The organism is Xanthomonas sp. LMG 12460 (genome assembly GCF_009192895.1).
GTDB lineage: Bacteria > Pseudomonadota > Gammaproteobacteria > Xanthomonadales > Xanthomonadaceae > Xanthomonas_A > Xanthomonas_A sontii.
Genome location: NZ_NKUH01000004.1, coordinates 114888 through 172558 on the forward strand (window position 1 = coordinate 114888; position 57671 = coordinate 172558).

At 68.7% G+C, this 57671-nt stretch carries 41 protein-coding genes and 1 tRNA gene (2 of these 42 cut by a window edge); 16 read left to right on the forward strand and 26 right to left on the reverse strand.

Features of this window, described 5'->3' with window-relative positions; genetic code table 11:
- On the forward strand, positions 1–70 hold the 3' end of the coding sequence (locus tag CEK66_RS00970; RefSeq protein ID WP_152235645.1) for a cytochrome b. It extends 542 nt beyond the left edge of the window; 70 of the gene's 612 nt are visible here — the last part of the coding sequence; its start codon lies off the left edge, out of view; its stop codon occupies positions 68–70.
- Between the two features lie 12 nt (positions 71–82).
- On the opposite strand, the gene CEK66_RS00975 is transcribed toward CEK66_RS00970, so the two are convergent.
- The gene (locus CEK66_RS00975) at positions 83–1186 is read right to left on the reverse strand and encodes an ATP-binding protein (RefSeq protein WP_152235646.1); all 1104 of its coding nucleotides are present in this window, start codon (positions 1184–1186) and stop codon (positions 83–85) included.
- Positions 1183–1914 carry a response regulator gene (locus CEK66_RS00980; RefSeq protein WP_051067644.1) on the reverse strand — a complete coding sequence of 244 codons (732 nt, stop codon included), beginning with the start codon at positions 1912–1914 and terminating at the stop codon, positions 1183–1185. Before CEK66_RS00980 ends, CEK66_RS00975 begins: the two co-directional genes overlap by 4 nt.
- A 90-nt stretch (positions 1915–2004) precedes the next feature.
- On the opposite strand from CEK66_RS00980, the gene CEK66_RS00985 reads away from it, so the two are divergent.
- Genes CEK66_RS00985 through CEK66_RS00995 form a run of 3 tightly spaced genes read left to right on the forward strand, consistent with a single transcriptional unit; the run spans position 2005 to position 7213 of the window.
- Positions 2005–3213 carry an efflux RND transporter periplasmic adaptor subunit gene (locus CEK66_RS00985; protein ID WP_193312532.1) on the forward strand — a complete coding sequence of 403 codons (1209 nt, stop codon included), beginning with the start codon at positions 2005–2007 and terminating at the stop codon, positions 3211–3213.
- A 15-nt stretch (positions 3214–3228) separates the two neighbouring features.
- Positions 3229–6360, forward strand: coding sequence for an efflux RND transporter permease subunit (locus CEK66_RS00990; RefSeq protein WP_152235648.1), 3132 nt, complete (start codon positions 3229–3231; stop codon positions 6358–6360).
- Entirely contained in the window at positions 6323–7213 is an 891-nt protein-coding gene (locus CEK66_RS00995; RefSeq protein ID WP_226978445.1) for an Appr-1-p processing protein, read from the forward strand. The genes CEK66_RS00990 and CEK66_RS00995 overlap by 38 nt, the downstream gene beginning before the upstream one ends.
- 205 nt (positions 7214–7418) lie before the next feature.
- Here the strand turns inward: CEK66_RS00995 and CEK66_RS01000 are convergent, their stop codons facing one another.
- From CEK66_RS01000 to CEK66_RS01025, 6 genes are all read right to left on the reverse strand, one after another.
- Complete coding sequence (locus CEK66_RS01000; RefSeq protein ID WP_226978446.1) at positions 7419–8723, reverse strand: sorbosone dehydrogenase family protein; 1305 nt, start codon at positions 8721–8723, stop codon at positions 7419–7421.
- On the reverse strand, positions 8716–9159 hold the full coding sequence (locus tag CEK66_RS01005) for a DUF2231 domain-containing protein (protein WP_152235649.1): 444 nt from the start codon (positions 9157–9159) through the stop codon (positions 8716–8718). The genes CEK66_RS01000 and CEK66_RS01005 overlap by 8 nt, the downstream gene beginning before the upstream one ends.
- 184 nt (positions 9160–9343) lie before the next feature.
- The gene (locus CEK66_RS01010) at positions 9344–10519 is read right to left on the reverse strand and encodes a LacI family DNA-binding transcriptional regulator (RefSeq protein ID WP_226978447.1); all 1176 of its coding nucleotides are present in this window, start codon (positions 10517–10519) and stop codon (positions 9344–9346) included.
- A 75-nt stretch (positions 10520–10594) separates the two neighbouring features.
- A complete protein-coding gene (locus tag CEK66_RS01015; protein WP_152235650.1) occupies positions 10595–13039 on the reverse strand; it encodes a GH92 family glycosyl hydrolase in 2445 nt (814 codons plus the stop codon).
- 139 nt (positions 13040–13178) lie between these two features.
- A complete protein-coding gene (locus tag CEK66_RS01020; protein ID WP_193312533.1) occupies positions 13179–16280 on the reverse strand; it encodes a TonB-dependent receptor in 3102 nt (1033 codons plus the stop codon).
- A gap of 295 nt (positions 16281–16575) precedes the next feature.
- Positions 16576–19941, reverse strand: coding sequence for a GH92 family glycosyl hydrolase (locus tag CEK66_RS01025; RefSeq protein WP_226978448.1), 3366 nt, complete (start codon positions 19939–19941; stop codon positions 16576–16578).
- A gap of 516 nt (positions 19942–20457) precedes the next feature.
- Here CEK66_RS01025 and CEK66_RS01030 point away from each other — a divergent pair.
- The 3 genes from CEK66_RS01030 (at position 20458) to CEK66_RS01040 (ending at position 22357) form a co-directional block, all read left to right on the forward strand.
- Positions 20458–20874, forward strand: coding sequence for a hypothetical protein (locus CEK66_RS01030; protein ID WP_152235651.1), 417 nt, complete (start codon positions 20458–20460; stop codon positions 20872–20874).
- Between the two features lie 302 nt (positions 20875–21176).
- The gene (locus tag CEK66_RS01035) at positions 21177–21680 is read left to right on the forward strand and encodes a sigma-70 family RNA polymerase sigma factor (protein ID WP_026143219.1); all 504 of its coding nucleotides are present in this window, start codon (positions 21177–21179) and stop codon (positions 21678–21680) included.
- Positions 21681–21700: 20 nt separating this feature from the next.
- Complete coding sequence (locus CEK66_RS01040) at positions 21701–22357, forward strand: serine/threonine protein kinase (RefSeq protein ID WP_152235652.1); 657 nt, start codon at positions 21701–21703, stop codon at positions 22355–22357.
- A 145-nt stretch (positions 22358–22502) separates the two neighbouring features.
- Here the strand turns inward: CEK66_RS01040 and CEK66_RS01045 are convergent, their stop codons facing one another.
- Together CEK66_RS01045 and CEK66_RS01050 are read right to left on the reverse strand one after the other, a co-directional pair.
- Positions 22503–23009, reverse strand: coding sequence for a hypothetical protein (locus CEK66_RS01045; protein WP_152235653.1), 507 nt, complete (start codon positions 23007–23009; stop codon positions 22503–22505).
- Positions 23010–23011: 2 nt separating this feature from the next.
- Entirely contained in the window at positions 23012–23389 is a 378-nt protein-coding gene (locus tag CEK66_RS01050) for a SymE family type I addiction module toxin (RefSeq protein WP_157836382.1), read from the reverse strand.
- A gap of 235 nt (positions 23390–23624) precedes the next feature.
- On the opposite strand from CEK66_RS01050, the gene CEK66_RS01055 reads away from it, so the two are divergent.
- On the forward strand, positions 23625–24740 hold the full coding sequence (locus CEK66_RS01055) for a hypothetical protein (protein WP_017914606.1): 1116 nt from the start codon (positions 23625–23627) through the stop codon (positions 24738–24740).
- A gap of 182 nt (positions 24741–24922) precedes the next feature.
- Here CEK66_RS01055 and CEK66_RS01060 read toward each other — a convergent pair whose 3' ends face one another.
- Together CEK66_RS01060 and CEK66_RS01065 are read right to left on the reverse strand one after the other, a co-directional pair.
- Positions 24923–25348 (reverse strand): type II toxin-antitoxin system VapC family toxin, encoded by a 426-nt coding sequence (locus CEK66_RS01060; RefSeq protein ID WP_152235655.1) that lies wholly within the window; start codon positions 25346–25348, stop codon positions 24923–24925.
- Positions 25348–25602, reverse strand: coding sequence for a type II toxin-antitoxin system Phd/YefM family antitoxin (locus tag CEK66_RS01065; RefSeq protein WP_152181665.1), 255 nt, complete (start codon positions 25600–25602; stop codon positions 25348–25350). Before CEK66_RS01065 ends, CEK66_RS01060 begins: the two co-directional genes overlap by 1 nt.
- A 366-nt stretch (positions 25603–25968) precedes the next feature.
- Here CEK66_RS01065 and CEK66_RS01070 point away from each other — a divergent pair, with 366 nt between their 5' ends.
- Entirely contained in the window at positions 25969–26751 is a 783-nt protein-coding gene (locus tag CEK66_RS01070) for a DUF3883 domain-containing protein (RefSeq protein ID WP_226978449.1), read from the forward strand.
- A 100-nt stretch (positions 26752–26851) separates the two neighbouring features.
- On the opposite strand, the gene CEK66_RS01075 is transcribed toward CEK66_RS01070, so the two are convergent.
- The 6 genes from CEK66_RS01075 to CEK66_RS01100 form a co-directional block, all read right to left on the reverse strand.
- Positions 26852–26927, reverse strand: a tRNA-Ile gene (locus CEK66_RS01075).
- Positions 26928–27166: 239 nt separating this feature from the next.
- Positions 27167–27532, reverse strand: coding sequence for a hypothetical protein (locus CEK66_RS01080; RefSeq protein WP_226978450.1), 366 nt, complete (start codon positions 27530–27532; stop codon positions 27167–27169).
- A gap of 120 nt (positions 27533–27652) precedes the next feature.
- A complete protein-coding gene (gene glgB, locus CEK66_RS01085) occupies positions 27653–29836 on the reverse strand; it encodes a 1,4-alpha-glucan branching protein GlgB (protein ID WP_152235658.1) in 2184 nt (727 codons plus the stop codon).
- Complete coding sequence (gene treS / locus CEK66_RS01090; RefSeq protein ID WP_152235659.1) at positions 29833–33186, reverse strand: maltose alpha-D-glucosyltransferase; 3354 nt, start codon at positions 33184–33186, stop codon at positions 29833–29835. Before treS ends, glgB begins: the two co-directional genes overlap by 4 nt.
- On the reverse strand, positions 33183–36284 hold the full coding sequence (locus CEK66_RS01095) for a maltotransferase domain-containing protein (protein ID WP_226978453.1): 3102 nt from the start codon (positions 36282–36284) through the stop codon (positions 33183–33185). Before CEK66_RS01095 ends, treS begins: the two co-directional genes overlap by 4 nt.
- Before the next feature lie 1199 nt (positions 36285–37483).
- Entirely contained in the window at positions 37484–39832 is a 2349-nt protein-coding gene (locus CEK66_RS01100) for a GH92 family glycosyl hydrolase (RefSeq protein WP_152235661.1), read from the reverse strand.
- A gap of 131 nt (positions 39833–39963) precedes the next feature.
- On the opposite strand from CEK66_RS01100, the gene CEK66_RS01105 reads away from it, so the two are divergent.
- The 3 genes from CEK66_RS01105 (at position 39964) to CEK66_RS01115 (ending at position 43694) form a co-directional block, all read left to right on the forward strand.
- Positions 39964–41013, forward strand: coding sequence for a LacI family DNA-binding transcriptional regulator (locus tag CEK66_RS01105; RefSeq protein ID WP_150410424.1), 1050 nt, complete (start codon positions 39964–39966; stop codon positions 41011–41013).
- Positions 41010–42314 carry a sugar MFS transporter gene (locus tag CEK66_RS01110; protein ID WP_017911893.1) on the forward strand — a complete coding sequence of 435 codons (1305 nt, stop codon included), beginning with the start codon at positions 41010–41012 and terminating at the stop codon, positions 42312–42314. Before CEK66_RS01105 ends, CEK66_RS01110 begins: the two co-directional genes overlap by 4 nt.
- A 93-nt stretch (positions 42315–42407) precedes the next feature.
- Positions 42408–43694, forward strand: a complete 1287-nt coding sequence (locus CEK66_RS01115; protein WP_152235662.1) for an AGE family epimerase/isomerase — start codon at positions 42408–42410, stop codon at positions 43692–43694.
- Positions 43695–43918: 224 nt separating this feature from the next.
- Here the strand turns inward: CEK66_RS01115 and rpoD are convergent, their stop codons facing one another.
- Positions 43919–45781 (reverse strand): RNA polymerase sigma factor RpoD, encoded by a 1863-nt coding sequence (gene rpoD / locus CEK66_RS01120; protein ID WP_010340704.1) that lies wholly within the window; start codon positions 45779–45781, stop codon positions 43919–43921.
- A 114-nt stretch (positions 45782–45895) separates the two neighbouring features.
- Positions 45896–46336: a D-aminoacyl-tRNA deacylase gene (gene dtd, locus CEK66_RS01125; RefSeq protein ID WP_152235663.1), complete on the reverse strand. Its 441-nt coding sequence runs from the start codon at positions 46334–46336 to the stop codon at positions 45896–45898.
- A 167-nt stretch (positions 46337–46503) separates the two neighbouring features.
- Between dtd and CEK66_RS01130 the strand changes: the two genes are divergently transcribed.
- Positions 46504–47418, forward strand: coding sequence for a lauroyl acyltransferase (locus tag CEK66_RS01130; RefSeq protein WP_043094562.1), 915 nt, complete (start codon positions 46504–46506; stop codon positions 47416–47418).
- Between the two features lie 36 nt (positions 47419–47454).
- Here CEK66_RS01130 and CEK66_RS01135 read toward each other — a convergent pair whose 3' ends face one another.
- Positions 47455–47976 carry a GNAT family N-acetyltransferase gene (locus CEK66_RS01135; RefSeq protein ID WP_017911888.1) on the reverse strand — a complete coding sequence of 174 codons (522 nt, stop codon included), beginning with the start codon at positions 47974–47976 and terminating at the stop codon, positions 47455–47457.
- Between the two features lie 282 nt (positions 47977–48258).
- Here CEK66_RS01135 and ribA point away from each other — a divergent pair, with 282 nt between their 5' ends.
- The 3 genes from ribA to CEK66_RS01150 all read left to right on the forward strand — a co-directional run bounded on the left by ribA (position 48259) and on the right by CEK66_RS01150 (position 51608).
- On the forward strand, positions 48259–49383 hold the full coding sequence (gene ribA, locus CEK66_RS01140) for a GTP cyclohydrolase II RibA (RefSeq protein ID WP_152235664.1): 1125 nt from the start codon (positions 48259–48261) through the stop codon (positions 49381–49383).
- Positions 49384–49533: 150 nt separating this feature from the next.
- Entirely contained in the window at positions 49534–50073 is a 540-nt protein-coding gene (locus tag CEK66_RS01145; protein ID WP_226978451.1) for a PH domain-containing protein, read from the forward strand.
- A complete protein-coding gene (locus CEK66_RS01150; protein WP_152235666.1) occupies positions 50070–51608 on the forward strand; it encodes a PH domain-containing protein in 1539 nt (512 codons plus the stop codon). The genes CEK66_RS01145 and CEK66_RS01150 overlap by 4 nt, the downstream gene beginning before the upstream one ends.
- Positions 51609–51630: 22 nt before the next feature.
- Here CEK66_RS01150 and CEK66_RS01155 read toward each other — a convergent pair whose 3' ends face one another.
- From CEK66_RS01155 to CEK66_RS01175, 5 genes are all read right to left on the reverse strand, one after another.
- Positions 51631–52668 (reverse strand): CDP-glycerol glycerophosphotransferase family protein, encoded by a 1038-nt coding sequence (locus CEK66_RS01155; protein WP_152235667.1) that lies wholly within the window; start codon positions 52666–52668, stop codon positions 51631–51633.
- Positions 52668–53498 carry a glycosyltransferase family 2 protein gene (locus tag CEK66_RS01160; protein ID WP_152235668.1) on the reverse strand — a complete coding sequence of 277 codons (831 nt, stop codon included), beginning with the start codon at positions 53496–53498 and terminating at the stop codon, positions 52668–52670. Before CEK66_RS01160 ends, CEK66_RS01155 begins: the two co-directional genes overlap by 1 nt.
- 82 nt (positions 53499–53580) lie before the next feature.
- Entirely contained in the window at positions 53581–54855 is a 1275-nt protein-coding gene (locus CEK66_RS01165; RefSeq protein WP_152235669.1) for an O-antigen ligase, read from the reverse strand.
- A 54-nt stretch (positions 54856–54909) separates the two neighbouring features.
- The gene (locus CEK66_RS01170) at positions 54910–55944 is read right to left on the reverse strand and encodes a glycosyltransferase (protein ID WP_152235670.1); all 1035 of its coding nucleotides are present in this window, start codon (positions 55942–55944) and stop codon (positions 54910–54912) included.
- Between the two features lie 76 nt (positions 55945–56020).
- A protein-coding gene (locus CEK66_RS01175) for a glycosyltransferase family 39 protein (protein ID WP_043094555.1) crosses the window boundary here: on the reverse strand, positions 56021–57671 show its 3' portion. 65 nt of this gene lie beyond the right edge of the window; 1651 of the gene's 1716 nt are visible here — the last part of the coding sequence; its start codon lies beyond the right edge, outside the window; it ends in the stop codon at positions 56021–56023.

The following is a 57671-nucleotide window of genomic DNA, read 5'->3' on the forward strand; positions in this document are numbered from 1 at the left end:
CGACGAGGTGCTGACCCGCATGCTGCCGGGGCGTACACCGCGCGTGCGCAGCGACGCGACCTCCGCCTGAGCCAACGCGCCTCTAGCGCGACGCCGGCACCTGCGCTGTGCGCGTCGCGGCCTCCACTGGCGCCAGCGGCCAGCGCACTTCGAATCGTGTCCCGCTGCCGGCCGGCAGGCACAGCGCATCGCCGCCATGCGCCACGGCGATGGCCTTGACCACCGCCAGGCCCAGGCCGCTGCCGCCGCTCTTGCGCGAACGCGACGGATCGCCGCGGCGGAACGCATCGAACACCCGCGCGGCGATCTCCGGCGCGATGCCGGGGCCGGTGTCTTCCACGAACAGCACGCATTGGCCGGCGTCCGCCTGCACGCCCACCCGCAGCGGGCCCGGCTCGGCATAGTGCTGCGCGTTTTCGAGCAAGGCCATCAGCGCCTGGCGGATGCGCACCGCATCGCACAGCACCGGCGTGCGCAGCGCCAGCACGGGTTCCAGCACCAGCCCGCGCGCGTCCAGGCTGGCGCCGAAGGCATGCAGCACGGCCTCCACTTCCCGCGCCAGGTCGGCCGGCGCCGACTGCAACTCCAGGTGCCCGCTGTCGGTGAGGCTGAGCACGCGCAGGTCCTCGATCAGCCGGTTCAGGCCTTCCACCTGCCGCAGCAGGCTCTCGAACGCCGCCACGTCCGGCGCGAACACGCCCTCGGCCAGGCCCTGCAGTCGCCCGCGCAGGATCGTCACCGGCGTGCGCAGTTCGTGGGCGACGGCGGCATTCCAGAATGCGCGCTCGCGGGTCATCGCCTGCAGGCGGTCGGCCATGGCGTTGAAGTCGCGCACCAGCTGCGCGGTCTCGCCCAGCGCATGCGCATCCATGCTCGCGCGTGCGTGCAAGTTGCCCTGGGCGACTTCGCGCAGGCTGTGCGCCACCGAGTTCAACGGGGTGAGGATGCGCCGCGACAGCCGCACCGCCACCGCCACCGCGATCGCCACGGCCAGTGCGGCGGTGGCGCCGATCCACATCATCTCCACCCGCGACGGCACCCAGGTGTCGGAGATGCTGTTGGGCTGGTAGGCCGCCGCCAGCGCGTAGAACACGTAGGAGCCGACCACCGACAGCAGGATGATCCACAGCGCCAGCGCGCCCAGCGACAGGATGACCTGGCGGCGCAGCCCGGGGGCGCGGCTCATGCGCCGGATCCGAACCGGTAGCCGACGCCGCGCACGCTGGCCGGCGTGCCCTGCACGCCCAGCGCCTCCAGCTTCTTGCGCAGCTTGCTGATGTGGCTGTCGATGGTGCGCTCCTGGGTGTCGCCTTCCGGCAGGCAGGCGTCGAGCAGTTCGGCGCGGCTGAACACCCGCTTCGGCGCGCGCATCAGCCGCACCAGCAGCTTGAACTCGGTGAGCGTGAGGTCCAGCGTGTGCCGCTGCTCGCCCACGCGCACGCTGGCCTCGTGCTGGTCGAGATCGACATGGAAGGCGCCCACGCGCAGGCTGCGCGCCTCCTCGGCGCCGTTGCCGCGGATGCGCCGCAGCACCGCCTGCACCCGCGCCACCACCTCGGCCGGGTTGAACGGCTTGACCACGTAGTCGTCGGCGCCCAGGCGCAGGCCCATCAGCTTGTCGATGTCCTGGTCCAGCGCGGTGAGCATGATCACCGGAGTCTCGCCGCGGTGGCGCAGTTCGGCCAGCACCTTCCAGCCATCCGCCGCCGGCAGCTGCACGTCCAGCAGGATCAGATCCGGATCCAGCGCCAGGTGCAGGTCCAGCGCGGCGCGGCCATCGGCGGCGTGGGCGCTGCGCAGCCCGCTGCGCGCCAGGTAGGCGCTGAGGATCTCGGCGATCTCGCTCTCGTCTTCGGCGATCAGGACCAGCGGCGCGGACGCGGGCACGGCGGCGCCCGGAGAGGAAACGGACATGGAGGCAGCGAAGGCGCATCGGCCCGGACGGGCGGATCTCCATCATATCTCCACATCGCATCGAACGCCGCGCAACCCGCGGCCGCGACCATGCGCGGCTTTGGCGTCCGCCGCATCCGCGGCGGCAGCGACGAGGCACGAGGCATGGGCATGCGGCAACAGGTACGGACTCTGGGACTCGGCGGCGCGCTGGCGTTGGCCCTGGTGGGCTGCGGCGGCGGCGCGCAGCCGCAAGCGGTGGCCGCGCCGGTACAGGTCACCGCGGTGACCCTGCACCCTGCGCCGATGACGGTGAGCGTGGACCTGCCCGGCCGCGTGGCCGCGCTGCGCAGCGCACAGATCCGCCCACAGGTCGGCGGCATCGTGCAGCGTCGCTTCTTCGAGCAGGGCGCCGATGTGCGGCGCGGCGATGCGCTGTTCCAGATCAACCCGGCACCGTTCAAGGCCGACATGGACACCGCCGCAGCCGCACTGCACCGTGCCGAGGCCGCGCAGGTGCTTGCCGACGTGCAGCATGCCCGGCTACAGCGGCTGGTCGAATCCGGCATGGTCAGCCGGCAGATGTACGACGACGCCGCCTCGCAGCGCAGCCAGGCCGCCGCGGCGGTCGCCGAGGCCAAGGCGACGCTGTCGCGGCGGCGCCTGGACCTGGCCTTCGCCACCGTCGACGCACCGATCGACGGCCGCATCGACCAGGCACTGCTCACCGAGGGTGCGCTGGTCTCGCCCAGCGACAGCGCGCCGATGGCGGTGATCCAGCAGATCGACCAGGTCTACGTCGACGTGCGCCAGTCCGCCAGCGACCTGGACCCGCTGGATCCGGCCGCGCGCGCGCAGGCCACCGGCGGCGACGGCCTGCCGGCGCAGATCCTCGACCGCAGCGGCACGCCCTCGGGACTGAGCGGGCGCGTGCTGTTCTCCGGCATCACCGTCGATGCCGGCACCGGCGATGTGCTGCTGCGCATCCTCGTCGACAACCCGCAACGGCGCCTGTTGCCAGGCATGTACGTGCGGGCGCGGGTGCCGCGCGCCCACTACGCGCAGGCGCTGCGCGTGCCGCAGCAGGCGATCACCCATGTCGGCAAGCGCGCGCAGGTGTGGGTGCTGGACGCCAATGCGCAGGCGCATAGCGCGACGGTGCAGCTGGGCGAACTGGTGCAGGGGCACTACCGTGTCGTCGCCGGCCTGCAGCCCGGGCAGCAGGTGGTGGTCGAAGGCATCGACCGGCTCAGCACCGGCGCCCGGGTGAAGGCGCGTGCGTGGCAGCCGCCGGTGATCGCCACCGCCGCCGCGGACTGAACCGGGAACGCCGCCATGCCACAGTTCTTCATCGAACGCCCGGTCTTCGCCTGGGTGATCGCCCTGTTCATCGTGCTGTTCGGCACCCTGGCCATCGGCCAGTTGCCGGTGGCGCGCTATCCCTCGGTGGCGCCGCCTTCGGTGTCGCTGATCGCGTCCTATCCCGGCGCCACGCCGCAGACCCTCAACGACTCGGTGGTGAGCCTGGTCGAACGCGAGCTGTCGGGGGTCAAGAACCTGCTGTACTTCGAGTCCACGGTGGACACCTCGGGCAGCGCGCAGATCACCGCCACCTTCAAGCCCGGCACCAATGCGGAGCTGGCGCAGGTGGACGTGCAGAACCGCATCAAGGCGGTGGAGCCGCGCCTGCCGCAGGCGGTGCGGCAGAACGGCCTGCAGGTGGAATCGGCCGCGTCCGGCTTCCTGATGCTGGTCGGCCTGACCTCGCCGGACGGCCGCTACGACGAGGTGGCGCTCAACGACTACCTGGCCCGCAACATCGTGCAGGAACTGCGGCGCATCGACGGCGTCGGCCGCGTGCAGCTGTTCGGCGCCGAGCAGGCCATGCGCGTGTGGGTGGACCCGGACAAGCTCGTCGCCTACGGCATGACCATGACCGAACTGGCACAGGCGATCGAACAGCAGAACGCGCAGATCGCGCCCGGCCGCCTTGGCGACGAGCCGACCGTGCGCGGACAACGCCTGACCGTGCCGCTGACCGTGGCCGGGCAACTGATCACGCCCGCGCAGTTCGCCGCCATCGTGCTGCGTGCCGACAGCGGCGGCGCGCGGGTGACCCTGGGCGACGTGGCGCGGGTGGAGCTGGGCGCACAGTCCTATGGCTTCTCCAACCGCGAGGACGGCGCTCCCGCCACCAGCGCGGCGATCCAGCTCTCGCCCGGCGCCAATGCGGTGCGCACCGCGCAGGCGGTGAAGGCACGGCTGGCGGAACTGGCCGCGAGCATGCCGACCGGCATGCGCTATTCGATCCCGTTCGACACCGCGCCGTTCGTGAAGCTCTCGATCAAGCAGGTGGTCAAGACCCTGCTCGAAGCGATGGTGCTGGTGTTCCTGGTGATGTACCTGTTCCTGCAGAACGTGCGCTACACGCTGATCCCGGCCATCGTCGCGCCGATCGCACTGCTGGGCACCTTCGCGGTGATGCTGCTGGCCGGTTTCTCGATCAACGTGCTGACGATGTTCGGCATGGTGCTGGCGATCGGCATCATCGTCGACGACGCCATCGTGGTGGTGGAGAACGTCGAGCGGATCATGGCCAGCGAAGGCCTGCCGCCGCGGGAAGCCACGACCAAGGCGATGCGCGAGATCACCGGCGCGGTGGTCGGCATCACCCTGGTGCTGACCGCGGTGTTCATCCCCATGGCCTTCGCCAGCGGTTCGGTGGGCGTGATCTACCAGCAGTTCACCCTGGCGATGGCGGTGTCGATCCTGTTCTCGGCGTTCCTGGCGCTGACCCTGACCCCGGCGTTGTGCGCCACCCTGCTGCGCCCGATCGCGCCCGGCCATCATGCCAAGCGCGGATTCTTCGGCGCGTTCAACCGCGGCTTCGAGCGCCTGACCGGCAGCTATGCCGCACGCGTAGCGCGGCTGCTGCGGCGCAGCGCGCGGGTGCTGGCGGTGTTCGCGGTCCTGTGCGTGGCGTTGGTCTTCGCCATGCGCGTGCTGCCCTCGGCGTTCCTGCCGGAAGAGGACCAGGGCTACTTCATGACCTCGATCCAGTTGCCCACCGATGCCACCAGCGAGCGCACGCTGGCGGTGGTCAAGGCGTTCGAGCGGCACGTCGCCACGCGCCCGGCGCTGGCCTCCAACCTGGTGATCCTGGGTTTCAGCTTCTCCGGCTCGGGCACCAACGCAGCCATGGCCTTCACCATGCTCAAGGACTGGGACCAGCGCGACGGCGCCACCTCCAGCGACGAAGCCGACCGCGTGCAGCAGGCCATGGCCGACCTGCCCGAGGGCACGGTGATGAGCCTGCTGCCGCCGGCCATCGACGAGCTCGGCACCTCTTCCGGCTTCACCCTGTACCTGCAGGACCGCGGCAACCGCGGCGAGGCCGCGCTGATGGCGGCGCAGGCGAAGCTGCTGCAACTGGCCGCGGACAGCAAGGTGGTCAGCGGCGTGTATCAGGACGGCCTGCCGCCGGGCAAGAGCATCCGCCTGGAGATCGACCGCCAGCATGCCGAAGCCATGGGCCTGCCGTTCTCCGCGATCAGCAACACCCTGTCGGCGGCGATGGGCTCGCTGTACGTCAACGACTTCCCCAACGCCGGGCGCATGCAGCAGGTGATCCTGCAGGCAGACGCCGCGTCGCGCATGCAACTGGACGACGTGCTGGGCCTGCGCATGCGCAGCACCGAGGGCGGCATGGTGCCGCTACGCGAAGTGGTGACCGCCACCTGGACCGACGCGCCGCAGCAGCTGGCGCGCTTCCAGGGCTTCCCGGCCGTGCGCATCACCGGCGGCGCCGCGCCAGGCGTGTCCAGCGGCGCGGCCATGGCCGAGATGGAACGGCTGGCCGCGCAACTGCCGCCGGGTTTCGCCGTGGCCTGGACCGGGCAATCGCTGCAGGAACGGCAGTCGGCCGCGCAGGCGCCGCTGCTGATGCTGCTGTCGGCGCTGGTGGTGTTCCTGGTGCTGGCGGCGCTGTACGAGAGCTGGACGATCCCGCTGTCGGTGATGCTGGTGGTGCCGCTGGGCCTGCTCGGTGCGGTGGCCGCGGTGATGCTGCGCGGCCTGCCCAACGACGTGTTCTTCAAGGTCGGCCTGATCACCATCATCGGCCTGTCGGCGAAGAACGCCATCCTCATCGTCGAGTTCGCCCGGCAACTGCACCGCGACGGCCAGGGCCTGCTCGAGGCGGCGACCAACGCCGCGCGCCTGCGCCTGCGCCCGATCCTGATGACCTCGCTGGCCTTCGCCCTGGGCGTGGTGCCGCTGATGCTGGCCAGCGGCGCCAGCGCCGAGACCCAGCACGCCATCGGCACCGGCGTGTTCGGCGGCATGGTCAGCGGCACCGTGCTGGCGATCTTCTTCGTGCCGGCATTCTTCGTCTGCGTGGTGGGGCTGCAGGAGCGGGTGGCGCGCTGGCGTGCGCGACGCGGCGGTGGTGCGTCTGCCGAGAACTAGATCGGCGCTGGCGCTGCCATTGTGGCTGGAGGACATCGCGGCAGGGCTGGACCACCTCGCCGCGCATCTGCGCGAATGGGGCGTGCGCAGTCTTGCCCTGCCGCCGCTGGGCTGCGGCAACGGCGGCCTGGCCTGGGAGGAGGTCGGCCCGTTGATCTACCGCACGCTGGCGCACCTGCCGGTCGACATCGAGGTCTATGCGCCGTACGGCACGCCGCTGGCGCAACTCGAAACCGCCTTCCTGTCGCGGCCGGCCAACACCTCGACCGAGGGCGTTGGCAAACGTACGGCACCCCAGCCGGGCTGGATCGCGATCATGGAAGTGCTGCGGCGGTTGCAGGCCCGGCCGGAAGCGCGGCCGATCGGGCGCACCCTGTTCCAGACGCTCTGCTGGGCCATGACCGAACTGGGCGTGCCGACCGGGCTGACCTTCGGCACTGCCGGCCGCGGCCCGCGCCAGGGCGACGTCCGGCCGATCCTGACCGACCTGGCCAACCGCAACTGGCTGCAGGAGCAGCCGCAGGGGCGGACCATGGCACTGCGGGCCTCGCCGCAGTACGACAAGGAGCATGCGCGATTCGCCGCGGCGTATGCGCCCTACGACACCGAGATCGCGAAAGCCGTGGACCTGTTCGCACAGATCAGGACCATCGACCAGGCCGAGGACATCATGACGGTGTTCCAGGCCGCGCGCCGGCTGCAGGTGGCGCATCCCGGGCAGGCGGTCCCCGCGCATCAACTGCATGCGCATCTACTCGCTTCCAGGACCACGGCCGATTCCGAACAGACGCAGCAAGCGCTCGTCGAAGCGGTCCGCATGCTGGTGGCGCTGGACTGGATACGCCTGAACTGAAAGTGTGCCAAGTGTGTGGAATCAACGCGCTGCCGAGTCGAAGTCGGGCAGATCGCTTTTTCGTTCCACATGGTCTCTGCGTTCCGGCCGCGCAGAGTCCCGAGTGTGCCGCCGCACTTCGGCAGCGGCCGGAGACAGCGATGGGTCCAGCGTCACGCAGAACCACTCCACCCGCTCGCCAGTGCTCGGCACAACCTGCAACCGGTCAGAAGCGCACACGCCAGACGCTGTTGCCGACATCGTCGGCGATCAGCAGCGCGCCGTCCTTGTCCTGCGCCAGGCCGACCGGGGCGCCGTATAGCTGCGACTCGTCCTGCGAGTGGAAGCCGCTGACCACGGTCTGCGGTGGGCCGACCGGCCGGCCCTGCTGGAACGGCACGTACACCACCTGGTAGCCGCTGAGCGGCGAGCGGTTCCAGCTGCCGTGCTCGGCCACGAACGCACCCTCGCGGTACTTGGCGGGCAGCGCATCGCCGCGGGAGAACCACAGGCCCAGCGCGGCCACATGCGAGCCCAACGCGTAGTCCGGCTTGATCGCCTTGGCCACCAAGTCCGGGCGCTGATCCTTGACCCGCACATCCACGTTCTGCCCGTAGTAGCTGTACGGCCAGCCATAGAAGCCGCCGTCCTGCACCGAGGTCAGGTAATCGGGCACCAGGTCGGCGCCGATCTCGTCGCGCTCGTTGGCGATCGCCCACAGCTTGCCGGTGCGCGGCTCCCACTGCAGACCGGTCGGATTGCGGATGCCCGAGGCGAAGATGCGGCTGCTGGCCGAGGCCACGTCCACTTCCAGGACGGCCGCGCGGCGGTATTCCACGTCCAGCCCGTTCTCGCCGATGTTGCTGTTGGAGCCGACGCCGACGTACAGCTTGCGTCCGTCGGGACTGGCCAGCAGTGCCTTGGTCCAATGGTGCTGGATGGTGCCGGGGAGATCGGCGAACAGCGTGCCGGGCGCGGTGATCTCGGTCTGGCCGGGGACGTAGGGGAACTTCATGATGTTGTCGGTGTTGGCGACGTACAGCGCATCGCCGATCAGTTGCACCCCGAACGGCGAATGCAGCCCGTTCAGGAACGCATGCTGTTCCCACTTGCCGTCCGCGGCCCTGCGCAGCAGGGTGATGCGGTTGCCGCCCTTGGCGCTCTTGCCGGAGCGGCTCTGGACCAGCCCCGCGATCAGTTGTTTTGGCGTGGTGACCGGCTCCAGCCCCGGCGAATTGGCCTCCACCACCAGCACGTCGTCGTTGGGCAGCACGTACAGCTGGCGCGGATGTTTCAGGCCGCCGGCGATCTTCTCGATCTTCAAGCCAGCCGCCACGGTGGGCGCCTGCCCCTCCTTCCAGCCCACCCCCTCGGGAACCTGCATCGGCGGCAGCAGGAAGTTGCGCGGCTGTGGCAGCGGCGGCGCGTTGCCCGCCTGCTGGGTGGGCTCGAGCGAGGCCTTGCCGCCGCAGGCGGCCAGGGCCATGGCGCAACTCAGCGCAAAAACGGACAGGCACAGGCGCTTAGCCATGGACGTAACCCTCGCGTGGCGTGGTGCGGATGGCGATGAGCACATGTCCGATCGCCAACAGCGCGACCGTGGCGATCGAGAGCCAGAGCCCTGCCGGGACCACCGCATACGCGTCGCGGCTGTGCACGAAGGAATTGAAGATGGCGGCGACGATGGCGAGCAGGTTCAGCCAGAAGTCGAGCCGTTCCACCGACAGCACCGAGCGCCGCGCGGTGATCCAGACCTGCACCAGGTTGATCAGGCGCGGCACGATGGCGATGACCAGCCCGATCGCGATCAGCCAGGCCGCCGCCTTGGTCCACAGGATCACGCCGCTGCGGGCATAGACGATATCGAAGATCAGCGCGGCGACGAAGCAGCCGAACGGAATGGGATTGAGCAGGCCGTAGAAGGCGTTGGCCACCACGGAACGGCGCGGTGCAGTCTGCAGATGCATGAGACGGCTCTCGACGAAAGGAAGAAGGGGGCGAATCGCTCGCTCAGCACGAACCCGCTGGACGTGCCACTGTGAGGGTGCGACCCACTATCTGCCCGCCTCTGTCTAGAGGGCGTCGCGATGGCACTGCGCGCACCGAGTGCCATCGCGCATCGTCGCGGCGGCCGCCGCCGCGTTCGCCGCGCTAGGTACGCTTGCGCGCGATCGGCGCGCCGCTGCTCTCGCGCACCGACAGGCTCACCGGCACGATCGTCCTGCGCGGCGGTACGGCCGCATCCAGCCGCTCCAGCACCAGTTGCGCCGCCTGGCGGCCGCGGGCGCGCGGCTGCGCGGCGAGCGTGGTCAGCGCGGGCGTGCTCACCGCAGCCTCCGGGATGTCGTCGAAGCCGGTGATCGCGAAGTCCTGGCCCGGGCGGATGCCGCGCGCGAGCAGGCCCAGCATCAGGCCCAGCGCGACCGTGTCGTTGTAGCAGACCGCTGCCGTGGGCGGCGCGTCGTGGGCGAACAGTTCGCCGTGGCGCGCCGCCGCTTCCAGGCGATTGGGCGCGGACTCGATCAGCCACGCCGGGTCGACCGGCAGCCTGGCTTGCCGCATCGCCTGCGCGTGGCCGGCGCGACGCTGCCGGCAGGAACTGGAATCGGCATGGCCGCCGTAGAAGGCGATACGGCGGTGGCCGAGCGCGATCAGATGCTCGGTGGCCAGTTGCGCGCCGCGCTGGTTGTCCAGGCCGAGGAAACCCCAGTCGTCGGCGCCGGCAAGTTCGCGGTTGAACAGCAGCACGTTCGCGCGTGCGTCCAGCACCGTGTGCAGTTCGGCGGCGTCGCTGCCCTCGGCCGGCGACAGGATCACGCCGGCTGGCGTGTGTTCCATCAGCGAGGCCAGTACGGCCTGCTGCCGCGCGGGCGATTCGCCGGTGCTGCCGAGCAGGGTCACGTAGCCCTGCTCGCCCAACGCCTCGTCCACACCGGCGGCGAACTCGGCGAAGAACGGATTGGCCAGGTCGTTGATGACCAGGGCCACGCAGGTCGAGGTGCGCCGGCGCAGATTGGCGGCGCCGCGGTTGTAGACGTAGCGCTGCCGCTTCAGTTCCGCTTCCACGCGCGCACGCGTGTCGGCATGCACCAACGGGCTGCCACGCAACACCAGCGAGACCGTGGCGCGGGAGACGCCGACCGCATCGGCGATGTCGGTGACGGTCACCACACGCTGGCGGTCGCGCGCGGCGGCGGCCGGTGCGGTCTTTGTGGCCTTTTTCGCCTTGTCCGCCTGCTCCGCCGCAACCGGCGCCGCCTTGCGCGCGGCGGCCTTGGCAACCTTGGAGCCTGCGGATCCGGTTCCGGGTGGACGCTTCTGGCTCATCGGATCGCTTCCCTTCGGACGAGACGCGCAGCGTAAACCATCGGCTGCGCGCGCCTGCCGCGCGACGGCACGGACTCAGCGCCAGCCCAGGCTGGCGGCGGACGGCGGCGCCGCGCACGGCGACACCGGCAGGTCCTGCGGCTGCGTGCCCCAGCCCTGCGGCTGCGGCGCATCGCGCAGGTCGAAACGCAGGCGGCCGCCCTGGCGCAACTGCGCCCAGTCCAGCCACACCGGCGCGTGCGCGCGGCCGTCCAGCGACACGCCACCGACGTAGCGCAGCTTGCCGTCGCCGGCCTGCGGCGCATCGATGCGCAGCGTACGGCCCGGCCCCACGTCCAGTTCGATGCGCGAAAAGCGCGGCGCGTGCAGCAGGAACTGCCCGGTCCCGGGCACCGCCGGGTACAGGCCCATCACGCTGAAGAGGTACCACGCCGACATCGTGCCCAGGTCGTCGTTGCCGGTCACGCCGTTGGGCGCATTGGTGAACAGCGTCTGCGCCGCATGCAGCACGGTGCTGGTCTTCCACGGCTGGCCGATCAGCGTGTACATCCACGGCGCATGCAGGTCCGGTTCGTTATTGGGGTTGTAGCGGAACTGGCTGTAGTAGCTGTACGGCCCCATCACCCATTCCTTGCGCGCGGCGCCGGCCGGGTCGGCCAGCAGCGCGTCGTAGGCGAAGAAGGTATCCAGTCGCCGCGCGGTCTGCTCCGGCCCGTGCATCGCCTCCACCAGTCCCGGCACGTCCTGCTGCGCCAGCCACTGGTATTGCCAGGCCGTGCCTTCGTGGAAGCCGTGCTGCGAACGCGGATCGTAATGCCCGTCCGCCGGCGTGTACCACGCCCCATCCTCGGTGCGCGGCCGCGGGAAACCGGTGAAGCCGGTCTGCGTATCGCGCACCGAGGGATCCCAGATCGAACGCCAGTTGCGCCCACGCCGATTCAGCACCGCCGCATCCTCGGCATGCCCCAGCGCACCGGCCATGGTCGACAGCGCGCAATCGGCCAGCGCGTACTCCAGCGTCGCCGAGCCGCCGTGGTGCGGGTCGACATCCATGCCCTTGGACGGGAACGCGCGGTCGTACTGCACGAAACCCTGCGCCAGGTAGTTGGCATTGCCGGAACGCCCGGCGTGGCGCGAATTCAACGGCGGCATCTCGAACGCATTGCGGCGCAGCGCAGCATAGGCTTCGGCCTCGCGCCCCTGCAGCGCGCCGAAGCGCCACAGGTCGACCAGGAACGGCGTGACCGGATCGCCGGTCATCACGTTGGTCTCGAAGTTGGCATAGCCCCAGCGCGGCAGCCAGCCGCCTTGCGCGTTGATCGCCAGGATCGAGCGGCCGATGTCGGCGGCGCGCTGCGGCCGCAACAGCGCCAGCAACTGGTTCTGCGCACGATAGGTGTCCCACAGCGAGAAGAACTCGTGGTAGGTCCAGCCGTCGGCGTGGTGGATGCCGTCGTCGTAGCCGCGGTAACGGCCATCGGCGTCGCTGCCGGTCAGCGGCTGCAGCAGCGCGTGGTACAGCGCGGTGTAGAACACCACGCGGACGTCGCCGCTGGCGCCCTGCACGCGCACGCTGGTCAGTTCCTTGTCCCAGGCCTGCTGCGCGCGGGCGCGCATCGCATCGAAGCCGAGCAGGCGGCCATTGGCCATGCCCTCACTGCGCAGGTTGTTGCGCGCGCCCTCGGCGTCCACGTGCGAGATCGCCGAGATGGCGGTCACCGCGCGGCCCTTGCTCAGGTCGAAGGTGAGCCACGCGCCGCTGGGCTTGCCCTCGCCCTCCATGCCATGGCGCGAGCCCGGCACGCCGCCGGCCTCGCCCCAGGTGCCGAAGGCCTTGAATGGGCGATCAAACTCCAGGCGGAACCAGGTGGTGTACTGGTGGCCGCCGCAGAAGCTCTGGGTCACCAGCTTGCCTTCCACGACGCGGTCGCCGACCACGGTCAGGGTGCTGCCGGTGACCGTGTGGCGGGCGTTGGCCTGGCCGATGTTGACCAGCACGTGGCCGTCGCCCGAGGTGGAAAAGGTGTAGCGCTCGGCCGCAGCGCGGGTCAGTGCGGTCGCTTCGGCGTCGATGCCGCCGTAATCGGTCAGCCGCACCTTGTAGTAGCCGGCCTGGCCGCGCTCGCCGTCGTGCTGGTAGTGCGCGCCATAGCGGGTGTGGTCGAACGCCTTCGGGTCGCCCGTATCGAACGCGCCGCCTGGGCCGATACGCCCGGTGACCGGCAGCACCGAGACCTGCCCGCCCTGCTCCCAGCAGCCGGCGCCGGACAGGAAGGAATGGCCGAAGCCGCGGATCTGCGGATCGTCGTAGCGCCAGCCGGCGTAGTGCGCGCCGATCGGGCTGACCTGGATCATGCCGAACGGAGCCGACGCACCGGGGAAGGTGTTGCCGTCGTCCTTGCTGCCGATGAAGGTGTTGACCTCGGCACTGAGCCGCGGCGCGGCGGCCAGTGCCGGCGTCACCAGCAGCAAGGACAAGGCGAACGTGCGCAGCAGGGAGGGCAGCGGGGAAGACGTCATGCGATGGATCCTGTAGTGGACGACCGCGGCAAGCGCGACGGCGCGGTCGTGGACGGCGAAAACGGCGGCCCGGCCGTCGCCGGACCGTCGCGCCCATGCCGACCGCCGCGCGGCGGACATGGGCACGACAGGCGGCAGCCTAGAACTTGTAGGTCAGCCCCAGGTACGCCAGCCGCCCGGCGTAGCCGCCGGTGTAGAAGCGCGCCCGGGTGTCGTCGCCCAGATGCTGGCGCGACTCCTGCTTGGTCAGGTTGAGCACCGAGGCGGTGAGGCTGAGCGCCGGGGTGATGTTGTACGCCGCATTCAGATCGATCTGGTAGTACGGTTCCTCGTAGACGTTCAAGCCGTTGACCAGGCCCTGCACCAGTTCGCCGCGACGGTTGTACGAGGCGCGCAGCAGCAGGCGGTCGGTCTCGTAGAACACGGTGAGGTTGGTCTGGTTCTTGGCGCTGCCCGGCATCGAGGTCTTGCCGACCTCGGTGCCGTCCTCCAGCCGCACCGCGGCCTTGCTGGCATCGTTGTAGGTGTAGTTGAACTGCACGCCGAGGCCGGAGGGCAGCGTGTGCTGCGCGTACAGCTCCACGCCCTGCGACACCGCGTCCTGGCCGCCGGCCTTGGTGCTGTAGTTCTGCACCGTGACCGTCTGGCCGTTGATCAGCATGTTGACGTCGCTGATCACATCGACCGAGAAGTTCTCCACGTTCTTGCGGAACAGCCCCACGCCCGCCACCGAGCCCGGCTGGAAGTACCACTCCAGCCCCAGGTCGAACTGGTTGGCCTTGTAAGGCTCCAGCTTCTTGTTGCTGCCCGAGCCGTACCAGCCCTGCTCGCTGGCACCGCCGGTCAGGCGCCGGTCGGCCACGTATTCCGGGCTGTAGTACTCCAGGCTGCCGGGCGCGGCGATGGCATTGTAGCTCGGCCGCGCGATCACCTTCGACGCCGCCGCGCGCAGCAGCAGGTTCTCGGTCAGGTCGTAGGCCAGGTTGAAGCTCGGCAGCACGTCGGTGTACTTGCGGTCCAGCGCACTGACCACGAACGACTCGGTGCGTTGCTGGGTGTCCGACAGTCGCCAGTAGCCTTCGGTACCGCAGTAGGTATCGGCCGGCGCGCCGGCGGGCATGGCCGCGCCCTGCTGGCAGGCCAGCGGATTGCCGTCGGCACCATCGAAGAAATAATCGTTGTAGGCGGTCACCTTGTCGGTGGAATCGGCATGCTGCCCGGTGCGCGCCACCCGCACACCGACATTGCCGCGCAGGCGCTCGGTGTGGAAGTTGAGCTGCAGGTAGGTCGAATAGATCTTCTCGTCGACGTTGTAGACGAAGTTGTCTTCGTTACGGGTCTGCATCGCGCCGTAGGTCTGGTTCAAGTAGCCGATGTAGCCGGGGAAGTTGATCGCCGGGAACGCGCTGGACTTCACCCCGCCGGCCAGGTTGTCCAGCGGGAACAGCAGGTCCGGCGAGAACTGCGTGGCCAGCGCGTTGCAGCGCCCGTTCCAGTAGCGGTTGTTGTAGTCGCTCGGGTCGGTGCCCGGGCACACCCAGTAGTTGTTGCCGGTGTTGCGGTGGATACCGCCGTCGCGGCGCTTGAGGCCGAACTGCAGCGAGTCGAAGAACTCGCCGTCCATGTGCCAGGTGGTATCGATCTGCGCGTACTGCTGCTGGTTGGTGTTGCGGGTCCAGGACGAGCCGGTCGAGCCCAGGTCGACCTGCAGGATGCCGTCGCGCAGGTTCTGCATCAGCTCCGGCGAGAAGGTCATGGTCGGCGTGCCAGTGAGGTCCCAGGCGCTGGCGAAGTTGCCGTTGCTCCAGCTGCCGTCGGCGTTCTGCCGGCGCGGCTTGATCGGCAGCGAGAACTGCAGTTCCGGCCCGCCCTTGGCCCAGGTGCGGCCGGCCTTGAACGACACGTCCACCTTCTCGCCGCGCCACTCGCCGCCCAGGTCCACCGTCTGCGACAGCGACTTCTCGATGTTGTAGCTGCCGGTGATCTGCGGCGTGGGCACCGTGCAGTCGTCGGAGCCCCAGCCGCCCGGCGGCAGGCCGGCGGCGGCGGCCTGCGCCTCGCTGCAGTAGTAGGCCTTGCCCGGATGCAGGCTGTAGTTGGCGCCGGTGACGATGGTGCCGCTGGGATCGAACTGCAGCCCGTCGAGCAGGCGGCCGCCGCGCCAGTTGCCGTCGCCGTAGTAGCGGGCGATGTTCCACTCGGGGATCTTGACCGTGTTGGTCTGCGAGTTCTGCGACAGATCGAAGCGGAAGTAGTTCGCGGTCAGGGTCAGGTCGTCGGTCGGCTTGAACTGGAAGGTCAGCTGGCCGCCCTTGCGCTCGCGTTCCTCCTGCTTGACGTCCAGGCTGACCGCCGTGGGCATCATGAAGCGGGTGTAGTACTTGCCGTTCTGGTCCCAGAAGCCGGTGCCGCCCCACCAGTTGGCATTGAAGTCCGACGGATTGCCGTTGACGTCGACCGCCGGGCCGCCTTCGTCGCGGCCGTACCACTGCCAGCTTTCGGTGCTGGCGTTGAGCGTGCGCGCGGTGCGCTTCTGCTGCGTGTAGCCGACGAACACGCCGAAGCGGTTGTCCTGGTCGTGCCACGAGTACGAGCCGGAGAACTGGCCATCGGTCTTCTTGCTACTGTCCGACCACACGCCCTCGGCGGAGAGGAAGCCGGAATTGGGCTCCAGCTCCAGCGGGCGCCGCGTCTGCAGGATCACGGTGCCGCCGATACCGCCTTCGTCGATGTGCGCTTCCGGCGTCTTGTACAGCTCGGCGCTGCCGAGCAGGTTCGATGGCAGCAGCGTGTAGTTGAACGAGCGCGTCGGGTCGCCGTTGGACTCGGCGGTGGCGATGTAGTTGCCGTTCAATTCGGTCAGCACCAGCTCCGAAGACAGGCCGCGCACGCTGACGTTCTTGCCCTCGCCGCCGTCGCGGGTGATGACCACGCCGGGCACGCGCTGCAGCGCATCGGCCACGTTCTTGTCGGGGAACTTGCCCACGTCCTCGGCGGTGATCACGTCGACCACGGCATTGGCGTTGCGCTTCTGCTCCAGGCTCTTCTCGATCGCGTAGCGGTAGCCGGTCACCGTCACCGCGTCCAGGTCGGTGGCTTTGACCTCGGCCTGCCCCGTGGGGGCCGGCGTGCCGTCGGCCTGCTGGGCGAAGGCGGTGGTGGAGGCGGCCGTCGCGAACAAGGCGATGGCGATGCCGGCGGACAGCGTGCTGCGGTTGCGTGCGGATGGCATGCAGTTCATTTCAATCATCCTCTCCCAAAGATTGATCGGCTGCGGCGGGGTTCTATCGATCCAAGGATCGGGCAAGAGCCCCGCGCGGTGTGACACGAAAACTCTCCGGCGCCCTTGCGGCAAGCCGGCTTCCCTACGTCTCCCTCCCCCTTCTGCGCAGATGCGATTGGATCGTTCTAATGCAGTGGAAAACTAAGTATCACAGCCCATGCAGCAGCGCATGCTGCCGCGCAACAGGCCTAATACGTCGTACGACGTCCGCCAGGCGCGGCAGGCAGGATGCGCTCACCGCGTTCGCACGCGGTCACGGTATGGCCTGCCGCGTCACCGGCTGCAGCAATTCGATCTCGGCCAGCGCCACGTCCTTGCCCGCATCCAGGCGCAGGCGGTAGGCGCTGTACGTGCCGGGCTTGGCAATGCGGAACGGCCGCAATTGCCGCGCCCAGGCGAATGTCTGCGCGCGTCGCTGGTCCAACGTGGTCCACGCGCCTTCTCCGTTGCGGCCTTCCAGCGTCCATGCCAGGCCGGACACCGCGGCATCGCCGCTGGTCAGCGTGTAGTGCGTGGCGCGCTGCGGCGCTGCGAAACGCAAGTCGACACTGGCACCGGCCGGCAGCGGCAGCGCCGTGGTCGCATCGTCGTCGATCAGGGCCGCGGCCTTGGGCTGTCCTTCCAGCGACACCGCCACAGCCTGCGACGCCACATCCTCCAGCCCACGCGGCGCGCTGCCCGGCGGCGTCAGCGACGGCGGCAATGCGTCCGCGCCGCTGCCCCAGCGCGACGGCGTCGCCCCCATCACGAACTCCAGCGTGGCGCCGTCGGCGATGTCCTGGTGGCGCAGCCAGGCGGTGTTCCACGGCTTGCCGTTGAGCGTGAGGGACTGCACGTACACGTTGCGCGCACTGTTGTTGCGCGCGATCACCACCAGCTTGCGGCCATTGCCGAGATCGACCTCGGCGCGCGGGAACGCCGGCGAGCCGATCACGTACTCCGGCGCGCCCATCCGCAGCGGATACAGCCCGAGCACGGCGAACAGGTACCACGCCGACATCTCGCCGTTGTCCTCGTCGCCCGGATAGCCCTGACCGATCTCGCTGCCCAGGTACAGCCGGCGCAGCACCTCGCGGGTGAGGCGCTGGGTCTTCCACGGCTGCCCCGCCGCCACGTACATCCACGGCAGATGGTGCGAGGGCTGGTTGCTGTGCGCGTACATGCCCATGCGCACGTCGCGCGCCTCGGTCATCTCGTGGATGACGCCGCGGTAGCTGCCGGCAAAGCGCTTGTCCGCGGTCTCCGGCGTGGCGAAGAGTTCGTCCAGGCGGACCGCCATGGCGTCCTCGCCGCCCAGCAACCCGGCCAGGCCGGCCGCGTCGTGCGGGGTGGTGAAGGCGAAGATCCAGGCATTGGCCTCGGTGTAGTCGCCGCCCCACACGCGCGGATCGAACTTCGACGCAGGCGTACTCCACTGGCCAGCCGGCGTACGCCCACGGAAGAAACGCGTGGCCGGGTCGAACAGATACACATAATCGGTGGCGCGGGCCCGGAAGTACTCGGCTTCCTCGCGGTAACGCTGTGCCTGCTGCGGCTCCTGTTCCTGCTCCGCCAGCGCCTGCGCCATCTGCGCCAGGCCGAAGTCGTTGAGTGCGCCCTCCAGCGTCCACGACAGCCCTTCGTGCACGTCGTTGGCGGCATAGCCGCGGTACATCGAGCGGGCCAGGCCCTTGCGGCCGACATTCGACACCGGCGGCACCACCGTGGCATTGCGCAGCGCCGCCGCATAGGCCTCGTGCGGATCGAACCCACGCACACCCTTCAGCCAGGCATCGGCGAACGCCACATCGGAACTGGTGCCGACCATCAGGTCCGCATAGCCGGGCGAGGACCAGCGCGCCACCCAGCCGCCGTCGCGGTACTGCTGCAGGAAGCCATCGATCATCGCCCCCGCCTGCTCCGGCGCGAACAGCGCATACGCCGGCCAACTGGTGCGGAAGGTGTCCCAGAAGCCGTTGTTGACGTAGACCTTGCCCGGCACGATCGGCACCGACGTACGCTCGGCATCGCCGCCGGTGTTGTCCTTGGACCAACTGTTCTGGTCGGCATGCCGCCAATCCGGATGCGCCGCATCGCCGAGGTTCTCGTGGGCGATGTTCGGATAAAGGAACAGCCGATACAGATTGGAGTACACCGTGACCCGCTGGTCGTGGCTGGCGCCTTGCACCTGTACCCGGCCCAGCACCGTGTCCCACGCATCCTGCGCACGCGACTGCACCAGCTCGAACCCGGCGTCGCCGATCTCCTGCTGCAGATTGCGCTGCGCCTGCTCCACCGAGATCAGCGAGGTGGCGATGCGCATCACCACCGTGCGGTCCGCGCCCGGCGCGAACTTCACATAGCCGGTCGGGCGCCCGGTGGCGATCTTGCCGCTGGCCGTCCACGGACGGTCGAAGCGCGCATACACGAACAGGCGCGTGGCGCCATTGGACAGGCCGCTGCGCGTGTCGGAATAGCCACGCAGGGTCTGCGTCGCCGCATCCAGAGTCAGCCCGCCGCGCGCGTCGACATTGTCGAACAACAGATTGGCATCGCCACCCTCGGGAAAGCGAAAGCGGAAGATCGCCGCCCGCTCGCTCGGCGCCAACTCGGCGCGGATGCCGTTGTCGAAGTCCACCCGGTACAGATGCGGGCGCGCCTCCTCGTGGTCGTGGCTGAAGGACAACGCGCGCTTGGCGCGGTCCGCCTCCGGCACCCCGCGCGTGGACGAGGGCATCACCTGGAAGGTCTGGCGATCGCCCATCCACGGGCTGGGCTCGTGACTGATCGACAGCGCCTGCAGCCGCGGGCGGTTGTCGTTGCCGTTCTGTTCGTTCCAGCGGTATAGCCAGCTCAGCGTCCCCGCATCGGTCGCCGGCACCCAGAAATTGAAGCCATGCGGCATGGCCGTGGCCGGGATGTTGTTGCCGCGCGAGAACGTGCCGTTGGACTGCGTGCCGCGCGTGGTCACCACCTCGTCGCTGGGTCGCCGCGCCGCCTGCGGCACTGGTTCGCGTCGCACCGCGACATCGTCGATCCAGCCCGACGCCACCTTGCCGGCGCCGGGCTGCACCTGCAGCTCGATCGCACGGATGCGCTTGCCGCGCAAGGCCGCCACCTCACCCAGCCGCACCTGCTTGAACGCCCACTGCTGCGGATACAGCGTCTTCGACGCCGCCTGCCCCGCCGCACCGACCAGCGCACCATGCTGATCCTCCACGCCCAACTCGGACAAGCGGCGCCCATCGTCGAACAACAGATCCACCGCCACGCCGGTCGACGCCACCGTCTCGCCGTCGACGATCTCCGGCAGTACCATCCACGACAGCGTCGTGTCCGGCTCCACCGGCAGATCGACTGCGAACAGTTGTGCGCGCCCGGCCGCATTGGCGCGATAGTGCAGCGCATGCAGCCCGGTGTAGCCCATGCCGGCCTTGGCCGCGTAGGGCTGCTCGGGGCCGTTGCCGATGGTGACCTGGAGAGCCGCTTTGTCGGACTGCTTGGCCGACGCGGGCGCAGGGTCGCCCCGCTCGAACGAAGACGCGAAGCCGGGATCGGCCGCGCAAGCCGCGCCGCTGCCCGCGCACCACAGCGCCGATGCCGCGACGGCCGCCAACCACCGGCGTGAAGACTCAGGCATGTGCGCGAAGCACGGGCGGATTGGCATGGCAGGCTCCCCAAACTCTCTCGGTCGGCTGTGCCGCGACGCATGGCGTCACGCACCTCCGGTGGCTACGGCCCGCAACGAAGGCACGCAACGTGGACCGGATCGACCCGATGAATCGCAGCTCAAGTCGGCATCCGACACCGCTTCACGACCGCAGCTGCATGCGGACACAAGAGCAGGCCTCAGCAAACGCGTAGCACGCGATCCCTACCCGCCGTCTTCCCCAGATGCGCTGCATCAACGGCTTTGGATCGATCCAACTGAGCTAGAAGTAACACGCCTTTTGATGAGTTGCATGCTGCTGCGCAACAGTTCGCCTCCGTATCGACACGCGATCCGGCATCGATCGCGTTGCGTTGAATACGAAGAAGGATGACGCTGTACCGTCCCGCGACGAGGAGCGATCGAAGGCGATAGAGCGCCCTGCCTGACTGACGATCAACGGCTACACTGGCAAGCGCTGGATCGCTCCACACACAGGGGTTTCAAATGAAAATGGCCACACTCGCACTTTTGACTGGACTGCTGGCCACGGCGAGCGCATTTGCCGACACAACACGCTGCTCGACGGACTCGTACGGCAACACCACGTGTCGCGGCGACGACGGAAGCGTGACGCGCACCAGCAAAGACTCCTACGGCAATACCACAACCCGTGACGACCAGGGCAACGTGATTCGCTGCTCCTCGGACTCGTACGGCAACAAGACCTGCCGCGGCGACGACGGAAGCGTGACGCGCAGCAGCACGGACTCCTACGGCAATACCACCACCCGTGACGACCGGGGCAACACGATTCGCTGCTCCACGGACTCCTACGGCAACAAAACCTGCCGCGGCGACGACGGAAGCGTGACGCGCAGCAGCACGGACTCCTACGGCAATACCACGACCCGTAGCGATTAGGGCAACGTGGTTCGCAGCGCGCCGGACTCCTTCGGCAACACGACGTATCGCGACGACAAGGGCAGCGTAACGCGCTGCAGCACCGTCAGCTTTGGCATTGCCACTTGCCGACAAACAGCCTGACGCTACATTCAAGCCGACGCCGCGCTGCCGCGCGGCTTGATCCAGCAACGTCCTTCCGCGCAATGACCAGTTGAAGATTCTTGCTGGCGCGGTGTGAGATTCCGTGCGCTGGCGCGAATCATGGTGTCGAGGGGCGCGAAGGCCGCGCCGGTGAACCAATGGATACCATCGCAACCGCCATGACCGCGAACGACGCCAGAGATGCCTTCAGCGCGCTGCTACAGCGCCATTCCGGCATCGTGTTCAAGGTCGCCGGCAGCTATGCGCGCGGTGCCGAGGACCGCGCCGATCTGGCCCAGGAAATCGCGGCACAGCTCTGGCACGCCTGGCCGACGTACGACCCAGCGCGCAGCGTCAGCACCTGGATGTACCGGATCGCGCTGAACGTGGCGATCAGCCACCTGCGCAACCGCGAACTGCGGCAGCGGCACGACGCGATGCCGCTGGACGAAACCCTGCACGACGTGGCCGACGGCAACGCCGCGGACCCGGAGAACGAACAGCGGCTTCGCCTGCTGCAGGACGTCATCGCGCGCCAGCCGCCGCTGGACCGCGCACTGTTGCTGCTCTACCTCGAAGACCGCCCGCAACGCGAGATCGCCCAGATCCTCGGCATCACCGAAAGCAACGTCTCCACCAAGATCGGACGCCTGAAACAGCGCATCCGCGACGAATTTCGCTAAACCACGCCATGGAGACCACGATGGAACTCGACGACTTCAAATCGGCCTGGCAAACGCTGGACCGCCGGCTGCAACTGGACAACACATTGAAGCTGCACAAACTGCGCGAGCGCAAACTGGACAGGACGCGCGGCAGCCTGCGCCCGCTCTACTGGGGCCAGGTGCTGCAGATCCTGTTCGGCATTGCGTTCGTCCTGCTCGCGTCGCTGCTGTGGGTGAGCAAGCCAGCACATGCTTCGTCCATCGTCGCCGGCGTGCTTGTGCAGGCATATGGCGTACTGACGATCGCCGCGGCCGGCGTGGTGCTGGGGCGACTCGGCAACATCGACTATGCGCAGCCGGTCATCGGCATACAGAAGCAATTGCTGCGCACACGCACACTGTACATCCGCAGCGGCATGGTCGCCGGTCTGCCGTGGTGGTTCCTGTGGATCGCGGTCTTGCAGACCTTGGCTGGCCTGGGCGACGTCGATCTGCTGGCCAAGGCCCCCGCGCTGGTGTGGAGCGGCTACGGCATCGGCATCGCCGGCCTGCTCGGCACTTGGTGCTTCCACCGCTGGGCACGCCGCCCGCAACGCGCCGAGTTCGGCCGGAAGATGGACGACTCCTTGAGCGGCGGCAGCCTGCGCAAGGCGCTGGCGCAACTGGACGAACTGCAGCGCTTCGAGCGCGACTGAGCGCGCTTTCTCATGGCCGTCACCATCAACAAATGTAGCTTGGTTCAACCGGCGGCTACACCTGCCGCCTGTGAGCAGCGCTACACGCAACCAGGGTTATGAGTGTCGTGACACCCCGCTTCAATCAGCCCTGCTCGAATCGCTTCTACAACTGACCCGCTTCGAACGATCTTTCCCAGCCCACGGCACTCACCAAGCGAACGCGCTCCACCTCGAACGTGAACTTCACGCGGGAAACGCGCTTGCCTTGGCTGTCGATGAACTCGACCTCGACGTCCACCTCACGCTCTGAGCAGGCATTGGGCGCCATGTCCATGTAGTCCCAACCAAGGAAACGGTACGAGTCGGCGTGCATGGTTCGCGCAAGCGCACGAGCGCCGTCGATGCCAGTGCCCAACGGACGACCCACGTCACCAGCACCGAGGTTAAAAGTGGCCATTGGGGCAACCAGGTCCGCGAGTCCGCTACCGGAATTTTCTGCCCGCCTGAGGACGTCAACCGCGCGAAGGCTCAGGAACCGGTGCAACTCACGCGAGCTGGTGAATTCGTGCAGATCGCAGCGGCTGGCCCCTGCGAACGCGGGGCCAGCGATCGAGAGCCAACTGAGGCATAAGATCAATCGAAGGATGTTCATCTGCGCAATATGGCCCACGGTTAGAAGCCTGAGGTCAGAGCACATCTCACACCACATGGATTTGGGTCCTTTCCACCCACCGCGAAGCCGATGCCTTCCAGCCAAAGCCCGTACAAGCGCAAGCTCGGCACCTGCCGCCCGACGCGCATACCATTGCGGTCCACATCGTAGTAGCGGTAGCCGATGGTGCATTGCGTGGGGCGGCGCGGGATCGAGCGCCTGGGCACTGGGTTCTTGTCAGCGTCGGGATGCAACGGTGGCGCCGACGCACCAGGCAGCGTCTCGGCGATGATGGCATCTAAGGGATCGGGGGACTCGAGCTTGAGCCAGCAGGGCTTTGCCTTGATGGCAAGGCGAGGAGATTTGGTCTTTGAACCAGCGTCTGCACTGCCGGACATGACGTCCTCCATTTGAGTGGGAGTCGCCAAGTGACTTCGGGAGACCAAACCCAGCCGCGGAATTTGCCGTAGCGAATAGATAATTGCTCGTCCCAAAGAAGCTGTCAACGCTTAAACAGAACATCTGTAGACATCTGCAGGAAATCGCGCCGGTGCGGATTAAGTTAACCTGGCCCCGATATCGGCCGAGTAAGTGTAGTCTTCCCCTGTTTTGGAGAACGAACGAGGAACCCTAATGAGCGAGGCCCAGGCGAACCGCTTCGATTACATCACCGCACAACCATACCGTATGCTCTTGGAAGCTGATTTCGCCGAGATGCAGGCGTGCTTGGAAGCCCGAGCATGGAAGGCAGCCATGGTCCTTGCCGGAAGCCTCATTGAAGCAGTCCTCGTCGAACACTTGGAATGGCTGTCACCTGTGACTGAAGCATTGCGAATCAGGAAACTTATGCTTCAACAAGTCATCTCCGAGTGCGAAGACCAGCATGTCATTACCGAGACTACCGCCAAGCTCTGCAGCGCAATCAAGGACTATAGGAACCTTATCCATCCAGGGAAGGTAATGCGTGATAGCGTCGCCGCGCCGGACCAGAGCAATGCTTTGATCGTCACAGCATTGGTAGGGAGGATAGTTTTAGAGGTCGCGGCATCGCGCAAAGCGAAAGCAGGACTGACAGCCGAGCAGCTCCTTCGGAAGATCCAACGGGACAGCGGCTCAATCGCAATTCTTCCGCATCTTCTTCGCGACATTGCGGATAAGGAGAAGCAGCGCTTGATGCTTGACGTGCTTCCGAAGGCATATGCGGAAAGCCTCATATACGATGACTTCGAATGGGATGCTGCACTTCCTGAGAGAATTTCTGCCGCCTATCGGCTCGCTATCAAGGAAAATCCGGAGCTCGCGGGCGTGACGACGCTTCAGTTCTATACCCTAATTCGGAACGGCGAAGCTACAGAGATCGCCCGTCATCGGACTGCATTCTTCCGCCCTACCGATCTGGAGCACCTAGACGAGCTCAAGCGACCGGTCGTAGTTGACTACCTGATTGGTTTCTTGATTGAGCAAGGAGATAGTATTCCCTTCGGCGAACTGGCAGGAGTTGGGCCATTTCTCACTGTTGAAACGCTCCCGAAGTTCCTTAGCCCTATGCTTCGATACATTCGAGCGGCGAAGGTTTCCACGCTGGCCGTGCGATATGTCGCTAATGAGCTTGCCAAGCTTCCGGAGGATGTAAAGCCCTCCGCTCGCGAACAGATCACTCGGTTGATCTCCATGCACAAGAATCGAGGAAACAGCAAGCATGCTGCTGAACTCGAAGAGCTCATAGAGTGGATCGATATTCCGTTCTGAACCTGTCACTACATGTGTTGCGCTTGCTTAAAACAACGCGAGAACTTGGATGTCGTTGCCCTCGGTGTGCCTGCGGCCGACGACCAGTGATCGACAAGAATGGGTCAGGTTGACTTCTAATCGTCGCGTCTCTTCATAGCAAGCAACTTACCAATTGCCTTTGCGCATGAATCCACAAGCGGTCATAGCAACGGCTCCCACGGATTGACGATGGGAACTCCCGTGGGCTCGAAATCAGAGACGTTGCGCGTAACTACCGCCATGCCATGCACAAGCGCCGTCGCCGCGATGAGCGCGTCGCGCTCGCCGCGCTTGTCGGGCACATGCAGCCGGGCGCAGCGTTGCGCCACAGTGGTATCGATCGGCAATGTGCGTCCGGAGAATTCTGGCAATACGTGTTGCTCCAGCCACGCGCGCAGCATGGCACCCTGGGTGGCGTCCTTGCGTTCAATCGAAAGAACGCCCAGCTCCAGCTCCATGACGGTGATGGCCGAGATGAAGAGATCGGCGGCATCGACGCTTTCCGCCCACGCCGCCACATTCGCATCCGCTTTGCCGAGCCGCACCTTGCGCAACTCCGACAGCACGTTGGTGTCGAGCACGTACATCACGAAAGATCAGCCGGCCGGGCTCCAATCGTCACGCGCGGCGGCTCAAACTCGACGTCTGCAATGCCCGGCATCGCCAGCGCATCGGCGATGTTTCGCCGCTGCCTGGTCAGCCGTTGGTAGTCCTCGAAGCTCAACAGTACGTGCGCAGGCTTGCCGCGGTCAGTGATGAACACCGGGCCGCTCTTGGTGGCCTTCTTTGCCCGCGTCACGTCCTGATTCAGTTCCCGACTTGATAGCGTTGTGACGGTCATAGGGCACCTCCTAGATCCGCTGAATGTAGTTACGTTACTACAAAGACGTTTGAGGGTCAAATGACGGATCAACACGGCGACAAGCGCCTCAGCCAGGCAGCCGCTCCTGTCGAGAACGGGCCGGGTTCTCTCCTAACATGCGCTATTTTCAAGAGCGGACAACATGCAGTCGCCGTTGCATGCTGCTGGTAGACCACTAGCAATCGCTACTGCCCGCATCACATCGCCCCACAGAGCTATCGCTGCCAGGACTAGCCCCCCACACTTCTGCTAGTTAACCTGGTGACACGCGAGAGGAGCTATATGGCACGAGGCACAGACTGGTCGCATGAAGAAGTGGAGGCCTGCGTCGCCGACTACTTGCACATGCTCACGCTCGAACTGAACGGCCAGCGGTATAGCAAGACCGTCCATGCACGTGCGCTGGCCGAGCGGCTCGACGGGCGCAACAGGGCCGCCATCGAGTTCAAACACTGCAACATCAGCGCAGTCCTTCTCGCACTCGGCTACCCGTACATTGATGGCTACAAGCCGCGTGGCAATTACCAGACCCTGTTGTTCGACGTGGTGGGAAGTCAAGCGCAGTCGAACGATGCACTACAGGCCGCTGCTCAATCCGCCGTGCTGCGACCTGCCGTAATGATTGCCCCAGAGGATACGGAAGCCATATGGGTTCCTGCACCGACAGCGGCGCGGGTAAGAGAGACACCACCTATCTACCTGCCCCGATTCTCGCCTGTCCAACGCGACTACCTGGCACAAGAAGCGCGGAATCAATCGCTGGGGCGGGCCGGCGAATTATTCGTAATAGAGTTGGAAACCCGACGCCTTCATGCAGCCGGTCAAAGACGCCTGGCCAATCGGGTCGAACACATAGCCGCTTCTCAAGGCGATGGCCTAGGCTACGACATACTCTCCTACGAGACCGATGGCCGAGAACGACTCATCGAGGTAAAGACCACCGCATTCGGCATCCTGACCCCATTCCATGTCAGCCATAACGAACTGGCGCGCTCGGAAATCGATGCTGACAAATACCGCCTCTATCGTCTCTTCGACTTCCGCGCAAAGCCACGCCTATTCGATCTGCCCGGCGCCATCGCTTCGCATTGCCTTCTCGAGTCAACCATGTACATCGCGCGCTTCTAAGACGACGACCTCACTAACACTACAAGAATGGGGTCGGGCTCACTTCCAACGTCCGCTCATCTTGAAAAGCAGACAGCATGCGATTGCCTTTGCATGCTGATGGTGGGCCCACCAGGATTCGAACCTGGAACCAAAGGATTATGAGTCCTCTGCTCTAACCGTTGAGCTATAGGCCCGGATGCGTCCGGAGCGGGCGGGCGATGCGCCGGCCGCCGGCTTGGCGCCTCTGGCGTACTCGCTGGGGAGGCGCCGAAGCAGCGTGAGTTTACAGTTCGACGTGGCGCGCTGTCTTCCCGGGACGGGAGCGTCGGGGCTCCCACGCAGCTTACCCCTACGCGTGAAAACGGTAGCGGGCCGTGCTGACACCCATCAGCAGGGGCCGCAACCTTCCGCCAGCCACAAACAGCGAGCGCCGCTACTGGCCCCCAATGCCAGAGAACATGCTCGCGACGCAAGCAGCGACCTGCTGCGCCTGCCCCTCCGGCACAATGATCTTCACGACTTTACTGCCGGTCCAGTGGAACACGTGGTCATCCAGCAGTTCGATGGCGAGTACGTTCCCGTTGAACGCGTATCTCGCCCGCCTGGTCGCGAATCCATGGATCTGGTCGTCCGCCTCGATGTAGAGGCACCCGGGATCCTCGATCTCGTCCCGGCAGAGCCCGATGTTGTACGGCAGGCCGGCACGCTCTTGGTCGATCAGGAAGCCCAGCGAAAAGTAGCCGTCGTCGCTTTCCTGGTTGTCGACGTCTGCTCGCAGCGACTTCAGGATGTCATCCACGCGCCCTCCCATGCGTCCCCTGCCCCGCCAAGTGGTGCGAGCCGGCACCAGGATAGCGTGTGCCCGCGACACCATGGCCGCGCACGTCCACGCCGTACCGCATAGGATCAACTGCGACTCCTAGTCCTCCACTCCCAGCACCAGCACCGCCAGCGGCGGGATGGTCAACGCCAGCGACGCCGGATGCCCATGCGCGCCGACATTCTCGGCGCGCACGCTGCCGCCGTTGCCGGTGTTGCTACCGCCGTAGATCTCGCTGTCGGAGTTGAGCAGTTCGCGCCAGCGGCCGGCGCGGGGGACGCCGATGCGGTAGCCGTGGTGCACCTGCGGGGTGAGGTTGGCCACCACCAGCAGCGGGGTGTCGCCGCTGCGGGCCTTGCGCAGGTAGGCGAACAGGCTGTTGCCGGCGTCGTCGCCGATGACCCAGGCGAAACCTTCCGGCTCGTCGTCGCGGGCGTGCAGTGCGGGGTGTTCGGCGTAGAGGCGGTTGAGGTCGCGGACCAGGCGCTGGATGCCGCGGTGGTTCGGCTGGTCGAGCAGGTGCCAGGGCAGCGCGGCGTCGTGGTTCCACTCGGTGGGCTGGGCGATTTCGCAGCCCATGAACAGTAGCTTGCGCCCGGGATGGGTGTACATGTAGCCGAGGTAGGCGCGCAGGTTGGCGAAGCGCTGCCAGTCGTCGCCGGGCATGCGGCCAAGCAGGGAGCGCTTGCCGTGCACCACTTCGTCGTGGGAGATGGGCAGCATGAAACGCTCGGAATACGCGTAGACCATGCTGAAGGTCATCTCGCCGTGATGGTAGCGGCGGTAGATCGGGTCCAATTCGATGTAGTGCAGGCTGTCGTGCATCCAGCCCATGTTCCATTTGTAGTCGAAACCCAGGCCGCCATGGGCGAGGTCGGCGGTGACGCCGGGCCAGGCGGTGGATTCTTCGGCGATGGTCATGGCGCCGGGTGCCTGCTCGGCCACCACCTGGTTGAGCCGGCGCAGGAAGGCGATGCTCTCGTAGTTCTCGCGGCCGCCGTGGATGTTGGGCACCCACTCGCCGGCGTTGCGGCTGTAGTCGCGGTAGAGCATGGAGGCGACGGCGTCCACGCGCAGGCCGTCGACGTGGTAACGCTGCAGGAACTCCAGCGCGCTGGCGATCAGGAAGCCGGAGACTTCGCGACGGCCGTGGTTGTAGATGAGGGTGTTCCAGTCGCGGTGGAAACCTTCGCGCGGGTCGGCGTGTTCGTACAGGGCGGTGCCGTCGAAGTGGGCCAGGCCGTGCGCGTCGGTGGGGAAATGCGCCGGCACCCAGTCGACGATGACGCCGATGTCCTCGCGGTGGCAGCGATCGACGAAGCGGGCGAAGCCCTCGGGGCTGCCGAAGCGCGCGGTGGGCGCGAACAGGCCCAGCGGCTGGTAGCCCCAGGAGCCGCCGAACGGATGCTCGGTGACCGGCAGCAGTTCGATGTGGGTGAAGCCCATGTCGGCGACGTACGGAATCAGCCGCTCGGCCAGCGCGTCCCAGTCGAGCAGGCTGCCGTCGGCGGCGTGCATCCACGAGCCGGCGTGCACCTCGTACACGCTGATCGGCGCCTGCGGGGCGTGGCGGCGCGCGCGCGTGGCCATCCAGGCGTCGTCGCGCCACTGGAACGGCGTGGGGTCGGCGACGATGGAGGCGGTGCCGGGCGCCAGTTCCGCCTGGCGCGCGACCGGGTCGGCCTTGGCCGGCAGTTCTTCGCCGCGCGGGCCGCGCAGGGCGAACTTGTAGCGGGCGCCGGGGTCGACGCCAGGCACGAACAGCTCCCACACGCCGGCCTGGTGGCGCAGGCGCATCGGGTGGCGGCGCGCGTCCCAGCTGTTGAAGTCGCCGATCACCGCCACGCGCGAGGCGTTCGGTGCCCACACCGCGAAGCGGGTGCCGCGTTCGCCGTCGACCTCGACCACGTTAGCGCCCAGCGCGTCGGCCAGGTGCAGGTGATGGCCTTCGGCGATCAGGTGCAGGTCGAAGTCGCTCAGTTGTGGGCCGAAGGCGTAGGCGTCGGCGGTGTCCTGCTCGCCGCCGGGCCAGCGGATGTGCAGGCGGTAGCGCCCCTCGCCCGGCAATTCGGCGTGGAAGAAGCCTTCCGGTCCCTGCTGCAGCGGCACCTCGCTGCCGTCCTCCAGCACCGCCAGCACCGCATCGGCGCCCGGCTGGTAGCTGCGCAGCACCCGCGCCTCGCCGAGGCGATGCGCGCCCAGCACGGCGAACGGGTCGCCGTGGCGGGCGGTGGCGAAGGCGCGTTGCGTCGCGTCGTCCCAGACGTGGACGGCATCACTCATCGAATCGACTCCTGGGGCGCGGGAAAGCGGTCGAGTATGCGCAACAGTCCCTGTATGGGCACCATGATCCATGCCGGGCGGTTGGCGGCCTCGTAGCGAATTTCATAGCAGGCCTTCTCGATCAGGAAGAGCAAAGTGGTGGCCTCGAACGCAGCCGGCGCCACCCACGGATGCGGGCTCGCATCGAGCACGGCACGGTAGGCCGACAGGAACGCGGCGCTGGCGCGGCTGCGGAACGCGGCCAGGTAGGCCTCCTGCGCGGTGTCCAAACCCGCGCCCACACGCGCCGCGGTGCCTTCTTCGCCGCGCGCGGAGACTTCGCTGGCATAGTCGAGCGAGCGCAGGAAACCGGCCACGTCATGGAGCGGGCTGGCCTTGGCGCGGCGTTCGTCCAGCGACTTGGCTGGCTCGCCTTCGAAGTCGATCAGCACCACGTCGTCGAACGCGACCAGGATCTGGCCGAGGTGGAAATCGCCATGCACGCGGGTCAGCAGCGCACCCGACAACAGCGACGGCGCCTGCTGCAGCCAGGCATCCAAACGCGCACGCTCGGCCAGCAGGCTGTCCACCGCGGCGTGTTCGGCCGGGTCGTCGTTGGCGTCGCGATGCGCCAGCAGGGTGTCCCACATCGCCTGCACCTCGTGCACCACGCCGTCCACCACCTGCTGCGCGGCGGCCGCGTCCACCGGCTGCGGCGCGAAGGCGGGCGCGTCGGTGGGTTGCGCCAGCACCGCGTGCAGTTCGGCCAGGCGCCGGCCGACCAGGGCGGCGAAGGCGTCGTAGCCAGCCACACTCTCCAGCCGCGCCGCATCGTCCTGGGCGGCGTCGTATTCCTCGGCGCCGCGTGCGAGGTGATCCAGGGTCCAGCGCCAGGCGTCGCCCTGGTTGCGCACGAAGCCCTGCAGCAGCGCCAGCGTGGTCTCGCTGCCGTCGGCCTCGACGCGCGCGACATGGCCAAGCAGCGGCGCGGCGTTGGCATAGCCCAGCGCGGTGAGGCGCTCGCCGATCTCGATCTCCGGGTTGATGCCGGCCGACACGCGCCGCAGCAGCTTGAACACCGCCGCGTCGCCGACGATCAGTGAGCTGTTGCTCTGCTCCGCCGACAGCCAGCGAATCTCCAGATCGGCGGGGATGTCCACGCGCTGCAGCGCCGGTGTCGGGCAGAAGCGGATGCGCTCTGCCGTCGCCTCGGCGCCGGCCTCGCCGTCCACGCGCAACTCCGCCTTGTCGCGCAGCGCGGCGAGCATGCTCAGGGTGAAGGGCTTCAGCGCGAAGGCATCGGTCAGGTAGCCCACCTCGCGGCCGTGGCGCACGCGCGCCAGCGCCAACTGTTCGGCCAGCACGCTCGGCTGCTCGCGTTCCCAGACGATGCCCAGCGGCAAGATGTAGCGCTCGTGGGCGCTGTCGTCCAGCTCCGCCTCGATCTCCAGCAGGGTCAGGCCGTCGCCGCCGGACAGCGGCGTGCGCCGTGCGATGCGCACGCTGCGCAGCGCGCGGTCCTTGGCCGCGAACCAGCGCCGGGTGGACAGCCACGCCGGCAGGATGTCGCGCTCCAGCGTCGGCAGGTGCGGCTGCAGGCCGGCGCTGTCGGTTCCGTTGCGCAGCACCAGGGTCTGGTAGTCGGGCAGCGGTACCGGCGCCGGCACATGCCAGTCCGGCAGCGTGGCGTTGCCGACCAGTTGGAAGGCGTAGAAGCCGAACGCCGGCACGGTGAGCAGGTAGGTCAGGCGCCCGATCGGCGGGAAGCTGCCGCCGCCGAGGATGTCCACCGGCACCCGGCCCTCGAACTCGGACAGGTCCAGTTCCACCGCCTGCAGCGTGTGCGAGAGGTTGGCCACGCAAAGCACGGTCTCGTCCTCGTGGCAGCGCAGGTAGGCGAGCAGGCGGCGGTTGCCGGGATACAGGAAGCGCAGCGCACCGCGGCCGAAGGCGCGGTAGCGCTTGCGCACCGACAGCACGCGGCGGGTCCAGGTCAGCAGCGAGTACTGGTCGCGCTGCTGCGCTTCCACGTTGACCGCCTGGAAGCCGTACAGCGGGTCCATGATCGGCGGCAGCACCAGCGCGGCGGGATCGGCGCGCGAGAAGCCACCGTTGCGGTCGATCGACCATTGCATCGGCGTGCGTACGCCGTCGCGGTCGCCGAGATGGATGTTGTCGCCCATGCCGATCTCGTCGCCGTAGTACAGCACCGGCGTGCCGGGCATGGTCAGCAGCAGCGAGGTCATCAGCTCGATGCGGCGGCGGTCGCGCTCCAGCAGCGGCGCCAGGCGACGGCGGATGCCGAGATTGATGCGCGCGCGGCGGTCGGCGGCGTAGGTCTGCCACAGGTAGTCGCGCTCGGAGTCGGTGACCATCTCCAGGGTCAGCTCGTCGTGGTTGCGCAGGAAGATCGCCCACTGGCAGCTCTCCGGGATCTCCGGGGTCTGGCGCATGATGTCGGTGATGGGGAAGCGGTCCTCGCGCGCGATCGCCATGTACATGCGCGGCATCAGCGGGAAGTGGAACGCCATGTGGCATTCGTCGGCGTTCTCGCCGAAGTACTGCTGGGTGTCTTCCGGCCACATGTTGGCCTCGGCCAGCAGCATGCGGTCGGGGTATTCGGCATCGAGCGTGGCGCGGATGCGGCGCAGGATGGCGTGGGTCTCGGGCAGGTTCTCGTTGGAAGTACCGTCGCGTTCGATCAGGTACGGCACCGCGTCCAGGCGCAGTCCGTCCACGCCCAGGTCCAGCCAGAAGCGCATCACTTCCAGCACCGCTTCCAGCACGGCCGGGTTGTCGAAGTTCAGATCCGGCTGGTGCGAATAGAAGCGGTGCCAGAAGTACTGGCCGGCCTCCGGATCCCAGGTCCAGTTGGACTTCTCGGTGTCGCAGAAGATGATGCGGGTGCCGGCATAGTCCTGGTCGCTGTCGGACCACACGTAGAACGCGCGCTCCGGCGAGCCGGCCGGAGCCATGCGCGCACGCTGGAACCAGGGGTGCTGGTCGGAGGTGTGGTTGATCACCAGTTCGGTGACGATGCGGATTCCGCGCGCGTGCGCCTGCTCCACGAAGCGCTGGAAGTCGGCGATGCTGCCGTAGTCCGGATGCACCGCCATGTACTCGGCGATGTCGTAGCCGTCGTCGCGGCGCGGGCTGGGGTAGAACGGCAGCAGCCAGATCGTGTCCACGCCCAGGTCGGCGATGTAGTCGAGCTTGGAGATCAGCCCGGGGAAGTCGCCGATGCCGTCGTCGTTGGAGTCGAAGAACGACTTGACGTGCACCTGGTAGATGATCGCGTCCTTGTACCAGCGCGCATCGCCGGCCGGTGCGCGCGGCTCGAGTTGGGGGGACGACGGCGCGGCGACATTCATGCAGGAACTCCGGCGCGGATGCGCCACAGGGAGAACGGCCGCGACGGATCGAGGCGGATGTGTTGGGTCTTGCCGTACCAGGTGAAGTCGTGGCCGTCCCACAGGTCGCGCACGGCGACGCTGGCATGGTCGGGCAGGCCCAGTTCCCACAGCGGCACCTCGATCTGCGCGTTCTGCGCCGCATGCGGATCCAGGCTCACCGCCACCAGCACCAGGCTGCGCCCGCGCGTCAGATGCGCGGCGTCGAGGAACTTGCCGAAGTACAGCACCTGCTCGTTGTGCGCGACGTAGAAGCGCGTGCCCAGGTGCGACTGCAGCTCCGGATGCTGGCGGCGCAGCAGGTTGAGGCGGGTGATCTCCTCGACGATGTCGCCCGGTGCGCGCTCCGGCCACACGCGCAACTGGTACTTCTCCGAGTCGAGGTACTCCTCCTTGCCCGGCAGCGGCGTGGCTTCGCACAGTTCGAAGCCCTGGTACATGCCCCACAGCCCGGACAGCGTGGTCGCCAGCGCGGCGCGGATCAGGTGCCCGCTGCGCCCGCTGTGCTGCAGGAACAGCGGATTGATGTCCGGCGTGTTGACGAAGAAGTGCGGGCGGAAGCACTCGCTGGGCGCGCCGCTGTTGAGTTCCTCGATATAGGCCTGCAGCTCGGCCTTGTGCTGGCGCCAGGTGAAATAGGTATAGGACTGCGAGAAGCCGACCTTGGCCAGCCGGTACATCGGCTTGGGCCGGGTGAAGGCCTCGGACAGGAACACCACGTCCGGGTGGCGCCCGCGCACTTCGGCGATCAGCCATTCCCAGAACGGGAACGGCTTGGTGTGCGGGTTGTCGACGCGGAACAGGGTGACGCCCTCGTTGACCCAGAACAGCACCGCATCGCGCAGCGCGTTCCACAGCGCCGGCACTGCGCCGCTGGCGTAGAAGTCGACGTTGACGATGTCCTGGTACTTCTTCGGCGGGTTTTCCGCGTACGGGATGGAACCGTCGGCGCGCCAGGTGAACCAGTCCGGGTGGTCGCGCAGCCACGGATGGTCCGGCGCGCACTGGATGGCGAAATCCAGGGCCAGTTCCAGGCCGTGCTCGGCCGCGGCGGCACGCAGGCGGCGAAAACCGTCGAGCCCGCCCAGCTCGGGATGCACCTCGGTATGCCCACCTTCGGCCGAGCCGATCGCATACGGGCTGCCGGGTTCGCCCGGCTCGGCGGTCACGGCGTTGTTGCGGCCCTTGCGGTTCTTCTCGCCAATGGGATGGATCGGCGGCATGTACAGCACGTCGAAGCCCATCGCCTGAATGTGCGGCAGCCGCGCGATCACGTCGTCGAAGGTGCCGTGGCGCTGCGGATCGCCGCTCTGCGAGCGCGGGAACAGTTCGTACCAACTGGCGAAGTGCGCGGCGCGGCGTTCGGCCTCGACCCGGAAGGTCATCGGGTATTCGGTGCGGAACGGCTTGGCGTCGGCGCGCGCCATCGCGTCGGCGGTGTCGGGTTCGAGCAGCAGTTGCGCCTTCTGGGCCAGGTCGTCGGTGCGGGCGATGCGGGTGGCGATGGCCTTCAGCCGCGTGGCCAGCGCGCCGCGGCTGCGCCCGCGCGCCGCTTCGACCTGGGCCAGCGCCTCCTGCACGTCCACCGGCAGCAGGGTGCCGGCGGCGCGCTTCTTTTCCAGATCGGCGTGGGTGGTGGCGTACACATCGCGCCAGGCCTCGATGCGGAACTCATAGCGGCCCAGCCGCTGCAGCGGGAATTCGCCGCGCCAGCGGTCGTTGCCTAGGGCACGCATCGGCGCGCTGGACCAGGTACGTGCATCGGCGGCGCGCCACAACAACGCCACGGCGATGCGGTCGTGGCCATCGCAGAACGCATCGGCTTCCACGCAGACGCGGTCGCCGACCGTGCGTTTGACCGGGAAGCGCCCGTCGTCCACCGACGGCGTCACCGCCTCGATGCACACCCGCGCCTCGCCGGCGGCGACCTCGGCCGGTGTGCGTGCGCGCGCGGCGGTCAGCACCGGGCGCGCCGGCAGGCTTCGATAGATGCGTACCTCGCCCGCTTCCAGGGTGCCGCCTTGCTCGCCCTGGATCGGCTCGCCGTGGTCGCTGAGCAAACCTTCGCTGTCGCCGAGCAGGCGCAGCAGCGCCGGCCCCGGCACCGGGAGCAGGTGGTCGCGGTCGCTGTTGAGCAGCACCAGCCATGGCGCAGCGTCCAGCGGTTCCACCGCCACCGCGGTGAGCGCGCCGTCGCGCAGCAGCGGGCGCAGGCGCAGCGACGCGGTGGCGTCGGGCAGCGATGCAGCCGGCGTGGACGCATCGCTCTCGGAGGATCCGTGCTGCGCAGACGTGGGCTGCCCGTGTTCCGTCGGTGTGTCCTGCGCGGCGATCGCCCAGGCCCCACCGAACGCGGCGGCCAGGCGCTGCCGCTGCGCGCGTGGCAAGGGCAGTGGCGTATCCGAGGCCGCCTCGGCATCGACGGTGGCGACCACGCAGCGCGCCAGCGCACGCAGGGCGCTGTCCTCATCGAAGAACCAGTCGCCGCGGCCGTCCCACCAGGCCAGCGACGAGAACGCGGCATCGAAGCCGGCGCCTGCCAAGCCGCGCAAGGCGTCCAGGCCCAAGCCGGGCGTCCACGCCAGCAGCCGCGCCTGCGGCGCATGTGCGTGGACCCCGTCGATCAGAGTGCGCCACAATGGCGCCGGAATGCGGTCTGGCTGCAGCACGCGGAAGCCGGCCACGCCGCTGCGCACCCAGTCGAGCAGCCGCGCGCTCCACCACTGTGCCAGTCCAGCCCCTTCTTCGGCGGAGGCGAAACGGCCCACTGCGATGTCCGGCGCGGCGCGCTCGGCGCGCGGATCCGGCAGCGCCGAGCTGCGTGCGCGGAACCAGTGCGGATGTTCCTGCAGCAGGCGGCTGCCGCCGCCGATCTCGTCGATGCGCAGGTCCAGCAGCACGCGCAGGCCATGCTGCTCGGCCCGCTGCAGCCAGTGGCGCAACTGTGTCTGGCCCGCCGCGTCGTCGGCTGCGGGGTCGTGCAGACGGCCCTGCGCATCCTGTGCGAACGGATTGGGCAAGACGATGTGATCGCAGCCCTGTGCCTGTGCCGCCGCCATGGCCGTGTCCAGCGCGGCCGCATCGTGAGGGGGAGAGAGAGACAGCAGGCAGACATGCATTCGGAAGATCCCGTTCGACGAATGAGAAGGACACGTCGCCTCTGCGCACCGTTGCCGGCAGCGCGGACTGCGCCGTCGCATGGCAAGGGCGTCGGACCGGGATGCGCCTGCACGCGGTCGCGCTTCCAGGGATGGCGACGGCGACGGCGCACCCGGTCCGCGCGATGCGATGCAGCCGCGCTACAAGACCACGAACGCCGCAAATGGAATGTGTGGATGACATTAAATGCGCGTGCATGTGATGCGACGCGCTATGACAGGGTGTGGCGGCGCACGCTGCGCGACGCCATACGCAATGCGGGCCATGCCGAATTCACGTGATGCTGACGCTCGCGCTTGCGTCGCGCACGAGGCCGCAGTGTGGCGCAGAGGCCTCGGTCGTCTTCCAGGTGCAGACTCACGTCGGAGCGGCTTCAACGCATCTACGAACTTACTGCCACTACACTCCAGCCGAACGCCGCTGGCCCCTGGAACCCAACTTTCATGACGCCGCGACGCGCGAAGTGATGTGCTTTCCGATGCAGCAATGCGTCGGGACTGAAGTCCCTCCCACAGTGCACCGGGCGGGCTCGCCGTAAGCCCCTGTGGGAGCGACTTCAGTCGCGACGAGTGAAGCCATCCAATGACCGATTGCTACAGCAGTCGGGACTGAAGCCCCTCCCACATTGCACCAGGCAGGCTCGCCGTAAACCCACGCGGGGATCAACTGTCATGCAGCCGCGACACGCGACGTGATGTGCGTTTTCCGATCGCCCAATGCGTCGGGACTGAAGTCACTCCCACATTGCACCGGGCAGGCTCGCCGTAAGCCCCTGTGGGAGCGCCTTCAGTCGCGACCAGTGAAGCCATCCAATGACCGACTGCTACAGCGGTCGGGCCTGAAGCCCCTCCCACAATGCACCCTGCAGGCTCGCCGTAAATCCATGCGGGGTCGACTGTCATGCCGCCGCGACACGCGACGTGATGTGCGTTTTCCGATCGCCCAATGCGTCGGGACTGAAGTCCCTCCCACAGTGCACCGGGCGGGCTCGCCGCAAGCCCCTGTGGGGCGGCTTCAGCCGACAGAGCTCGACCGGGAATGCCCCGTCGCGGCTGAAGCCGCTCTTACGGAACATCTCCCGGAATAGGTGGAGCGCCCTTCACTCGCTCATCGAATAGGCGCGCTCGGCACCCGCCGCTGCCCAGGCGGTGTTGGGTGTGGCCTGCAAGGTGAAGCGCAGTTCGCCGCCGGCCATCAGTTCCTCGTGGCGCAGGAACGCGCGATTCAAGGGACGTCCGTTGAGGGTGACGCCGCCGACATAGGGATGCGCCTCGTCCAGGCCGTCGGCGATCACCGTGAAGCGCTTGCCGTTGGGCAGCGCCAGGGTGGCGCGCGGCAGGAACGGGCGACCGAGGATGTACTGGTTGCTGCCCGGCGCCACCGGGTAGAAGCCCAGCGCGGTGAACACGTACCACGCCGACATCTGCCCCATGTCGTCGTTGCCGGCCAGGCCGTCCGGGCGCGCGGCGTACTGGCTGCGCATGATCTGCTGCAGCCGCGCCTGGGTGCGCCACGGCTGCCCCGCGTAGGCATACAGATAGGCGACATGATGGCTGGGTTCGTTGCCATGCGCATACCAGCCGATCAACCCGGTGATGTCCTCCATGTGCGCGAACACCTTGGGATCGACCTTGGCGTCGAACACCTGGTCCAGCCGCGCCAGCAGCTCGTCGTCGCCACCGTGCGCACGGGCCAGGCCGGCCACGTCCTGCGGCACGTACCAGGAGTACTGCCAGGCGTTGCCTTCGGTGTAGTCGGTGCCGTAGCCGCTGGCGTCCGGATCGAACGGAGTGCGGAAGGCGCCGTTGCGCTTGCGCGCGCGCATGAAGCCGGTGTCCGGGTCGAAGGCGTTGCGCCAGTTGCCGGCACGCTTGGCGAAGGTGGCGGCGATCTCGCTGCGGCCCATGTCCTGCGCCATGCGCGCGATGGTCCAGTCGTCGAAGGCGTATTCCAGGGTCTTGGAGGCGGCCTCGCCTTCCTCGTCGATCGGCACATAGCCGAGTTCGCGGTACTGGGCGATGCCGTCGTAGGGGCCGTAGTTGGCGCTGGCCACCATGGCCTTGAGCGCGGCGTCGGTGTCGTAGCCGCGGATGCCCTTCATGTACGCGTCGGCGATCACCGGCACCGCGTGGTAGCCGATCATGCACCAGGTCTCCAGACCATGGAACGCCCACACCGGCAGCACACCGTAGGGACTTTCGCGCTGGTGCGCGAGCAGCGAGTTGACGATGTCGTTGGTGCGTTGCGGTGGCTGCACGATGGTCAGCAGCGGGTGCAGCGCGCGGTAGGTATCCCACAGCGAGAACGTCGAATAGTGGGTGTAGCCCTGCGCCTGGTGCACGGCGTTGTCCGGCCCGCGATAGCGGCCGTCGCTGTCCATGAACAGGGTCGGGCCGAGCAGGCTGTGGTACAGCGCGGTGTAGAACTGGGTGCGCTGCGCAGGCGGCGCGTCCACCTCCACCGCGCCCAGCGCCTGCGCCCATTGCGCGCGTGCCGCGCGGCGCACGCCGTCGAAATCCCAGCCCGGCACTTCGGCGTCGAGATTGGCGATGGCGCTGTCCTCGCTGACCGGCGAGATCGCCACCTTGACCAGCAGCGGCCCGCGCAGGGCGTCGCCGAAGTCGAACGAGCCCACCAGTTGCCGGCCTTCGATCTGCGCGCGCTGGGTGGGGTCGTTGTCGCCCGGCGGCGGGAAGCCCTTGTAGGGGATGTCCTGCTCGGTGTTGTGGAAGGCATGGCCGCGCAGCGGCTGCGAGAAGCGCAGGGCGAAGTACAGCTGCCGCCCCGGCGCCCAGCCGCGGGTCTCGCGGAAGCCGGTGACGGTGCCGTCGGCGCGCAGGCGCAGCCGCGACCAGCTGATCTTGCCGGGGTAGTCGTACAGGCTGGTGCGCAGGTCCAGCAGCACGTGCGCCGGCTGGCCGGCCGGGTAGGTGTAGCGGTGCACGCCGACGCGGGCGCTGGCGGTGAGTTCGGCGCGCACCTTGTCGTCCAGGGTCACCGCGTAGTAACCCGGTTCGGCGCGCTCGTCGTCGTGGCGGAAACGCGCGCTGTAGCCGCTGCCGGGCTTGTCCGGGTCGCCACGCTCCAGCCGCACCGCGCCGCTGATCGGCATCAGCAGCACGTCGCCCAGGTCGGAGTGGCCGGTGCCGGAGAAGTGCGTATGCGAGAAGCCGACCAGGCTGCGGTCGTCGTAGCGGTAGCCCGCCGCCCAGCCATAGGCGTCCTTGCGCGGCTGGATGCGCGTGTCCGGGCTCAGTTGGACCATGCCGAACGGCACGGTGGCGCCAGGATAGGTGTGGCCCTCGCCGCCGGTGCCGATGAAGGGGTCCACCGCGGCCACCGCACGTTCGCCGGCATCACCGCCCGCCGCTGCGACGGCGGATGCGATCGGCCACAGCGCGGCCAGCAGCAGCGCGGCAACGCCGCCCAGCGTCCTCGAGCTGCGCATGGCAGGCTCCCCGTATCGAATCGATCCAAACGGATAGCACAAAGCCACCGCAATGCCTTGCTGCACTGCAAAATGCGGATCGGATCACGACGGCGCAGGATGAGCGACCTTTTGAACCGGTCTAATCCGCCGTGGCGCCGTCTCCCGCCGACAAACGCGTCACCGTGTCCGACATCGCCGCCGCCTGCGGCGTGTCGCGGGCGACCGTGTCGCTGGTGCTGCGCAACAGCCCGCTGGTGCATGCGGACACGCGCGCGCGGGTGGCGGCGGAGATCGCCCGCCAGGGCTATGTCTACCACCGCGGCGCGGCCAGCCTGCGCGGCCGCGCGTCCAATGCGGTGGCGCTGGTGGTCAACGACCTGGCCAATCCGTTCTTCGCCGAGTTCGCTGGCGGCGTGGACGCGGCGCTGGCCGAGGCCGGCTACGTGATGCTGATGGGCAGCACCGGCGAATCGCCGGAGCGCCAGCAGACCGTGCTGGCCTCGCTGATCGAACACCACCCGGCGGCGATGATCCTCTCGCCCACCGAGAACACCGACGCGGCGCGGTTGCGCCAGTTGCTGGGGCCGCGCCTGCCGGTGCTGCTGTTCAACCGCGCGCTGGACGGCGATTGGCCGCTGCTGGCGCTGGACAACCGTCGTGGCGCGCGCCTGGCCACCGAACACCTGCTGGCGCAGGGCCACCGTGCCATCGCCTTCTTCGGCGGCCACCGCCAGTCCAGTTCCTGCGCCGAGCGCCGCGCCGGCTACCGCGAGGCGCTGGCCGCCGCCGGCATCGCGGTCGACCCGGCGTGGCTGATCGAATGCGCGCCGACCCGGCTGGAAGCCGCGCGCCAGGCCGGCGCGCTGTGCGCGCGCGACCCGCTGCCGACCGCACTGGTCTGCTACAACGACGTGGTCGCGCTGGGCCTGGCCAGCGGCCTGGCCGAACGTGGCCGCATCGCCGGCCGCGACTACGCGCTGATCGGCTTCGACGACATTCCCGAGGCCGCCGTCGCCACCCCGCCGCTGTCCACCGTCGCCGTCGCCCCGCGCGAGCGCGGCATGCAGGCCGCGCGCCTGGTGCTGGACGCGCTGCGCCACCGCCAGGCCCTGCCTGCGCTTACCATCGCCCCCGCCCGGCTGTGCCTGCGCGCCAGCAGCCGGGTCGCCCTCTCGCCCGTTCCCGGAGTCGCTGCATGAGCCGTCGCCCGCTGTCCAACACCGCCGCCATCGCGGTGGTCAGCATGATCTTCTTCACCTGGGGCGGCCTGACCAGCCTCAACGACGTGTTGATCCCGCATCTGAAAGCCGTGTTCCAGATGAACTACGCGCAGTCGATGCTGATCCAGTTCACCTTCTTCGGCGCCTACTTCCTGATGTCGGTGCCGGCCGGCGCGGTGGTGTCGCGGGTCGGCTACAAAGCCAGCATCGTCATCGGCCTGGTGGTGGCGGCGATCGGCGCGGCGATGTTCTACCCGGCCGCGCGCCTGCCCTCCTATCCGCTGTTCCTGACCGCGCTGTTCGTGCTGGCCAGCGGCATCACCCTGCTGCAGGTGGCGGCCAATCCGTACATCAGCCTGATCGGCGCCCCGGAGAAGGCGCCGAGCCGGCTCAACTTCGCCCAGGCGCTGAACTCGCTGGGCACCACCGTATTCCCGTGGCTGATCGGCCCGCTGATCCTGGCCGGCGCGGTGCTCGGTGCCGACCAGCTGGCGGCGATGAACCCCGAGCAGTTGTCCGCCTATCGCATCGAGCAGGCGCGCTCGGTGGAGATCCCCTACCTGATGCTGGCCGGCGGCCTGCTGCTGCTGGCGGTGTTCGTGCTGGTGATGCGGGTACCGTCGCTGCGTGAGGACAACGACGCCAGCGCCGAATCGCATCACCGCTTCGCCGACGCGCTGCGCCACCCGCATCTGCTGTGGGGCGTGGTGGCGATCTTCATGTACGTGGGTGCGGAAGTGTCGATCGGCAGCTTCCTGATCAACTACATCTCCGGCCCCACCACCGGTGGCCTGACCGAAGCCGCTGCCAGCCACTATCTGCCGTTCTACTGGGGCGGCGCGATGGTCGGCCGCTTCGCCGGCGCCGCGCTGCTGCAGTTCGTCCCGGCCCGCAAGCTGCTGGCGACCTTCGCCGGCATCGCCTCGCTGCTGCTGATCGCCACCATGCTCAGCACCGGCCATGTGGCGATGTGGAGCGTGATCGCGATCGGCCTGTTCAACTCGATCATGTTCCCGACCATCTTCACCGTGGCCATCGAGCGCCTGGGCGTGCTCACCAGCAAGGCCTCCAGTCTGCTGATCATGGGCATCGTCGGTGGCGCTCTGGTGCCGCTGGCGCAGGGTGCGCTGGCCGACGCCATCGGCATCCAGCACGCCTTCGTGATTCCGCTGCTGTGCTACGCCTACATCGTCTGGTACGGCCTGCGCGGTTCGCGCCTGTCGCCGGAACTGGCGGCGGCGGCGCCAACCACCGCGCCGACCGCGCGCGTGATGCACTGATCCGCTGATCCGTTCCCGATGCGGCGGCGGCGCACACGCCGCCGCCGCGCACCACTGCCTTCCCCTCCCTCACCCAGCTCGCCAGCCAACCGCATGAACCTGCCCGCCACGCCCCTGCCCGACTTCGCCGACGCCGCCGTCCTGCGCGCGCACATCGCCGACACCATGGCCTTCTACCACCCGCGCGCGCTCGACCCGGCGGGCGGCTTCTTCCACTACTTCCGCGACGACGGCAGCGTGTACGACGCCGGCCATCGCCACCTGGTCAGCAGCACCCGCTTCGTCTTCAACTACGCGATGGCCGCGATCGAGTTCGCCGACTCGGCGCTGGCCGCCGAGTACCTGGACGCCGCGCGCCACGGCCTGCGCTACCTGCGCGAGGTGCACCGCGATACCGCCAGCGGCGGCTACGTGTGGACCCTGCGCGACGGCGTGGCCGAGGACCGCACCCAGCACGCCTACGGCGCCGCCTTCGTGCTGCTGGCCTACGCCACCGCGAAGAAGGCCGGCCTGGACACCGACGCGTGGATGGACGAGACCTGGCAACTGCTGGAAACCCGCTATTGGGATGCCGCCGCCGGCCTTTACCGCGACGAGGCCACACCCGAGTGGACGTTCTCCAGCTACCGCGGCCAGAACGCCAACATGCACCTGTGCGAAGCGCTGATCGCCGCCTACGAGGCCAGCGCCGAGCCGCGCTACCTGCAGCGCGCGCTGCTGCTGGCCGACCACATCACCCGCCGCCAGGCGGCGCTGGCCGGCGGCCTGGTGTGGGAGCACTACGACGCCGACTGGCAGGTGGACTGGGACTACAACCGCGACAACCCCAAGCACCTGTTCCGGCCGTGGGGCTTCCAGCCCGGCCACCAGGTCGAGTGGTCCAAGCTGCTGGTGCTGCTGCACGGGCACCTGCAGGCGTCCACCGGCACCGCGCCGGCGTGGCTGCTGCCGACCGCGCGGCACCTGTTCGACACCGCCCTGGCGCACGGCTGGGACGCGCAGCATGGCGGCATCGTCTACGGCTTCGCCTCCGGCACCGAACAGGCGCCGGTGGTCGGCGTGCCCGACGTGGCCGCGGCGCCGACCTACTTCTGCGACGACGACAAGTACTTCTGGGTGCAGGCCGAAGCCATCGCCGCGGCCTCGCGGCTGCTGGCCGCCACCGGCGATGCCGCGTATCGCAACGCCTACGACACGCTGTGGGCGTACTCCTGGGAGCACCTGGTCGACCACCGCTACGGCGCCTGGTTCCGCATCCTCAGCCGCGACAACCGCAGCTACAGCGATGAGAAGAGCCCGGCCGGCAAGACCGACTACCACACCATGGGCGCCTGCCACGACGTGCTGGCGGTGATGCGCGGCAGCAAGGCGTTCGCGTAGGCGAATAGCGCGGAGATGCACTGCGGGAGCGGACTTCAGTCGCGACGAGGCTTCACTAGGAATGCCCGTCGCGACTGAAGTCGCTCCCACAAGGCTCGGCTGGCTGCTGACATGACAGCGCATGGCAGCGGCATGGACTGCAACCCTGCGCAACGCCACCGACTCCTCGCCCACAAAAAAGCCCCGCACCTGGCGGGGCTTTTTCGTTGCCGCGAACCGCTCGATCAATCGATATCGAGGAAGCTGCGCAGCTGTTCCGAACGGCTCGGGTGACGCAGCTTGCGCAGCGCCTTGGCCTCTATCTGGCGGATGCGCTCGCGGGTCACGTCGAACTGCTTGCCGACTTCCTCGAGGGTGTGGTCGGTGTTCATGTCGATGCCGAAGCGCATGCGCAGCACCTTGGCTTCGCGCGGGGTCAGCCCGGCGAGCACGTCGCGCACGGTCTCGGACAGGTTGATGTTGGTGGTGTTCTCGATCGGGGACTCCACGTTGGTGTCCTCGATGAAGTCGCCCAGATGCGAATCCTCGTCGTCGCCGATCGGGGTTTCCATCGAGATCGGCTCCTTGGCGATCTTCATCACCTTGCGGATCTTGTCCTCGGGCATGTCCATTTCCTTGGCCAGCTCCTCCGGGGTGGCCTCGCGGCCGTACTGCTGGAGCATCTGCCGGGAAATGCGGTTCAACTTGTTGATCGTCTCGATCATGTGCACCGGGATGCGGATGGTGCGCGCCTGGTCGGCGATCGAGCGGGTGATCGCCTGGCGGATCCACCAGGTGGCGTAGGTCGAGAACTTGTAGCCGCGGCGGTACTCGAACTTGTCCACCGCCTTCATCAGGCCGATGTTGCCTTCCTGGATCAGATCGAGGAACTGCAGGCCGCGGTTGGTGTACTTCTTGGCGATGGAGATCACCAGGCGCAGGTTGGCCTCGACCATTTCCTTCTTGGCCTTGCGCGCCTTGGCTTCGCCATAGGCCATCGCGCGGCTGATTTCCTTCAGCTCGGCCAGGCTCAGGTAGGTGGCCTGCTCCACCGCCACGGTGGCTTCCTGCTCGGCGATGATCTGGTCCTTGACGTCGCGCAGCGCCGACGACCACTTCTGCTTGCGCTTGAGCGCGTCGTCGACCCAGGCCACGTTGGTCTGGTTGCCTTCCCAGGAACGGATGAAGTCCTTGCGCGGCATGCGCGCCACGTGGGTGGCCAGGTGCAGCACGCGGCGCTCGTGGTCCTTGACCTGGGCCATGGTGTCGCGCAGTTTGCGCACCAGCACGTCGGTCAGCGGCAGCGGCAGCTTCAGGGTGACGAACACCTCGGCGATGTCGTTGCGCAGCTTGGTGACCAGCTTGTGCTCGGCGCCGTTCTTGGCGTGGGCCTTCTTGAACTTGGCGTACTCGGTGGCCAGCACTTCCATGCGCCGCGCGACCTCGGCCGGATCCGGACCGGTCGGGCCGGCGTCCTCTTCGGCGGTGTCGACGTCTTCGTCGTCATCCTCGTCGGCATCGGCATCGGTGGCGCTGTCGTCGTCGGACACCGCGACCGGCGGCGCCGGCTCTTCCTCGATCAGGTCGTTGAAGCCGACCACGATCTCGGCCAGGCGCTTCTTGCCTTCCTTGTGCTGTTCGTAGTCCTCGAGCAGGGTCTCCACCGCCAGCGGGAACGCCCCCAGCGCGGCCTGCACCTGGCCGAGACCTTCCTCGATGCGCTTGGCGATGGCGATCTCGCCTTCACGGGTCAGCAGTTCTACTGTGCCCATCTCGCGCATGTACATGCGCACCGGGTCGGTGGTGCGACCACCCTCGGTGTCGAGCGCGGTCAGCGCCGCGGCGGCTTCTTCGGCCGCGGTGTCGTCGACTTCGCGGTTGCCGGTGTTGCCGTCGTTGAGCAACAGGGTTTCGGCATCGGGCGCAACTTCATGGACATCGATGCCCATGCCGTTGATCATGCCGATGATGTCTTCGATCTGTTCGGGGTCGACCAGATCGTCGGGAAGATGGTCGTTGACTTCCGCGTAGGTCAGATAGCCCTGTTCCAGGCCCTTGCTGATCAGTTGCTTGATGTCGGATTGCTGGGCAGGACGTTCGTTGGCCATGAGTGCTCGCGCCACCGGCAGGTAGGTGAATGAGTGAACCTAGCATTATAACAGCCCGGACCGCCGCTTGCCGGACGAGGAGCCTGAACGGCTCCGCCAGGAACGCGCCGGCGTCTACGGCCGGAGCAGGAAAGTGACCGGGCCGTCGTTGACCAGGCTGACGACCATATGGGCACCGAAGCGGCCGGTTTCCACCCCTGGCGGGTGCTGCGCGCGGCACACCTCCACCAGTCGGTTGAAGCCGCGTTCAGCCTCGGCCGGCGGCGCCGCGGTGGTGAAACTGGGCCGCATCCCCGAGCGCGTGTCGGCGGCCAGGGTGAACTGACTGACCAGCAGCAGGCCGCCGCCGGTGTCGCGCAACGAGCGGTTCATGCGCCCGCTGTCGTCGGAGAACACCCGGTAGCCGAGCAGGCGCTCGGCCATGCGTTGCAACTTGGCCTCGTCGTCGCCCGGCTCCACCGCCACCAGTGCCAGCAGGCCGGGCCCGATCTGGCCCACGACCTCGCCATCGGCGCTGACCGAGGCCTGGGTGACGCGTTGGATCAACGAGAGCATAGGGCGGAAATTGGGGATTGGGGATTGGTTGCGCCGCGACGAACGGTTGCGATCGTGCGACATCATCGCCGAATGGGCGAGATTGAGAAAGCGACAAGGCACGCAGCCGGCGCGATCCGCGACACCCGTCGGGCAGGCCAGATGCGCCGAGCGGATAAACTGGGCCGATGAAACCCGCCACGCTCGCTTCCCTGCTGTACCGCTGCGCCGCCGCCCTGGCGCGCCTGCCGTGGCCGTGGCTGCGCCGCCTGGCCGACGGCCTGGCCGGGCTGTGGCTGCGCCTGGATGCGCGCGAGAGCCGGGTGGTCCGGCGCAACCTGGAGCTGGCCTATCCGGAGCTGCTGCCCAGCGAGCGCGTGGCGCTGCAGCGCGACGTGCTGCGCTCGACCGCGCGGCAGGCGTTCGAGACCCTGGCGCTGTGGACCCGGCCGCCGGAGCAGAACCTGGCGCGGCTGCGCCTGCGCCACGGCCAGGACCTGTACGACGCGGCGCTGGCCGCCGGCCGCGGGGTGATCGTGGCCGCGCCGCATTTCGGCAACTGGGAGCTGCTCAACCAGTGGCTGGCCTCGCGCGGCGACATCGCCATCGTCTACCGCGCACCGGAGTCGGCCGTGGGCGACGCCTTCTTGCAGTTGGTGCGCAGCGGCGAGCGGGTGCGCCAGGTGCGCGCCGAGGGTCCGGCGGTGCGGCAGTTGTTCAAGACGCTCAAGGACGGCGGCGCGGTCGGCATCCTGCCCGACCAGCAGCCCAAGGCCGGCGACGGCGTGTTCGCACCGTTCTTCGGCGTGCCTGCGCTGACCATGACCCTGGTCAACCGCCTGGCCGAGCGCACCGGCGCGACCGTGCTGTTCGCCTGGTGCGAGCGCGTCGGCAACGACCTGGAGTTCGCCCTGCACGTGCAACCGGCGCCGCCGGACATCGCCGATGCCGACCCGCTGCGCGCGGCCACCGCGCTCAACGCGGGCGTGGAACGGGTGGCGCGGCGCGACCCGGCGCAGTACCAGTGGACCTACAAGCGCTACACCCTGCGCCCGGACCCGGCCGAGCCCAATCCCTACGCCACCGAGCGCCATCCGCACTAAGAGCGACTGAGGCGCTCGCCTCTGACAAAGCCCGCGCTAATCGTCGTGCGGCTGCGCCGGGCCGGCCAGGATGCGCTGGTAGAACGCCAGGTCCAGCCAGCGCCCGAACTTGAAGCCGGCCTCGCGCACGGTGCCGGCGTGCACGAAGCCCAGTTGCTCGTGCAGGGCGATGCTGCCGGCATTGCTGGCGTCGATGCCGCCGACCAGCACGTGCACGCCGCGCGCCTGCGCGGTGTCGATCAGCGCCTGCAGCAGGCGTCGGCCCGCGCCACGGCCGCGATGGTCGCGGTGCACGTAGACCGAATGCTCGACGCTGTACTTGAACGCCGGCCAGGCGCGGAAGGTGCCATAGCTGGCGAAGCCGAGCAGGGTGCCGTCGGCGTCCTCCAGGCCCAGCACCGGGAAGTTGCCGGCGCGCTTGGTCGCAAACCACGCCGCCATGCTCTCCGGCGGGCGCGGCCGGTAGTCGTACAGCGCGGTGGAATGGACGATGGCGTCGTTGAAGATCTCCAGGATCGCCATGGCGTGGCGCGGTTCGGTGCAATCGACGAGCTGCATGCGGGGGCCGGAGCGGACGCGGTGCGGCACAGTAGCAAGCAACCGGCGGCACGTGCACACCTCACCCATACCGCGCGTTGCCGCAGCCGCCGATTTGGTTGCATCGGCGGCGCGCGCGAGCGGGCACAGTGCGTTCCATCGCCTGCAGGCTGGCGCGTCCGGCAAAGCGCGCGACAATGGCGCCCGAGCGCCATCGGCGCCGACCGGCACCGTGCCGGGGCCACCGCGACCGGATGCGGCAGCCTTGAAGCGGCGCCGCCGATCCCCCATCTGGAGTCGTGCATGACCAGCCCCACCGCCCCTTCCGCGCACGCCTTCGGCGATCCTGCCGCGATCCGCAGCGAACGCGCGGCATCGGAGCTGCGCGCCGGGCGCCCGGTCCTGCTCGAAGACGGCAACGGCCGCACCCGCGCGGTGATGGCACTGGACAGCAGCACCGAACCGTCCTACCTCGGTTTCGCCGAGGCCACCGGGCAGCGGCACTACCTGTTCGTGACGCCGCCGCGTGCGCAGGTGCTGGGCCTGGATGCGCCGCAGGGCGCGCGCATCGCCCTGGCCGGGCACTCCTACGACGCGCTGGCGGCGCTGGCCTACCTGCGCGACGGCCCGGTGCCCGCGCACTGGCAGCCCGGCGACGCGCTGGATGCCGGCGCCGCCGAGATCGCGCGCCTGGGCCTGCTGCTGCCGGCGATGGTCGCGGCCGACCTGGGCGCGGACAGCAGCGCCTTCCAGGGCTGCCAGTCGCTGCGCCTGGACGATCTGGAACACGGCTGCGCCCTCGCCGCCTCCGACAGCTACACCCTGGTCACCCGCACCCAGGTGCCGCTGCGCGACCTGGGCCCTGGCGAATTCGTGGTGTTCCGCGGTGGCGTGGCGCAGCGCGACCAGGTCGCGATCGTGATCGGCCAGCCCGACCTGAGCGCGCCGGTCCCGGTGCGCGTGCATTCCTCCTGCCTCACCGGCGACCTGTTCGGCTCGCTCAAGTGCGACTGCGGCGACCAGTTGCGGCACGGCCTGGCCAAGCTCAAGGCGCTGGGCGGCGGCGTGCTGCTGTACCTGGACCAGGAAGGCCGTGGCACCGGCATCGCCACCAAGATGCGCGCCTACGGCTACCAGCACGACGGCCTGGACACCATCGACGCCGACGCGCAACTGGGCTTCGGCGCCGACGAGCGCCGCTACGGCAGCGCCGTGGCGATGCTGCGCGGGCTCGGCATCGGCCGCGTGCGCCTGCTCACCAACAACCCGAACAAGGCCGAACGCCTGCGCGCGGCCGGCATCGAGGTGACCGAGCGCATTCCGGTCACCGGCACCATCACCGCCGAGAACGAAGGCTACCTGCGCACCAAGGCCGCCCGCGCCGGCCACGCGCTGGACGTGGACGCGCTGCTGCGCGCGGCGCGCTGAACCACCGGGCAGGTCGGCCCCCACACCGCCTGCCCGGATCGGAACGGAAACCGCGCGGCGGGCAGCGCACGCCCGCCGTCGCCGCGTTAGGATCGCAGGCCACGCCGCGCGCCCGCGCCCCGAGACCCCGACGTGATCGCACCGCCGCCCATGGACGACTCCCCCGCCGCGCCCGCGCCCAGCGCTTTCGCCGCCACCTCGGCGCCCGCGGACTGGCCGCCGGCCGACTGGCAACCGGTGCCGTTGCGCGGCGCCTGGCTGGCCGCGCTCGGCGGCGGCTGCATGCTCGGGCTGAGCCTGGTGGTCGCCGCCGGCATCGTCGGCCTCAGCCTGCACAACCTGCATGCGCTGGCCCTGGGCGCGGTGGCGGCGGCGGTGGGCAGCCTGTGCGGCGCCTGGGTCGGCTTCGTCCGCCACCGGCGCATCCGCTGGCGGCTGAATGCCCAGGGCCTGGACGTGTTCCGCGGGCGCCTATGGCAGAGCGAGACGCACGTCCCGATCTCGCGCGTGCAGCACCTGGACCTGCGCCGCGGCCCGCTGGAACGCGCCCTGCGCCTGGCCACCCTGGTCGTGCACACCGCCGGCACCCGCCATACCGCGGTCGCCGTGCCCGGTCTGGATCAGGCCGACGCCGAACGCCTGCGCGAGCGCCTGGCGCACCAGCTCGACCACGACGACGACGCGCTGTGAGCGGCCTGGCCGACGCCGAACACACCACGCCGGTGCGGCGCCTGCATCCGTGGTCGTGGCTGTTCGTGCTGCTGCAGCACCTCAGGCATTTCCTGCTGCCGTTGCTGGCGCTGCTGGTGTTCGGCAGCCGCGACGGCCACCGCGATCACGCCGATCACCTGGTGATGCTGGCGGTGTGCAGCGGGCTGGTGGCGGTGTCGCTGCTGCGCTATCTCACCTACCAGTACCGCATCGGCCACGACAGCCTGAGCATCCGCAGCGGCTGGCTGGAACGCAGCCTGCGCGAGATCCCGTTCGCGCGCATCCACAACGTGGTGGTGCACCAGTCGCTGCTGCACCGGCTGTTCGGCGTGGCCGAGGTGCGGCTGGAGTCGGCCGGCGGCACCAAGCCCGAGGCGCAGATGCGGGTGCTGCGGCTGGACCAAGCGCTGGCGCTGGAACAGCAGATCCGCCACCGCGCGCCTGCCGCCGACACGATCGCCGCGACCGATGCCGACGCTGCACCCGCTGCCGCGCCGGACAGCGAACTTCTGCTGGCCCTGCCCACCACCGAGGTGCTGCGCCAGGGCCTGATCTCCAACCGCGGCATGGTGGTGCTGCTCACCGCGTTCGGCGCCACCTACCATCTGTTCCCCGAGCGCATGATCTCCAACGCGATCGAGCACTACGGGCGGCAACTGTTCGGCTACGCCACGCACCTGCAACTGGGCTGGATGGCGGGCGCGGTGACCTTCGCCATGATGCTGGCGACGCTGTTGCTGCTGATGCGCGCCTTGTCGATGGGGCTGGCGCTGGTGCAGTACCACGGCTTCCGGCTGAGCGAGAGCGAGCGCCGGCTGACCGTGGAGCGCGGCCTGCTGACGCGGCTGCGCAGCAGCGTGGCGCGGCGCCGGATCCAGGCCTGGACCCTGCACGAGAGCGTGCTGCAGCGGCTGCTGCGGCGGCGCAGCCTGCACATCGACACGGCGGTGATCCAGTCGCACCACGGCCACGGCCACGACCACGCGCTGACGGAACTGGCGCCGCTGGCCACGCCGGCCGCCTGCGATGCGCTGCTGCAGCGGCTGCTGCCGCAGGTCGCCTGGCCGCCAGCGCATTGGCACGGGATCGCCACGCGCCACTGGTGGCGCCTGTCGCTGCCGGCGCTGCTGCTGGTGCCGCTGCTGTGCGCGGGGCTGTGGCCCACCCTCGGTGCCTGGGCCGCGCTGCTGCTGTTGTGGCTGCCGTGGTCGGCGTTCAAGTCCTGGCGCCAGGCGCAGCGCATGGGCTACGCGCTGGATGCGCGCTACGTGGCGGTGCGCGGCGGCTGGTGGCGGCGCTGGTGGCGGCTGGCCGAACTGGACAAGCTGCAGACGCTGCACCTGAGCCGTTCGCCGCTCGACCGCTGCTGCGGCACCGCGACGCTGTGGCTGGACACCGCCGGCGCCCGCCACGGCGAACCGCCGCTGCGCGTGCGGCTACTGCCGGACGCGCAGGCGCGGGCGCTGTACGAGCAACTGGGCGCAGCGCTGGCGCAGCGACGGCTGCGCTGGTGAGCGCGCGCGGCGGCGCTGCGCGTCAGCGACGCGCGCCGCGTCCCCAGTAGCCGATGCGGCGGCGGATCTTCAGCTTGCGCCACAGGTTCAGCGGCTTGCGCCGCGGGTTGCGCGCACCCTCGGCGACGAAGTCGTCGATCGCTTGCAGCACGCGCTCGCTGGACTGGCCGTCGCGATAGGGATGCAGGCCATCGGCGAATTCGCGGATCGCCGCCATCAGCTCCGGCGGCCGCTGCAGCGCGCGGCGGATCGCCGGCTCGAACTGCGCCGGATCGTCGATGTCGATCAACTGCGGCCCCGGACGCCGGTTCTTGAAGGTCACCACCGGCTTGTAGGTGAGCAGGAACTCGTTGAGCGCGGACGAGGTGTCCGAGCACATCATGTCCACCTGCGGGAACAGTTCCAGGATGTTGTCGTTGTCGGCGAAACGCAGGTACTCGCTCTCCAGCGCGCGGTAGCGGGCGACCATCGCCGGGTCCATCTTCGGATGGAAGGTGACGATCCAGCGCCACTCGCCGCTACGCGAGAGCCGCGCGACCTCGTCGTAGAGGATGCCGGCCGCGCTCCACGACGGCGAGAACGTGGAGTGGTACAGGATCACCGGCGGCTGCCGCACCGGCGCCAGTTCCGCGCCGATCTCGCGCATGAACGGGTCGATCTTGGGGAAGCCGGTCTCCTTGACCGTGAAGTGGCCGAGCTTGCGCGCCAGCGCGCCGAACGCGGCGGTGTCGCGCGGGCCGGTGGTGCAATACAGATCGAAGAAGCCGCGCACGTAGATGTGCCGCGGCTTGCCGGCGTCGAAGCCGTGGAAGGTCTCAACCTTCACCCCGGGGAAGAAATGCGGCACCGCGTTGCTGGAGGTGATCACCGCGTACGGATTCCACGCCAGCACCTCTTCCACCGTCGCCAGATGGCGCTCGTCGGCGCTCAGATCCTCGGCGCCGGGGCCGTCGAAGAACCATGCCGCCTCGTCGCCGCGCGCGCGGATCGCCGCCTGCAGCGGACGCAGGATCGCCAGCGCATAACGCTCGGACCCGTACAGCAGATAGTGCTTGCTCATCAGTGCTCCAGATCGTGCCGTTGCAGTTGCGCCCGCGCCTGCTCCACCGAAGCCGGGTTGATCTGCATCTCGTAGTAGCGCATGCGCTTGTACAGCGCGTAGCTGGCCGCGGTCTGCGCCACCACGAAGCCGCGCCAGCCGTCGAGGAAGGCCAGCCGCAGCAGGTAGTCCTTGAGGAAGGCGCCGGCGAACACGAACGGGCTCTGCCACATTCTCACCGGCTTGCGCTTGTCGCGCCAGCCGAGCGCCTTGAGTTCGGCGTAGCGCAGCACCTTGAGCTGCTTGTGTACCAGCGTCGGGTTGTGCAGATGGTTGAACGGCGGCGCGAACGCGGCGCTGGCGCCGTCGAAGCGCAGCGATTCGTGCACCCGCGCATCGCTCCAGCGCGCGCGGCCGCGGTGGTACAGCCGCGCCAGGCGCTCGCCGACCATCGGTTTGTACCAGCGCATCGGCGCGCCCATGTACCAGGTGCTGCGGCGCAGCCACACCGCGTCCACGCGGTCCTCGGCGAGCAGTTGCGGCAACCGCGCCAGGCACTCGGCGCGCAACGCGTCGGACAGGAACTCGTCCGCGTCCAGCACCAGGATCCAGTCGTGCGCGGCCTGGGTGGAGGCGAAGTTGCGTTGTGGGCCGAAGCCCAGCCAGGCCTGCTCGACCACGCGCGCGCCGTGCGCGCGGGCGATCGCCACGGTGTCGTCGGTACTGCCGCAGTCCACCACCAGCTTGTCGGCGGCGAACGGCACGCTGTCCAGGCAGCGCGCGATGTTGGCGGCCTCGTTGTAGGTCATCACCACCAGGCTCAGCGGCAGGGTGGCGGCAGCGTTGGCCATGGCGCGCGGTATCCGGAAGTCAGGCGCGGTGCCGGCGGTCGGCGCCAGGCGCCGCGCCGCCCGGCGATGCGGGATCGGCAGTCTACCGGCTTCGCGCGGCGCCTTCAGCGCCCTGTGCCGACACCGCCTCGCGCGCGGCCAGCCCGATCAGCACGCCCACCAGCGCCACGTAGAAGCCGGTGCTCACCTGGTGCGCGAACATCGACTGGGTCATGCCGCACAGGATGTAGGCCGCCACCACCATGATCCCGGCTGCCGCCGCGCCGTGGAAATGCGGCTGTGGCCGGCGCCGGTACAGGCGCAGCAGCAGCCACAGCGGCACGCCGTACACCATCAGGATCAGCACGGTGCCGGGCAGGCCCTGGGTCGCGCTCCACTCGGCCAGGTCGTTGTGCGCATGGCCCAGGTGGCAGCGCTCGACGAAGCCCTTGCGGCAGTCCGGCAGGCGCAGCATGGCATTGTCGAAGCGGCCCACGCCGACCCCGACCACCGGGTGTTCGACGAAGGTCGCCGCCGCCACCTGCAGGCGCTCGATGCGCGCGCCGGCCGAGGAATCGCTGTCGCCGCGCTCGTAGCGCTGCACATCGTGATGCAGTTCGGCCAGGCGGGTCTGCTTGGTCAGCGCCGGCACGCTCAGCACCAGCACCGCCGCCAGCGCGGTGCACGCGCCCAGGATCATCAGCCGCGTCGCGCTGTCGCGCCAGCGCAGACACAGCGCGCTGACCACCAGCAGCAACAGCACGCCCAGCCACACGCCGCGGCTGCCGCTGAGCAGGATGACGATGCCGCCGGCGACCACCGCGGCGACGGCCCACGGCCATTGCCCGCGCGGCCGGCAGAACACCGCCAGCACCATCAGCATCAGCACCACGTCGGCCAGCACGATGGCGTTGGTCCAGCCCTCGGCACGCGGCTGGCCCTGCAGTACCTGCACGCTGGCCAGCACCAGGGCGGCGAGGATGCCGAGCAGCGCGCCCCACCACAGCAGGCGCTGCGGCGGCCGCAGGGCGTAGGTCCACAGCGCCGCCCACGGCAGCACCAGGAAGCGGGTGCGGTTGTCGATGTCCTTCAGCGGCTGGCCGAAGTACAGCACCGAGCACAGCGACAGCCCGATCACCAGCAGTGCCAGGATCCACAGCCAGCGCAGCGACGGCTGCATCGGCGCCACCGCCTGGCGCAGCCGCGGCAGGGCCAGCAGGCTGGTCGCCAGCAGCAGCAGGCCGAACGGCAGCAGGCCGCTGGGGATGCTGATCACCAGCGCCGGCAGGCACAGCAGCGCGAGCGCCGCGCCGCGCTCGGCCAGGGACTGGCGGGAGAACGCTGAAACGGCATGGCGTGGCGCGATGGGCTGGGACATCAAGGAGGGAAGGCCGTGGGGAGGGGGTGGTCGGCGATGATCCGGGGCGCTCCCCTAACCCGGCCTGACCTGCTCGCGATCGGCGCCATGGCTGGCCGGCACGGCGGGCAGCGGCGTTTCCCCGAGCAGATCGGCCACCGCCGCGCGCAGGCGCTCGCCGAACTCGCGCCGGCGCGTCTCGAAGAAGCCGCGCGCGGCCGTGCCCAGGGCGTCGCACTGCATCGGCGACAGCGCCAGCGCCTGCCTCATCGCCTGCTCGAGGCCGGCGGCCTCGATCCGGTAGCGCACGCCGAAATTGTCCGGCCCCTCGCCGACCGGGTCGATCAGCACGCCGCGGTCGGCGCTCACCAGCTCGTTCATCGGCGCCCCGTTGGTGGTGATCACCACCGCGCCGACGCTCAGCGCTTCCATGATGTAGTGGCCGAAGCCCTCCACCTCGGAGGGGCACAGGTGGAAGCGGTGCGCGTTCTGCAGCCGCCGCAGCTCCTGCTGGTCGAGGTAGCCGGTCAGGTAGTCGATGTTCTCGGCCTCGATCGGGTGGGACTTCTTCGCGCTCTGCACCACCGTCAGCCGCGGCCACTCGGGGTGCCGCGCCCAGGTCTGCAGCAGCAGCGCCGTGCCCTTGGCCGAACTGCGCCCGGCCACATGCAGGCAGGCGCGTTCGCGCGGGACCTCAGGACGGTAGCAGTCGTCGCTGCAAAAGCCGATGAAGGCGGTCGGCGCCATCGTGGAGAACCGCTGCTCGGCCTGGCGGGTCTTGCACAGCACCTGGGCGAAGCGCGGCAGGCAGCGCAGCCACTTGTGCCGGAACCACTCCGGGTTGGGGATCAAGGCATTGCGCAAGCCGCCGCCCAGGCAACGCGGATACACCCGCTCCAGGAAGATCTGCAGGTCGGCGCGCCCGAACAGCAGGCTGCGCAGGAACAGGCGCAGTTCACGCAGGCGGTTGGCCATGCGCACGGTGCCGAAGCCCAGCACCTCCACGCGGTAGCGGCCGGTCTCGCGCAGCAGGTCGGCGACCACCTGCAGGTCGCGGCTGAGGCCGCCGCCGTTGTCGCGGCTGATGACCCGGATCAGGCGTGGCGGCACGCGCGTCTCCCTGCCCGCGCAGCGCGCCGGGCGCCAGCGGCACCCGCGCCACGCCGCCGCAACGCGCGGCTGAGGCTCATTCGAAGCGGTCCTTGTCCTGCTCGCGCAGGCGGTCGCGGTCGTCCTGGGTGACCACGCAGTGGCCGTGTATCGCACTGGCCGGGACCAGCCACCAGTCGCGCCGGTTGGACACGCCGGCCAGGATGCTGGCGTTGCGGTCCACACAGCCCAGCATCGCCGCCTCCTGCACCAGCAGCCAGCGCCGCTGCGGCGCCTGCGCCTGCCAGGCGATGCCGCGGCGCAGTTGCTCGTCCCAGGGCACCACGAAGCCGAAGGTCGTGGCCGGGCGGTCGGCCATCAGCAGGTTCTGCTCCTTCCAGGCGACCAGGCCGAGTTCGGCCTCCGGGCCGATGCGGCGCCCCACCGACTCCATCACCCCACGCGCCGAGCTGGACATGTTGATCAGCGGGTACACCAGCAAGCCGGCCATCACCCAGACCATGGTCAGGGTCGAGACCGTCGCCAGTTCCGGGCGGCGCCGCGCGAACGCGGCCAGGCTGGCCACGCCCCACAGGCCGATCGCCAGCAGGATCCAGGCCAGCACTTGCACGGTGGCCAGGTCGATGCCGCGGTCTTCCATCATCTTCGCGCGGAAGCCGTGCCCCAGCAGGATCGCCGCGCCCACGCCACCGAGCGCCAGCGTCAGCAGCGCGGTGAACGCCAGCAGCAGGCGCTTGACCCCGGGCTTGCGCAACAGCCCTGGAATGAGCGGCCCCATCGCCAGGCACAGCATCGGCAGCGCCGGCAGCACGTAGACATCGCGCTTGCCGGTCGGGATCGAGAAGAACAGCACCACCAGCGCCCACCAGGCCAGCGGCAGCAGATAGCGCGCGTCGCGCCGACGCAGGCGACGCGCCCAGGCGGGGATCGCCCACGGCAGCGCCAGCAGCACCGGCAGCCACATGCTCGGCATCACCCCGAAGAAGTACAGCGGCCCGTGCGCGTGGTCCCAGGATTTGGCGTAGCGCCCGGCGGTCTGTCGGAACAGGATGTCGTTGAGGTAGGCGCGGTACTCGGGCGCGTTGCTCGACAGCGCGGTGGCGACCATCGGCACCAGCCAGATCGACACCGCCGCCAGGAACGCCAGCGGCCCAAGCCAGAAGCGCGGATCGCGCAGGCCGACCCGCACCCCGCGCCAGTGCGCCAGCGACGCCGCCGCGGCCGGCAGCAGCATCAGCAGCGCCAGCACGCCCACGCCCTTGGTGATGGTGCCCAGCCCGGCGGCGAACCAGCCCAGCGCCCACAGCCGCCAGTCCGGCCCGCGCAACAGGTGGCGCAGCAGCGCGTAGTTGGCCAGGGTGATGAAGAACACCACCAACGGGTCGATCTGCGCCTTCTTCGCCTGGTAGGTGAAGTGGAAAGCGAACAGCAGCGCGTAGGCCGCGTACATGCCGACGCGGCGCGTCCACAGGCGCCGGCCGAGGTCGTAGACGCAGGCCAGCGTGCCCAGCCCGGCCAGCAGCGACGGCAGCAGGAAGGCCACCCGCCAGTTGCCGAACAGCGTGTAGAAACTCGCCTGCAGCCACATCAGCATCGGCGGCTTGTCCGAGTACAGCTCGTTGCCGCGGTGCGGGAACAGCCAGTTGCCGCTCTCCACCATCTGCTTGGCGACCAGTGCGAAACGCGGCTCGTCGGCCGGGTGCGGATCGCGCAGGCCCAGGCCGGCG

Bases quoted from the DNA above. Each gene is read 5' to 3' on its own strand.
- glgB (WP_152235658.1), bottom strand. From the start codon at position 29,836: ATGAGTGATGCCGTCCACGTCTGGGACGACGCGACGCAACGCGCCTTC.
- CEK66_RS01155 (WP_152235667.1), bottom strand. From the start codon at position 52,668: ATGAGCAAGCACTATCTGCTGTACGGGTCCGAGCGTTATGCGCTGGCG.
- CEK66_RS01100 (WP_152235661.1), bottom strand. From the start codon at position 39,832: ATGCGCAGCTCGAGGACGCTGGGCGGCGTTGCCGCGCTGCTGCTGGCC.
- CEK66_RS01165 (WP_152235669.1), bottom strand. From the start codon at position 54,855: ATGTCCCAGCCCATCGCGCCACGCCATGCCGTTTCAGCGTTCTCCCGC.
- CEK66_RS01050 (WP_157836382.1), bottom strand. From the start codon at position 23,389: ATGTCCGGCAGTGCAGACGCTGGTTCAAAGACCAAATCTCCTCGCCTT.
- CEK66_RS01110 (WP_017911893.1), top strand. From the start codon at position 41,010: ATGAGCCGTCGCCCGCTGTCCAACACCGCCGCCATCGCGGTGGTCAGC.
- CEK66_RS01070 (WP_226978449.1), top strand. From the start codon at position 25,969: ATGCTCACGCTCGAACTGAACGGCCAGCGGTATAGCAAGACCGTCCAT.
- CEK66_RS01030 (WP_152235651.1), top strand. From the start codon at position 20,458: ATGAAAATGGCCACACTCGCACTTTTGACTGGACTGCTGGCCACGGCG.
- dtd (WP_152235663.1), bottom strand. From the start codon at position 46,336: ATGCTCTCGTTGATCCAACGCGTCACCCAGGCCTCGGTCAGCGCCGAT.
- CEK66_RS01015 (WP_152235650.1), bottom strand. From the start codon at position 13,039: ATGACGTCTTCCCCGCTGCCCTCCCTGCTGCGCACGTTCGCCTTGTCC.
- CEK66_RS01065 (WP_152181665.1), bottom strand. From the start codon at position 25,602: ATGACCGTCACAACGCTATCAAGTCGGGAACTGAATCAGGACGTGACG.
- CEK66_RS01005 (WP_152235649.1), bottom strand. From the start codon at position 9,159: ATGCATCTGCAGACTGCACCGCGCCGTTCCGTGGTGGCCAACGCCTTC.
- CEK66_RS01000 (WP_226978446.1), bottom strand. From the start codon at position 8,723: ATGGCTAAGCGCCTGTGCCTGTCCGTTTTTGCGCTGAGTTGCGCCATG.
- CEK66_RS01130 (WP_043094562.1), top strand. From the start codon at position 46,504: ATGAAACCCGCCACGCTCGCTTCCCTGCTGTACCGCTGCGCCGCCGCC.
- CEK66_RS00975 (WP_152235646.1), bottom strand. From the start codon at position 1,186: ATGAGCCGCGCCCCCGGGCTGCGCCGCCAGGTCATCCTGTCGCTGGGC.
- CEK66_RS01040 (WP_152235652.1), top strand. From the start codon at position 21,701: ATGGAACTCGACGACTTCAAATCGGCCTGGCAAACGCTGGACCGCCGG.
- CEK66_RS01035 (WP_026143219.1), top strand. From the start codon at position 21,177: ATGACCGCGAACGACGCCAGAGATGCCTTCAGCGCGCTGCTACAGCGC.
- CEK66_RS00990 (WP_152235648.1), top strand. From the start codon at position 3,229: ATGCCACAGTTCTTCATCGAACGCCCGGTCTTCGCCTGGGTGATCGCC.
- ribA (WP_152235664.1), top strand. From the start codon at position 48,259: ATGACCAGCCCCACCGCCCCTTCCGCGCACGCCTTCGGCGATCCTGCC.
- CEK66_RS01095 (WP_226978453.1), bottom strand. From the start codon at position 36,284: ATGGCGGCGGCACAGGCACAGGGCTGCGATCACATCGTCTTGCCCAAT.
- CEK66_RS01145 (WP_226978451.1), top strand. From the start codon at position 49,534: ATGGACGACTCCCCCGCCGCGCCCGCGCCCAGCGCTTTCGCCGCCACC.
- CEK66_RS01010 (WP_226978447.1), bottom strand. From the start codon at position 10,519: ATGAGCCAGAAGCGTCCACCCGGAACCGGATCCGCAGGCTCCAAGGTT.
- CEK66_RS00980 (WP_051067644.1), bottom strand. From the start codon at position 1,914: ATGTCCGTTTCCTCTCCGGGCGCCGCCGTGCCCGCGTCCGCGCCGCTG.
- rpoD (WP_010340704.1), bottom strand. From the start codon at position 45,781: ATGGCCAACGAACGTCCTGCCCAGCAATCCGACATCAAGCAACTGATC.
- CEK66_RS01020 (WP_193312533.1), bottom strand. From the start codon at position 16,280: ATGAACTGCATGCCATCCGCACGCAACCGCAGCACGCTGTCCGCCGGC.
- CEK66_RS01055 (WP_017914606.1), top strand. From the start codon at position 23,625: ATGAGCGAGGCCCAGGCGAACCGCTTCGATTACATCACCGCACAACCA.
- CEK66_RS01060 (WP_152235655.1), bottom strand. From the start codon at position 25,348: ATGTACGTGCTCGACACCAACGTGCTGTCGGAGTTGCGCAAGGTGCGG.
- CEK66_RS00985 (WP_193312532.1), top strand. From the start codon at position 2,005: ATGCGCGGCTTTGGCGTCCGCCGCATCCGCGGCGGCAGCGACGAGGCA.
- CEK66_RS01025 (WP_226978448.1), bottom strand. From the start codon at position 19,941: ATGCCTGAGTCTTCACGCCGGTGGTTGGCGGCCGTCGCGGCATCGGCG.
- CEK66_RS01135 (WP_017911888.1), bottom strand. From the start codon at position 47,976: ATGCAGCTCGTCGATTGCACCGAACCGCGCCACGCCATGGCGATCCTG.
- treS (WP_152235659.1), bottom strand. From the start codon at position 33,186: ATGAATGTCGCCGCGCCGTCGTCCCCCCAACTCGAGCCGCGCGCACCG.
- CEK66_RS01160 (WP_152235668.1), bottom strand. From the start codon at position 53,498: ATGGCCAACGCTGCCGCCACCCTGCCGCTGAGCCTGGTGGTGATGACC.
- CEK66_RS01115 (WP_152235662.1), top strand. From the start codon at position 42,408: ATGAACCTGCCCGCCACGCCCCTGCCCGACTTCGCCGACGCCGCCGTC.